The sequence below is a fragment of the Halomonas alimentaria genome, from assembly GCF_009902005.1.
In the GTDB taxonomy this organism is placed as follows: Bacteria; Pseudomonadota; Gammaproteobacteria; order Pseudomonadales; family Halomonadaceae; genus Halomonas; species Halomonas alimentaria.
The window spans coordinates 3,070,829-3,127,204 of the sequence record NZ_WUTT01000001.1; the positions used below are offsets into that span (position 1 = coordinate 3,070,829).

Sequence of the window (56,376 nt, forward strand, 5' to 3'; positions counted from 1 at the left end):
GCAGCTTGCAGCTTGCAGCTTGCAGCTTGCAGCTTGCAGCTTGCAGCTTGCAGCTTGCAGCTTGCAGCTTGCAGCTTGCAGCTTGGCCGCTTCAGGCGGCTTGTGCCTTGCGGTTCAGTGTCTCGAGCAGCTGCTCGACGGCCTGGAAGCGCGCCTCCTCGTTGTCCATGGTGGCCTCGAAGCGCAGGGTGTCGGCGCCATCCAGGCGATAACGTCCCGGCTCGCGCTGTATCAGCTCCACCAGGGTCAATGGATCGACACTGGTATGGGCACCGAAGATGACGCGGCCACGCTCGGGGCCCGCTTCGAGGCGGGTGATGCCAAGGCGCTCGGCACGCTGGCGCAGTCGGGTCTGGCGCAGCAGGGTCTTCACCGGACCCGGCAGCAGCCCGAAGCGGTCGATCATCTCCACCTGCAGCTCCTTGAGCTCGGCCTCGTCGGCGGCGCTGCTGATGCGCTTGTACATCACCAGGCGCTGCTGGACATCGTGGAGATAGTCGTCCGGAATCAGGGCCGGAAGGTTGAGGCTGATCTCCACGCCTTCATCCAGCGGCGCCTCGATATTGGGCGTCTTGCCGGCGCGGATGGCCGCCACGGCGCGATCCAGCATCTCCATGTAGAGGCCATAACCGATCGCCTCGATCTGCCCGCTCTGTTCGTCACCGAGCAGCTCGCCGGCACCGCGGATCTCCATGTCATGGCTGGCCAGGGTGAAGCCGGCGCCGAGGTCCTCGGCGGCGCCGATCGCCTCCAGGCGCTTGATCGCGTCACGAGTCATTGCCTTCGGCGGCGGGGTGAGCAGGTAGGCATAGGCCTGGTGGTGGCTGCGCCCGACTCGGCCGCGCAGCTGATGCAGCTGGGCCAGGCCGAACTTGTCGGCACGCTCGATGAGGATGGTGTTGGCGCTGGGCACGTCGATACCGGTCTCGATGATGGTCGAGCACACCAGTACGTTGAAGCGCTTGTGGTAGAAGTCTGACATCACCCGCTCCAGGGCACGTTCGGGCAGCTGACCATGCGCGACCCCGACGCGTGCCTCGGGCACCAGTTCGCGCACCGTCTCGGCGGCGGTCTCGATGGTCTTGACCTCGTTGTGCAGGAAGTAGACCTGCCCGCCACGCAGGATCTCGCGCAGGATCGCCTCCTTGAGCACTGCCTCCTCGCGGCGCTGCACGAACGTCTTCACCGACAGCCGGCGCGCCGGCGGGGTGGCGATGATCGAGAGGTCGCGGATGCCACTCATCGCCATGTTCAGCGTGCGGGGAATCGGCGTGGCGGTCATGGTGAGGATATCGACCTCGGCGCGCAGGCTCTTCAGCCGCTCCTTCTGGGCCACCCCGAAGCGATGCTCCTCGTCGATGATCAGCAGGCCCATCTTCGGCAGCTGCATGGACTTCGACAGTAGCTTGTGGGTGCCAATGACGATATCTGCCTGGCCCTCCTCGATCCGCTTGAGGGAGGCGGCCTGACCCTTGCCTGCTGTGAAGCGTGAGATCAGCTCGATATTGACCGCGGTATCGGCGAAGCGGTCACGGAAGTTCTCGAAGTGCTGACGGGCCAGCAGGGTGGTGGGCACCAGTACCACCACCTGGCGGCCGGAGTGGACCGCCAGGAAGGCGGCGCGCATGGCTACCTCGGTCTTGCCGAAGCCCACGTCGCCGCACACCACCCGGTCCATGGGGCGCGGAGCGCTCATGTCGCCGATCACTGACTCGATGGCGGCGCGCTGGTCGGGGGTCTCCTCGAAGGGGAAGGCGGCGGCGAAGCGCGAGTATTCGGCGTCCGGCGGCGCACAGGCGAACCCCTCGCGGGCCTCACGGCGGGCGTAGATGTCGAGCAACTCGGCGGCGGAGTCGCGGATCTTCTCGGCGGCCTTCTTCCTGGCTTTCTGCCACTGCTCGGAGCCCAGTCGATGCAGGGGGGCGAGCTCATCGTCGGCGCCGGCATAGCGTGAGATCAGGTGCAGGCTTTCTACCGGCACATAGAGCCGGGCGCCGTCGGCATACTCGAGGGTGACGAATTCCGCGGCCTGGCCGCCGGCTTCCAGGGTCTCCAGCCCCCGATAGCGGCCCACGCCGTGGACCTGGTGGACCACCGGGGCGCCGGGGCGCAGCTCGGAGAGGTGACGGACGGCCAGCTCGTCGGCATCGGTGGCCTTCTCGCGGCGCCGGCTCTGGCGCACTATCTCTCCGTAGAGCTCGGACTCGCTGATCACCGCCAGCCCGGGATCGCTCAGCCACAATCCCGCCTCGAGCTCGCCCTCGGTGATGGCGATGGGGTGCTCGGTGACGAGGAAGTCGGCAAAGTCCTCGACATGGGGCAGCGCCAGGCGCAGCGGCGCCAGGGCCTCCTCCAGTGCCTCGCGCCGCCCGCGGGACTCGGCAACGAACAGCACCCGGGTGTCACCCCGAGTCGCCAGGAAGTGTGACAGGGGGGCCAACGGTTCCTTGGCCCGGGCGTTGATGCCCACGTCGGGTGGCGACTGTGTGGCTGGTACCAGGGCGTGACGATGCTCGCTTGCGTCGGTCAGTTCGATCCGTGGGTGGCGCTTGATTGCCGCGAACAGTTCGGCCACCGGCACGAAGGCACGATGGGGTGGCAGCAGCGGCCGGGTGGGGTCGACCCCCAGGTTGTCAAAGCGGCTCTCGATGGACGCCCAGTGATGTTCGGCTGCGGCCAGGCACCCCGGCAGCAGCGCCACCCGGGTGCCTTCGGCGAGATGCTCGAAGAGGGTGGCCGTCTCCTCGAAGAACAGCGGCAGGTACTGCTCGAGGCCGGGGGAGGGGATGCCCTTGAGGGCGTCCACATAGAGCGGGCACTGGCGGGGGTCGACATCGAACAGCGTCTCGAAGCCTTCGCGGAAGCAGGCGATGGCGCTCCGTGACAGGGAATACTCGTGGGCCGGCAACAGCTCGATCCGCTCGACCTTCTCGGCACTTCGCTGGGTGTCGGGGTCGAAGGTGCGCAGGGTGTCGATCTCGTCATCGAACAGGTCGATGCGCAGCGGCGCCTCCACGCCCATCGGGAAGAGATCGATAAGGGCGCCGCGCAGGGCGTATTCGCCGGGCTCGTAGACCGTCTCCACGGCCCGGTAGCCGGCGCGGGAGAGGGCGTCGCGAAAGCCTTCGCGGTCCAGTGTCTGGCCCACCTCCAGGGTGAGCACCCGACCGGCGATGTACTCGACCGGTGCCAGGCGCTGCATCAGGGTGTTGATCGGCACCAGCACGATGCCGTGCTCGCCGTCCTGCAGTCGGCGCAGGGTGCGCAGCCGGGCGGAGACGATGTCCTGATGGGGGGAGAAGCTGTCGTAGGGCAGGGTCTCCCAGTCGGGGAAGGGCAGCACCGGTACCCGGCTGAAGAAGCGCAGCTCGTTTTCCAGGCGCAGGGCCTGGGCAGTATCGGCGGTGATCACCAGCAGCGGGGCATCGCTGGCCAGGTGCGCCAGGGCCAGCGACGCAGCGCTGCCCTGGGGCATCTGCCAGTAGAGCGTCTCGCGCAGCCCCTGCGGGCGCGGTGGGTCGAGCGGAGAGAATGTCGGCATGGTCTCGTATTGGGCTGTCGACGGGCGCGGCCCGACGGATCCTGTGTGGCTCCTCGCGGTGGACCATCATACCAGCCCGTCGGATTCTTGTAGTCAAACGCCCGTTCCTGTAATCCACCTACAGCGGGTGCGACCAACCAGCGATTGCCGCCGCACCCCGGCCCCGGGATAATGACCGGGAACCCTTTGATCCCACCAGTGAGGCCTCACGTGAGTCAGCAACCCTCCGATACCGTCTTCCAGGAATGGCACGACAACCAGGCGCTTGCCGAGCAGATGATCCCGATGATCGGTAGCCTCTACCGTCACAACAACGTGGTCACCACCCTCTACGGGCGCTCGCTGTTCAATCGCAGCGTGATCCGCATCCTGAAGGACCATCGCTTCGTGCGGAAGGTAGAGGGAACCGAACTCTCCGTGCAGGATACCTATCCGCTGGTCAAGGCGATGACCGAGCTCAACCTGGGGCCGGCCCACGTCGATGTGGGCAAGCTGGGCGTAGCCTTCAAGAAGCGCGGTGGCGGCGATGCGCTGGCCTTCCTGCGCGAGGAGCTCGCCGAGATCGTCGACGCTCACGACCCCGATGGCAGTAACGGCGAGCCCAAGGACGTGGTCCTCTACGGCTTCGGCCGCATCGGTCGCATCCTTGCCCGGGTGCTGGTGGAGAAGGCCGGTGGCGGCAACCTGCTGCGCCTGCGCGCCATCGTGGTGCGCGGCCGCGGTGATATCGCCAAGGATCTCGAGAAGCGGGCAAGCCTCTTGCGCCGCGACTCCGTGCACGGCCCCTTCGACGGCACCATCAGCGTCGATGCCGAGGCGCGCACCATCACCGCCAACGGTAACGTCATCCAGGTGATCTACGCCGACTCCCCGGCTGAAGTCGACTACACCACCTATGGCATCAACAACGCCGTGGTGGTCGACAACACTGGCATCTGGCGCGACGAGGCCGGCCTCGGCCAGCACCTGCAGTGCAAGGGGGTGGCCAAGGCGCTGCTTACCGCACCGGGCAAGGGAGATATCAAGAACATCGTCTACGGCATCAACCATGATGACCTGAGCGATGATGACCGCATCATCTCCGCGGCCTCCTGCACCACCAATGCCATCGTCCCGGTACTCAAGGTGCTCAACGACGAGTTCGGCGTCGAGCATGGCCACGTCGAGACGGTGCACAGCTACACCAACGACCAGAACCTGATCGACAACTACCACAAGGGCGATCGTCGCGGACGCAGCGCCCCGCTCAACATGGTGTTGACCGAGACCGGTGCCGCCAAGGCCGTCGCCAAGGCGCTGCCGGAGTTTGCCGGCAAGCTGACCGGCAACGCCATCCGCGTACCGACGCCCAATGTCTCCATGGCGATCCTCAACCTGCGCCTGGAGAAGGAGACCGACGCCGCGGCGTTGAATGACTTCCTGCGTCACATGTCGCTGGACTCCCCGTTCCAGAAGCAGATCGACTATGTCGACTCCCCGGAGGTGGTCTCCACCGACTTCGTGGGTAACCGCCATGCCGGCATCGTCGATGCCAAGGCAACCATCGCCAACGGCAAGAATGCCGTGCTCTACGTCTGGTACGACAACGAGTTCGGCTACAGCTGCCAGGTGATCCGCATCCTGCAGCACATGTCCAACGTCAGCTTCCTCAAGCTGCCGCGCGCCAGCGCTTAAGGCCTGCGGCCAGCCTCAAGGAGCAAGCCACAAGGAAACCCCTTGGGCTTGCTCCTTTCTTTTATGCGTCATACTGACTTGCAGCTTGCAGCTTGCAGCTTGCAGCTTGCAGCTTGCAGCTTGCAGCTTGCAGCTTTGAAGCCCCCCCTGCGACAATCTTACCCTTGCTACAGGTCACCTCTTGCGACCTTCGCTCAGGTGGTCATCCCCTTGCCTTCTCTTTATAATACGGTGGATTTTTCGGGGTGGGCCGGGCGTGCCTCGTGGCCCTTTCCTTTTTTTCCGATCCATCAACTGGGCGAGACTATGATCGAAGTCAAGAAAGGCCTGGATCTCCCCATCACGGGAGTGCCCGAGCAGCGTATCGAGGATGCGCGGCCGGTGCGCCACGTGGCGGTCCTGGGCACCGACTACGTCGGCATGAAGCCGACCATGGAGGTCAAGGAGGGAGATACCGTCAAGCTTGGCCAACTGCTCTTCACCGACAAGAAGATCGATGGCGTGCGCTTCACGGCGCCGGCCGCCGGCGAGGTGGTGGCGATCAACCGCGGGGAGAAGCGTCGTCTTCTCTCGGTGGTGATCCAGGTCGCCGAAACCGAGGAAGCCGTCGAGTTTACCGCCCACGGCCGCGACAAGCTGGCCGGACTCGAGCGCCAGGTGGTGGTCGACCAGTTGGTCGAATCGGGCCTGTGGACCGCCCTGCGTACCCGTCCCTATTCGCGCACCCCGGCCATCGACAGCGTGCCTGCCGATATCTTCGTCACTGCCATCGATACCCACCCGCTGGCCGCTGATCCCGCCAAGGTGATCAACGAGCAGACCCAGGCCTTCGAGGATGGTCTCAAGGTGCTGACCCGTCTCACCGAGGGCAAGGTCTACCTTTGCAGCGGTCCCGACAGCAGCATTCCCGGCGGCAACATCGACGGCGTGCAGGCCCAGACCTTCGCCGGACCGCACCCGGCAGGCCTGGTGGGTACTCATATCCATCACCTCTCGCCCGTCGCCTTGCACAAGCGCGTCTGGCACATCGGCTACCAGGACGTCATTGCCTTCGGCAAGCTGTTCGCCGAAGGTCGGCTGGACGTCAGCCGGGTGCTGGCCGTGGGTGGGCCCCGCGCCGAGAAGCCGCGCCTGCTGCGTACCCGGCTGGGTGCCAGCACCGAGGAGCTGCTCGCCGGTGAGGTGGTCGAGCCCGATGATACCCGCGTGATCTCCGGCTCGGTCTTTTCCGGCTTTACCTGCGAGGGCAGCCTGCGCTACCTGGGCCGCTTCCATAATCAGGTCAGCCTGCTCGAGGAGGGCAACAAGCGTGCCTTCATGGGCTGGCTCTCCGCGGGCAAGAACCGCCACTCGGTGCTTGGCATCTATCTCTCCAGGCTGACCGGCCTCAAGGACTACGCCCCAACCACCTCGACCAACGGCTCCGAGCGCGCCATGGTGCCGGTGGGTGCCTACGAGCAGGTGATGCCCCTGGACATCCTGCCCACACAGCTGCTGCGCTCGCTGATCGTCGGTGATATCGAGACCGCCATGCAGCTCGGGTGTCTGGAGCTGGACGAGGAGGACCTCGCGCTGTGCACCTACGTGTGCCCCGGCAAGTACGAGTACGGTCCCATCCTGCGTGACAACCTCACCACGATCGAGAAAGAGGCCTGATGATGGGTATTCGACAGACACTCGACAATCTCGAGCCGCACTTCCACAAGGGCGGCAAGTACGAGAAGTTCTACCCGCTCTATGAAGCGGTGGACACGATCTTCTATGCGCCCCCGGATGTCGCCAAGACTACCGCCCACGTGCGTGACGGCGTCGACCTCAAGCGCATCATGATCACCGTCTGGCTGTGCACCTTCCCGGCGATGTTCTTCGGCATGTGGAATGCCGGCTGGCAGGCCAACGCGGCTATCGCCGAGGGGTACGGCTCCATGGCCGGCTGGCGCGAAGCGATCATGATGCTGCTGGCTTCCGGCCACAACCCGGACAGCCTCTGGGCCAACTTCGTGCTCGGCGCCACCTACTTCCTGCCCATCTACCTGGTGACCTTCGTGGTCGGTGGCTTCTGGGAAGTGCTGTTCGCCATCAAGCGTGGCCATGAGGTCAACGAGGGCTTCTTCGTTACCTCGGTCCTCTACGCGCTGATCCTGCCTGCGACCATCCCGCTGTGGCAGGTGGCACTGGGCATTACCTTCGGTGTGGTGATCGGCAAGGAGATCTTCGGTGGTACCGGCAAGAACTTCCTCAACCCGGCCCTGACCGGCCGTGCCTTCCTCTACTTCGCCTACCCGGCACAGATCTCGGGTGACGCGGTATGGGTGGCGGCCGACGGCTTCACGGGTGCCACCGCGCTCTCCATCGCCTTCCAGGACGGTATGGCCGCCCTGACCGAGCAGTTCAGCTGGTGGGATGCCTTCCTCGGCTTCATCCCGGGCTCCGTGGGCGAGACATCGACCCTGGCGATACTGATCGGCGCCGCGGTGCTGCTGTGGACCGGCATCGCCTCCTGGCGAATCATGCTCGGTGTCTTCCTCGGCATGGTGGCCACCAGCGCGTTGTTCAACCTGATCGGCTCCGACAGCAACCCGATGTTCGCCATGTCCTGGTACTGGCATCTGGTGCTGGGCGGCTTCGCCTTCGGCATGGTGTTCATGGCCACCGATCCGGTCTCCGCCTCCATGACCAACCAGGGCCGGCTGATCTTCGGCGCCCTGATCGGTGTCATGACCGTGCTGATCCGCGTCGTGAACCCCGCCTTCCCCGAGGGCATCATGCTGGCGATCCTCTTCGCCAACCTGTTCGCGCCGCTCATCGACCATATCTTTGTTCAGGCCAACATCAAGCGCCGACTCAAGCGCACCGGTGTGCCGGCCGAGGAGACAGCCTGATGGCACAGAGCAACAACTCCATCAAGAAGATCCTGACGGTGGCGTTCGCACTCTGCATCGTGTGTTCGGTCATCGTCTCTACCGCCGCGGTGGCACTGCGCTCGAAGCAGCAGTTCAACCAGGAGCTGGATCGCAAGACCAACATCCTCAACGTCGCCGACCTCTATGAGTCCGGCATGGACGTGAACGAGACCTTCGAGTCCAGCATCACCCCGCGGGTGGTCAACCTGGAGACCGGCGAATACTCGGAAGAGCATGACCCGGCCACCTATAACGCCTTTGAGGCGCGCCGTGACCCGGCCGCTTCCCGGACCCTCTCGGGCGAGCAGGACCCGGCCGGGCTGACCCGTGTCGAGACCTACTCCACCGTCTACCTGGTGGGCGATCCGGATGATCCCGAGCAGATCATCCTGCCGATTCGTGGCCAGGGCCTGTGGGGCCTGATGCGTGGCTTCCTCGCGGTGGAGGGTGACGGCAATACCATCGTCGGCATCACCTACTACGAGCACGCCGAGACCCCCGGGCTGGGTGGCGAGGTCAACAACCCGCGCTGGCAGGCACAGTGGGCTGGCAAGGAGATCTTCGGCAGCGAGGATGCACTCGCTCCGGCGATCCACCTGACCAAGGGCGGCGCCAGCGGCGAAAACGAGGTGGATGCCCTCTCCGGCGCGACCCTGACCAGCAATGGCGTCACCAACATGCTGCAGTTCTGGCTGAGCCCGGAAGGCTTCGGTGACTACCTGGCCAAGTTCCGCACCGGCGTGAGCCAGGACGAGGCCCAGGGTGCCGACGTCGAACTCGAAGCGGAAGGAGCCTGATCATGGCGGATGCAACTCCGAAAGGCGTCCTGACGACGCCGCTGTTCAAGAACAACCCCATCGCGCTGCAGGTGCTGGGCATCTGCTCGGCCCTGGCGGTGACGACCAGCATGAGCGTGTCGCTGGTCATGTCCCTCGCGGTGATCTTCGTGACGGCCTTCTCGAACCTGTTCGTGTCGCTGATCCGTCACCATATTCCGTCTTCCATCCGTATCATCGTGCAGATGACCATCATCGCCTCGCTGGTCATCGTGGTGGACCAGATCCTCAAGGCCTATGCCTACGAGATGTCCAAGCAGCTCTCGGTATTCGTCGGCCTGATCATCACCAACTGTATCGTGATGGGGCGTGCCGAAGGCTTCGCCATGCAGAACAGCCCGAAGCTCTCCTTCCTGGACGGCATCGGCAACGGCCTGGGCTACGGCTTTATCCTGATGACCGTGGGCTTCTTCCGGGAACTGTTCGGCTCCGGCAGCGTGTTCGGCTTCACCGTGCTGGAGACCGTCCAGAACGGTGGTTGGTACGTGCCCAACGGCCTGCTGCTGCTGCCGCCCTCGGCGTTCTTCATCATCGGCCTGATCATCTGGGTGCTGCGCAGCCTCAACCCGGAGCAGGTCGAGGAGAACGAATTCAAGATAAAGGCCAATTCCGAACCGAAGGAGGCCGTGTAACATGGAACACTATATTAGCCTTTTCGTTGCCTCGGTCTTCGTCGAGAACCTGGCCCTGGCATTCTTCCTCGGCATGTGTACCTTCATCGCCGTGTCCAAGAAGGTCTCCGCGGCCTTCGGCCTGGGCATCGCGGTCATCGTGGTGCTCTCCATCTCCGTGCCGGTCAACAACCTCGTCTACAGCTTCCTGCTGGCGGAGGGGGCGCTCTCCTGGACTGGTATCAGCGGTGCCGAGAATATCGACCTCTCCTTCCTGGGCCTGCTCAGCTACATCGGCGTCATCGCCGCCCTGGTGCAGATCCTGGAGATGTTCCTCGACAAGTACGTGCCGGCGCTCTACAACGCCCTGGGCGTGTTCCTGCCGCTGATCACCGTGAACTGCGCCATCCTGGGTGGCGTGCTGTTCATGGTCGAGCGTAACTACAACTTCGGCGAATCGGTGGTTTATGGTTTCGGCTCCGGCGTTGGCTGGGCACTGGCCATCACCGCCCTGGCCGGTATCCGCGAGAAGCTCAAGTACAGCGACGTTCCCGGCTCCCTGCAGGGCCTGGGCATCACCTTCATCACGGTGGGCCTGATGTCGCTGGGCTTCATGTCCTTCTCCGGCATCCAGCTCTGAAGCAGGTCGTCCTTGCCCGGCGCCGCGGCGCCGGGTGCCAGGCAACGCAAGCAATAGGAAACCGACATGGTTGATACATCACTTATCTTGCTCGGTGTGGTCATGTTCACCGTGGTCGTGATCGGCCTGGTGCTGATCATCCTGGCCGCCCGCAGCAGGCTGGTCAGCACCGGTGACGTGCAGATCGAGGTCAACGGTGATCCCGAAAACACCATCACCACCCAGGCCGGGGGCAAGCTGCTCAACACCCTGGCCGCCAACGGCATCTTTCTCTCCTCCGCCTGCGGCGGCGGTGGCTCCTGTGCGCAGTGCAAGTGTCGTGTGGAGGAGGGCGGCGGTGCCATCCTGCCCACCGAGGAGTCCCACTTCACCATGCGCGAGAAGAAGGAGGGCTGGCGTCTCTCCTGCCAGGTGCCGGTGAAGCAGGACATGAAGATCGAGGTCCCCGAGGAGGTCTTCGGCGTCAAGAAGTGGGAATGCGAGGTCATCGAGAACCCCAACGTCGCCACCTTCATCAAGGAGCTCAACCTCAAGCTGCCCGAGGGTGAGGAAGTCGCCTTCCGCGCCGGTGGTTATGTGCAGCTGGTGGCGCCGCCCTACGACATCGCCTTCAAGGATTTCGACATCGAGGAGGAGTACCGGGGCGATTGGGAGAAGTTCGGCCTGTTCAACATCTCCCACAAGAACAACGAGGAGGTCATCCGCGCCTACTCCATGGCGAACTACCCGGAAGAGAAGGGCATCCTCAAGTTCAACATCCGTATCGCCACTCCGCCGCCCAACACCGATCACCCCCCGGGCCTGATGTCCACCTACGTCTTCAGTCTGAAGCCGGGTGACAAGGTCACCGTGATGGGGCCCTTCGGCGAATTCTTCGCCAAGGACACCGATGCCGAGATGGTCTTCGTCGGTGGTGGTGCCGGCATGGCGCCGATGCGCAGCCACATCTTCGACCAGCTCAAGCGCCTCAACTCCAAACGCAAGATCTCCTTCTGGTACGGTGCGCGCTCCTGGCGCGAGACCTTCTACAACGAGGAGTATGACAAGCTGGCCGAGGAGCACGACAACTTCGAGTGGCACCTGGCGCTGTCCGACCCGCAGCCCGAGGACAACTGGGAAGGCCCCACTGGCTTCATCCACAACGTCCTCTACGAGAACTACCTCAAGGACCACCCGGCCCCCGAGGACTGCGAGTACTACATGTGCGGGCCGCCCATGATGAACGCCTCCGTGATCAAGCTGCTGCTCGATCTCGGGGTGGAGCCCGAGAACATCCTACTGGACGACTTCGGCGGATGATCCCACTCGCCGTCAGGCGGCAACGGGGGCCGGCCAAGAGGCCGGCCCCCGCTGTATGGGGCATATCGGTCGTATCGCTCGGCCACCTCCCGGAACGCGCGGCGCCATACATTGTCCCTAGTAAAGTTAATTGGCTCTAGGGCATAGAAAGAGACGAATCCGGGAATTCGCCCCGCACATCCGGGGCACCCACCCAAGGAGAGATCCTGATGACTATCTGGCTTATCGCCTTCGCCTTCATGCTGCTGATCATGGCCGCCATGGCCGTCGGCGTGATCATGGGTCGCAAGCCCATCGCCGGCTCCTGCGGCGGCCTCAACCAGCTCGGCCTCAAGGATGGCTGCGAGATCTGTGGCGGCAAGGACGAGGTGTGCGAGGAGGAGAATCGCAAGGCCGGCAGTGCCCGTCGCCGCAGCGACGAGAGCCGCGGCGCCGACCTGGGGTATGACGCCAGCCGTCGCTGATCATGTAGGCCGTCTTGCCCAGTTGCTTGGCCCCCGGTTGCGAAAGCCACCGGGGGCCTTCTCGTCTGAAGGCTACGGGTTGCGATCGTCCCGCAGCTCGTGAGCGAAGCAGGGCGGTGAGGCGGGTTCCGTATCCGCCGCATCCTCCTCGCGCAGGGCGAAGAGCAGCCACTCCTTAAGTATCGGCAGGGGCGAGGCATCGAGATCGCGCTCGGCGGTCAGCAGCGTAAGTCCCCCACGCTGACGGACCTGGCGCATCAGCGGGAGCAGACGCTCGGGGTGGTCGCGTAGTTCGCCGCGATAGCGGACAGCGAACACGGTCGGGCTAATCTCTGCCTGCTGGTACTGGCGCCGCAGCGCCGGGCTAGGTGAGGCATCGCGATACCAGTCGTCAAGCGAAAGCGCTTCCCGGGAACGCCCTCGGGGCCAGAGTCGATCCACCAACACCCGTGCACCATCATGGGGCTCGGCGGGCTGGGCGATGCCCTTGATCTCGATGTGATAGCTCATGCACTCCTCCTCGCTTCCTCACCCCTCACTTCTCACCCCTCACTCCTTACGAACCCGCTCCAGCGCCTCGCGGCTGCGTTCCTGCCAGCGCCCGGGCAGCGCCGCGGCGCGCTCGAGAGCCTCCAGGGCCTCGGCTCTGTGTTCCGCCGATTCGAGGGCGAGACCCAGGTTGAGCCAGGCCGGGGCGAGGCTGGCATCCGCCGCTACCGCATCCCGGAAGGCGCTAATGGCGCCCTCGAGATCCGCGGCGGTGTGGCGCGCGTTACCCAGTGCGAAGTGTGCCATGGCGTGGTCGGGGAAACGGCTTGAGAGTGCCTCCCAGGCGGGCAGCGCCGCCTCGGCCCCGCGGACTCCCTCGAAGTCGCCGATGGCCTGCAGGGCGGCCTGGGGGGAGATGGTGGCCGGTAGTTCCCCCGGTGACAGCGCCACGAAGGCCCAGCGGTCGCTGCGCGCCCAGGTGGCGTCGAAGGGGCGGAAGGACTCCACCCGCTGGGCCTCCATGCCGCTATGCAGGATCATCTCCCGGGCCTCCAGGTCGTAGCCGATGGCCACGGCATAGTGCCACACGGGCCAGGCGGGCAGTGACAGGTTCTGCATCACCACCACCGGGTGGCCGGCATCGATCTCGGTCAACAGGGCATCGAGGCGGCCTTCGATCACGAAGGGGATCCGCCCTTGACGGCGCACCGTGGCCAGCATCTCGGGCTGTACGCTGCCTTCGCGACCGGGGGTGAAGACCTGGGGAATCAGGCTGTCGACGTCGGTCTCGACACCGTCGTGCTGCAGCGCCATGGCAAGGGAGGCCGGCCCGCACTGGTAGTCGCGCTGGCCATGGAAGGGGACATCATCGAGCAGCACCCGGGGTGCCACGGCCGCTCGGGTGGTGTCATCGAGGCGGGGTGCCGAGGCACAGCCGGCGAGCATCAGCAGCATCAGCAGCATCAGCACCAACGCAAGAACGCCCGCTGGGCGGGCGTTCCTGTCGCTGGTCGGCTGCCGTTCAAGGCAGTCGATCATGCTGGCACCCATTCAGCGAGTGAAGGGGAAGACGTTGGTCAGGCCGAGGATATCGGTCACCAGCAGGATCACGAAGACGGCGAACAGTGCGCCGACCACGCTGGCACCGGCGGGCATCTGGTCGAGACGCTCGGCCATCTGGGCGGCTTCGGCGTCGGAGAGGGCGGCGACACGGGCCTCGACTTCGGCGGGGTCCACACCCTGGGCGACCAGCTGGTCGCGAACGTCATCCCGTGCGAGTACGGCGTGAATCCGCTCGCGATCGGACTGGGCGCGCTCGGCGGAGAGGGCGTCCTGGGTGGTGATCATGCCGCCGGCGGGTGCGGGGGCGGCGGCGACCGGCAGGCTGCCCAGCACCAGGGCGGCGATCAGCAGCGGGCTGAGGAAACGGCAGATCTTCTTCATCATGTCGGTGTTCCTTCTTCTTCGAGTGGGCTTCCGGCTCCAGGATGATCCACGCGTCGCGTCCGGCGAGTGTGTGGCGTCACGATGATGCTTGCCCAGTATAGGACGAAATGGCGTTCGATTTCATACCCTTGCCCGTCAACGAATGGGAACTCAGCCGATTCGGTAGGAGGAGGGCAGTTCGGCGAGCAGGCCGCGGCCGCCGGCGAGGGTCAGCGCCAGGTCGTGGAGGCCGTCCTGTAGCGGCAGGGCGGCGGCACCCTTGATGGAGAGGTCCAGGCGCTGGGCGAACAGCAGCAGCTTGTGCAGGCGCTTCACCGGTAGGCGACCGAGGGCCTGCTGGTAGGCGGGGCGGCGTTTCTCGAAGATGCTGGGTTTCTGGGCCTTGCAGGCGTGGTCGAAGCTCTGGCCCTGGTCGAGATGCTGATGCAGCGAGAGCAGGGTGCGCAGCTCCCGAGTCAGGGCCCACAGCACGATGGGGGGCTCCACGCCTTCGCCGGCGAGGCCGGCCATGATGCGAGCGACCCGAGAGCGTTCGCCCTTGAGGCAGGCATCCACCAGGGTGAAGACGTCGAAGCGGGCGCTGTCCTCCACGCCGCCGGCGACATCCCGCGGCCCGACCCGGCTGCCCTGGGGTAGCAGCAGGGCAAGCTTCTGCAGCTCCTGGTCGGCGGCCAGCAGGTTGCCTTCGGTGCGTTCACCCAGCAGGCGTGCGGCGTCCAGGTCGAGGTTGAGGCCGTGGCGAGTGGCGCGGTCGCGCAGCCAGAACCCCAGCCGCGAGACGTCCACCGGCCACACCTGCACGAAGAGTCCCGCCTTGTCGAGGGCCTGGAACCAGGCGCTCTTCTGCTGGCGGAAGTCGAGCTTGCCCATGGCCAAAAGCAGTACGTTGTCGCTGCCCTTCATCTCCTCGGCGTAGGCCCTGAGGGCCTTGGCGCCCTCCTGGCCCAGGTTGCTGCCGGACAGGCGCAGCTCGATCAGCTTGGCACTGGTGAACAGCGACAGGCTGGCCGACGCCTCGTGCAGGCGCCCCCAGGCGAAATTGCCCTCCACGTGCAGGATCTCGCGCTCCTCGATGCCGCGCTCGCGGGCAGCGGCGCGCACGGCGTCGCAGGCTTCCATATGCTGCAACGGTTCTTCGCCGGCGACGATCACCACCGGTGGCAGCTTCTTCGCCAGGGCATCGGCCAGTTTATCTGGGAAGACTTTCAACGAGTGTATCCTTTGCCAACGGGGCTGATCCGGGGACAGGTCTGCGAGGAGGCGCTGTGAACCCCTCCCTGGGCGCTACCGATGCCATCCCTGGCATAGGACCTCCTCTCCGACCTGTCCCCGGCGCCCCTCTCCCGGTATCTCAAGCTTTGGAATCTATAGTGAGCGCAGCTGCTCGATCAGCTGGCGCACGGCTTCCTCGAGCAGCGCCTCCCGAGCCTCGTCGCGGCGCTGCTCGCGGCCCAGCAGGTCGCCATCATCCACGCTGTAGCCGCGGCTGACCTCGAGGCGCTGCTGGTCGAGCAGATAGGCACCATCGGCGCGCTGCACCGAGAAGGGGGCGGCGAGGTGCATCTCCTCGTCGCGGGGGCCGGAGTCCAGCACGCTCAGGCGGCGCTGGCGGAACTCGGGTTGGCCCAGATTGAGAATCAGCCCGGCGCCGTCATGCACCCGGGTTCCGGCAGCCGTCAGGCGCCGTTCGGCGAGCCGCGCCAGGTCGCTGTCGGGCCCCACCAGGGCGAGCTCGCTCAGCGGTGCCGAGGGGGTATCGAGGCCGCGCAGGCGAAAGCCGCAGCCGGCGAGGGCCAGGCCGGCACCGCCGACGAGGCCCAGGGTAAGGAAGGTGCGTCGCTGCATGGGTCGCTCCCTGTGTCGTGGCGGGGTCAGCCCACCACGATATTGACCAGCTTGCCCGGCACCACGATCACCTTGCGCACCGCCTTGCCCTCGGTGTGGCGCTGGACGTTCTCGGCGGCGAAGGCCTCGGCCTCGGCCGCAGCCTTGTCGGCATCGGCAGGTACCTCGATGCGTGCCCGCAGCTTGCCGTTGACTTGTACCACCAGCTCGATGGTGTCGCGGGTCAGGGCACTCTCGTCGACCTCCGGCCAGCTGGCGTCGATCGCCGGTTCCGCGTGCCCCAGCGCCGACCACAGCGCATGGCAGGCATGCGGTGTGATGGGGGCGAGCAGCAGTACGCAGGCCTCCACCGCCTCGCGTGCCACGGCGAGGTCCAGGGGAGAGGGAGTGGCGCTCTGCTTGTGGAATTGCCCGATGGCGTTGGTCAGCTCCATCACCGCGGCGATGGCGGTATTGAAGGTGGTGCGCCGGCCGATGTCGTCGCCGGCCTTCTTGATGGTCTCGTGGGTCTTGCGGCGCAGTTCGCGCTGGGCGTCGTCGAGGGCATCGACCTCGAGCCGGCCGGGCTCGCCCGCCTCGAGGTGCTCGTTTACCAGGCGCCACAGGCGCTTGAGGAAGCGGTGAGCGCCCTCGACGCCGGCGTCGGACCACTCCAGTGACTGCTCCGGCGGGGCGGCGAACATCATGAACAGGCGCACGGTGTCGGCGCCGAAGCGGTCGATCATCGACTGCGGGTCGACGCCGTTGTTCTTCGACTTGGACATCTTCTCGATGCCGCCCATCTCCACCGGCTGGCCATCCTCGATGAGCACGGCGCTCACCGGCCGCCCCTTGTCGTCGCGCTTGACCTCGACGTCGGCGGGGTTGAACCACTGCTTGGCGCCGTTGGGCGCCTCCCGGTAGAAGGTCTCGGCGATCACCATGCCTTGGGTAAGCAGGCGCTGGAAGGGCTCATCGACGTTGACCAGGCCCAGGTCGCGCATCAGCTTGGTGAAGAAGCGTGCGTAGAGCAAGTGCAGGATGGCGTGCTCGATGCCGCCGATATAGAGGTCCACCGGCAGCCAGTAGTCGGCGCGCTCGTCGAGCATCGCCTCCTGGTTGTCGGCGCAGCAGAAGCGGGCGAAGTACCAGGACGACTCCATGAAGGTGTCGAAGGTGTCGGTCTCGCGCACCCAGCCGTCGCCCAGTTCGGAGAACTCCGGCATGCGCTTGAGCGGCGAGCCGGTGGCATCCACGGTGACCTCCATGGGCAGGGCCACTGGCAGTTCCTCATCGGAGAGCGGTGCGGTCTGCCCCTCGGGGCCATACTTCACCGGGATCGGGGCTCCCCAGTAGCGCTGGCGAGCCACGCCCCAGTCGCGCAGGCGGTAGTTGGTCTTGACCTCGCCGCGGCCGAGCTCGGCGAGCCGGGTGGCGATGGCATCGAAGGCCGCCTCGAAGTCCAGGCCGTCGAACTCGCCGGAGTTGATCAGGTTGCCGTGCTCGTCATGGGCGCCCGCGGAGAGATCCGGGACCTGGCCGTTGCCATCGGCGATCACCGGTTCGATGGGGATGCCGTACCTGGTGGCGAACTCCCAGTCGCGCTGGTCGTGGGCGGGCACCGCCATCACCGCACCGGTACCGAACTCCATCAGCACGAAGTTGGCCACATACACCGGCACCTCGCGGCCACTGAGCGGGTGCACCGCCACATGACCGGTGGGCATGCCCTTCTTCTCGCGGGTGGCCAGTTCGGCCTCGGAGGTGCCGCCCTGGGCGCACTCCTCGCGGAAGGCAGAAAGCGCCGAGTTGCTCTCCGCGGCCTGTTTCGCCAGCGGGTGGTCCGCGGCCACGGCTACATAGGTGACCCCCATCAGGGTGTCGGGGCGGGTGGTGTAGACCGAGAGGGGCTCGCAGGCACTCCCGTCAGCGGCCTTGATATCAAAGCTGAGTTCCACGCCGCGGGACTTGCCGATCCAGTTGCGCTGCATGGTCTTGACCTGCTCGGGCCACTCGATGCGGTCGAGATCGGCGAGCAGCTCCTCGGCGTAGTCGGTGATGCGCAGGAACCACAGCGGGATCTCCTTGCGCTCCACCAGGGCGCCGGAGCGCCAGCCGCGCCCGTCGATCACCTGCTCGTTGGCCAACACGGTCTGGTCCACGGGGTCCCAGTTGACCGTGGACATCTTCTTGTAGACCAGCCCCTTCTCCACCAGCTTGGCGAAGAACCACTGCTCCCAGCGATAGTAGTCCAGGTCGCAAGTGGCGAATTCGCGGCTCCAGTCATAGGCAAAGCCCAGTGCCTTGAGCTGGTTGCGCATGTAGTCGATGTTGGCGTAGGTCCATTCGGCGGGCGGTACCTGGTTCTGGATCGCCGCATTCTCCGCCGGCATGCCGAAGGCGTCCCAGCCCATGGGCTGCAGCACGTTCCTGCCCTGCATGCGCTGGTAGCGGGAGACCACGTCACCGATGGTGTAGTTGCGCACATGCCCCATGTGCAGCTTGCCGCTGGGGTAGGGGAACATCGACAGGCAGTAGAACTTCTCGCGGCTGGCATCCTCCACCGCCTTGAAGCACTGGTTCTTGTCCCAGAACTGCTGGGCGTCGCGTTCGATCTCTTGGGGCTTGTACTGTGCGTCCATCGCTGTCAACGGGTACCTTGGCTGTCGGTTCGGCGCGCCGGAGGCGCACGCTCGAATGGCTTGTCCGGCGTCATGTTCCCTGTGCATGCTGGCGACAAGGCGTTGAACTGACGGCGGGAAGTCGTCTAAATGGTAGGCAGAGGATACCCCAGCACGGCCTTGCCCGGCTATGGCCGGCAGATGCGCCCTATCCGCACACGAGGAGAGCAACATGAGTGAGACAGACCCCAAGGATCCCCAGGAGCATCGCCTGCGGGACGGCTATGAGCGCATGCTGGACCGCCTTCGCGAGGGTGCCCATGAGCTGACCTGGGAGAACCTGCAGAAGGAGCTGGACGACGCCGTGGAGTTCGAGTCCGAGCTCGAGGAGTTCACCAGGGATGAGCTTGCCCTGCTGCGCGCCTGGGTGGAGCGTGACCTCAAGGACATGCGGCGTTACCTGAGCGCCGGTGGTGAGGGCGTGGCCGCCTGGCTGGGCATCGATCTTTCGGCGCTGTCGCGCAAGGTCAGCGAGTCGCTGCTCTCCATCGCCGACCGCAGCGTGGTGGAGCGGGAGCGCTTCGAGGAAGATCTCGAGGCCGCACGCGCCGACTACTGTGAGGGCGAGATGGCGGTGCCCGGCCGACTGGCCTGCGTGCACTGTGATGCCGAGGTGGAACTGCCCGAGATGACCCGCATCGAACCCTGCCACCAGTGCGGACATCGCTACTTCCGGCGGGTGTCCCGCTAACGCCGCGGTGGTCCCAAGGGGATGGGCTGTCAGCGTCGGCAGTCCATCCTCATGCAAAAGTCGCTATGTACCTGTCGCAGGGCCGTCTGGGTTAGGCGGCCGAAGTGCTTGGCGACAAGTGATTCGTTCAGCGTGTAGACCTTGCCAGTGCGAACCCAGCTCGGTTTTGGCAGTTGACCTTGCTGCATGTGTGACGGGTCGAGAGCGACGGCTTGGGTATGCTGCTGGCGGGAAGTGATGGCAAGGCATGGGAAGTCGCCTCTCTCGTCCGGCGCGCCTAACAGCACCACGGGCCGTCGTTTATGACTGGTAAGGTCCGTGTAGGGAAACGGGATCAGGACGATATCGCCCGGCTCAAGCGTCATTCCATACCTCGTCTTCGGTGCTGTCCCAGTCGTTCGCGAGGCTGGTCTGCTGAGCCGCCATGAAGTTCTTCTGCTGCTCATTCTCCAGACGCTCGCGCAGGAAGTGCGCGAAGTCGAGGACCTCCTGCTGGCGGTCTTGAGGAAGGAGTCGTAGCTCTTCGATGATCTTCTCGGCAGTATCCATTTGGTATCTCTCCCCAGGCGTCGCAGATACTTTTTTAGTATATCACCTGGTGTGCGGGCCACTTTCCTAGAGCCACGCATCCATCAGCACTATTCCTGCCACTACCAGCGCGGAGAGGGCGGCGGCGTAGCCCAGGTTGTGGCGCATCATGCGTGTGCCGCTGACGCCGTAGCGGCCCTGCAGGGAAAGGTTGATGCCGGAGAGCGGCCCCACTGAGGTGCCTACCGCCCAGGCGGCCAGAGCGATGAAGGCGAACAGTGTCTGGCGGTCGCCCGAAAGCTCCAGCATCGAGGCCAGTACCGAGACGCCGATGATCGGATGCAACCCGACGACGGCGCTGGCCACGATGGCCAGGAAGCTGGCGACGGCCTGGGGGGCGGCGAAGTGCTCGAACAGTTGCCATTCGCTGCCCGTGGCGGCGGTGATGTAGGCCGATAGCCCCTGGGTGAGCAACCCGGCGCAGAGGAACAGCGAGATCTCGCCGCGCATCGCCGGTAGCCGCTCCAGGGCATGGCCACGCACCCGCTGCAGGGTCCAGCGTGGGCCACGGGGCAGGTTGCTGGCCAGCGCCACGCCGGGCAGCAGGAAGGTGATGATGCTGACGATGGAGAGCCACGGGGTCAGTCCGTAGTGGAACAGCATCACCAGGCTCGCCATGGCCACCGGCATCAGCAGGCTCCTTGGCGACAGCGAGTAGCCTGCCACCGTGTCCAGATCGAAGCGTCGTGACAGATCGAGCAGCGACAGGGTGCCGGCGGCCAGCCCGAGGGGCAGGCCGAAGGCGAGGATGGTGGCATAGTTCATCTGCGGCGCCAGGGTCATCACCACACCCATGGAGGCGAAGAAGGGCGACCACAATGCGGCGCTGGAGAGGCCGCGATTGAGGGCCAGCAGCTGCGGCAGGCTCATCTCGCCATGGCGACGCAGGCGGTCGCCGACCATGAACACCGTGGAGAGGTTGAGGATCGCGCCGAGCAGGTGGACCCCGAGCCAGGTGCTGGCAGTACCGCGTCGGCCGGTCAATGCGCTGCCCGGGGGCGGTGCATGCCCCTGGCGGGTGCCGATCAGGCCGATGAAGCTTACCCCGACCAGCATGGCGACCACGTAGCTGTTGCCATCCAGCAGATGTATCCAGGCGATCTCGGCGTCGTGGAACAGTGCCGCGGCAAGCAGCAGCGTTACCCCCAGTCCCGCCAGGATGGTCGCCTGGCGACGATTGCCGCGCTTCAAGTCGGGCCACAACAGGCCCACCGCCAGCCAGAAGGCGACGCTGACCACCGGCAGCGCCACGGGCAGCCCGGCCAGGCGCATGACCTGCAGGACCAGGCCGGCCAGTATCAGGCCTCCGGCGAAGGCATGGCGCAGGGGTGTCGGTGTGGCGTCCGGGGCGGGCAAGGGGTGACCTCCTGATGGGGAAATAAGCAGTCTAACCAACTTCCCCCGGCGCTGCCTTCGCCGCGGGCTCGCGCGCCGCCTCGAGCTGCTCGAGCATGGCCCGGGTCGCGTTGGAGAGCGTCCTGTTGCGGTGCACCAGATAGCCCAGCGGCCGGTAGATCGGCGGCTGCTCGACCTCGAGTTCATGCAGCTCGTCCGCCACCAGCCGCTCGGGCAGCAGGCTCCAGCCGAGGCCGATGGCGGTCATCATCTTCAGGGTCTCCAGGTAGTTAGTGGAGAGCGCCACCGGCAGGTGCAGGCCGGCGGCTTGGAATCGCGCCTCGATCAGGCCGCGGGTGAAGGTCATGGGGCCGGGGAGCACGGCATCGAAGTCGCACAGCTCATCGAGTCCCAGCCGCATCCGGCGTGCCAGCGGGTGGTCGTGGGCACACACGAAGCACAGGCGGTCGATCCACACCGGCACCACCTCCAGCTGGGCGTGCGGATGTGGCGCCAGGGTCACCACGGCGATCTCCAGCGAGCCATCCAGCACCCCCTGGTAGGCTTCCTCGGAGTCGAGGAAGTGCAGGTCGAGGCGCACGTCGGGATGGGCTCGGGTGTAGGCCTTGAGCAGCGGAGGCAGTCGGTGCAGGCCGATATGATGGCTTGTGGCCAGGGTCAGGCTGCCCGCCACGCTGCCTTCGAGGTTGCCCAGCGCCCGGCGGCTGTCATTCACCATCATCAGGATCTCGCGGGCACGGGGCAGCAGCACGCGTCCGGCCTCGGTGAGGGTGACGCGCCGGCCTATGCGGTCGAACAATCGGGCGTCGACCTGGCCCTCGAGCACGGCGATGCGCTTGCTCACCGCTGGCTGGGTCAGATGCAGCTGCTCGGCGGCACGCGAGAAGCTGCTGCACTCTGCCACGGCGAGGAAGGCCTGCAGGCTCTGGGTATCCACGGCGCCTCCGTAATGGATTCCATATGGGAATGCATTACATAAATAACATGAATTGATTTTATGGACGAGGGGCGGGAAACTGCTGCCATAGCGCCAACGCCGAGCCCCGCACGGTGCTTTACGCAGCAGCGGCGCCGGGGGCAGACCGCAAAGGAGGTCCTATGCCAGGGATGGCATCGGTAGCGTACAGGGATGTATTCACAGCGCCTCCTTGGAGGTCTGCCGCCGGGAAAGCCGCGCCGGTGGCGCAACTCCAAGACCGGACATGACAGCAGGGCCCAGAGGCCCGGGAGAACGATATGGCAGGCCAGACACTCTACGACAAGCTGTGGTCGCAGCATCTCGTCAAGGAGCGCGATGACGGCACCGCGCTGATCTACATCGACCGCCAGCTGCTCCACGAGGTGACCTCGCCCCAGGCCTTCGAGGGGCTGCGTCTGGCGGGTCGCAAGCCGTGGCGCATCGATGCCAACCTGGCTACGCCGGACCATAACGTGCCCACCACCCTCAAGGAGCGTGCCGAGGGCAATGCCGGCATCAAGGACCCGGTGTCGCTGATCCAGGTGCAGACCCTGGACGACAACTGCGGCGAGTTCGGCATCGAGGAGTTCAAGATCAACGACCCGCGCCAGGGCATCGTCCACGTGGTGGGCCCTGAGCAGGGCGCCACCCTGCCGGGCATGACCGTGGTCTGCGGTGACTCCCATACCGCCACCCATGGCGCCTTCGGCGCCCTGGCCCATGGTATCGGCACCTCCGAGGTGGAGCACGTGCTGGCGACCCAGTGCCTGCTGGCCCAGAAGATGAAGAACATGCAGGTGCGCGTCGAGGGCCAGCTCGGCACCGGCGTCACCGCCAAGGATGTGGTGCTGGCCATCATCGGCCGCATCGGCACCGCCGGTGGCACCGGCTACGCCATCGAGTTCGCCGGCAGCGCCATCCAGGGCCTCTCCATGGAGGGCCGCATGACGGTGTGCAACATGGCCATCGAGGCCGGTGCCCGGGTCGGCCTGATCGCCGTGGATGACACCACCATCGACTACCTGCGCGACCGCCACTACGCTCCCAGGGGCGAGCAGTGGGAGGCAGCCGTGGCCGACTGGCGCGGCCTGGTCTCGGATGCGGACGCCGAGTTCGACAAGGTGGTGGTGCTGGATGCCGCCGAGATCGAGCCGCAGGTCAGCTGGGGCACCAGCCCCGAGATGGTGACCGGCGTTTCCGGTGAGGTCCCCGATCCCGCCGAGCAGGATGACGACACCGTGCGCAACGGCTATACCCGTGCGCTCCAGTACATGGGGCTCACGCCTCGTCAGAAGATCACCGACATCCGCCTCGACAAGGTGTTCATCGGCTCCTGCACCAACTCGCGCATCGAGGATCTGCGCGAGGCGGCCAAGGTAGCACGCGGCAAGAAGGTCGCCGACTCCATCAAGCTGGCCATGGTAGTGCCGGGCTCCGGCCTGGTGAAGCGCCAGGCCGAGGCCGAGGGGCTCGACAAGGTGTTTATCGAGGCGGGCTTCGAGTGGCGCGAGCCGGGCTGCTCCATGTGCCTGGCCATGAATGCCGACAAACTGGGGGCCGGCGAGCATTGCGCCTCCACCTCCAACCGCAACTTCGAGGGGCGCCAGGGCTATGGCGGTCGCACCCACCTGGTCAGCCCGGCCATGGCTGCCGCCGCCGCTATCGCCGGTCATTTCGTGGATGTGAGGCAGCTTGCCGCCAACGACGACGCCCAGGCGCAGGAGGCCTGAATCATGAAGAAGTTCGAACGTAGCGAAGGTCTCGTCGCCCCTCTCGACCGGGCCAATGTCGACACCGACCTGATCATTCCCAAGCAGTTCCTCAAGTCGATCAAGCGCACCGGCTTCGGCGTCAACCTGTTCGATGAACTGCGCTATCTGGACGAGGGCTACCCGGGTCAGGACTGCTCTCAGCGGCCGATCAACCCCGAATTCGTGCTCAACCAGCCGCGCTACCAGGGTGCCAGCGTGCTGCTGGCACGGCGCAACTTTGGCTGCGGCAGCTCCCGTGAGCACGCCCCCTGGGCGCTGGAGGACTTCGGCTTCCGGGTGGTGATCGCGCCGAGCTTCGCCGACATCTTCTACAACAACGCCTTCAAGAACGGTCTGCTGCTGGTGACCCTGCCCGAGGAGACGGTAGAGCGCCTGTTCCAGGAAGTCGCGGCCAACGAGGGCTACGCCCTGGACGTGGACCTCGAGAATCAGCGCATCACCACGCCCTCCGGCGAGGTCATCGAGTTCGAGGTGGACCCGTTCCGCAAGCACTGTCTGCTCGAGGGACTCGACGACATCGGCATCACCCTGCAGGACGAGGACGCCATCCGTACCTTCGAGGCGAAGCATCGCGCCGCTAGGCCCTGGCTGTTCCGCGACAGCGCCCAGGCCTGACCACATAGATCTGGCTGTCCTTGCCATGGCGAGGGGCGCCGGGGACAAGCCGAAGAGGAGGTCCTACGCCAGGGATGGCGTCGGTAGCGTACAGGGAGGTATTCACAGCGCCTCCTCGAAGGCTTGTCGCCGGGAAAGCCCCGACTGGTGGGGCGGCAATTCAAGGAAGCAAAGATGACACAGAAGATTCTGGTACTGCCGGGCGACGGCATCGGTCCCGAGATCACCGCCCAGGCCAGCCGCATCCTGGCCGCCTGCCAGGCCCGTGGCCTGGATGTTGAGGTCGAGGAGGGGCTGCTGGGTGGCGCCGCCTACGACGTGCACGGTGAGCCGCTGCCCGCCGAGACCCTCGAGAAGGCCAAGGCCGCCCGTGCCATCCTGTTGGGTGCCGTGGGTGGCCCCAAGTGGGACAGGATCGAGGATCTCGCCAAGCGGCCGGAGAAGGGGCTGCTTGGCGTGCGCAAGCAGTTGGGCCTGTTCGGCAATCTGCGCCCGGCCATCACCTACCCGCAACTGGCCGAGGCCTCCAGCCTCAAGCGTGAGCTGGTCGCCGGCCTCGATATCATGATCGTGCGCGAGCTCACCGGCGGTATCTACTTCGGCCAGCCCCGCGGCATCGAGGAGCGTGACGGCGAGCGCGTCGGCTTCAACACCTACGTCTACTCCGAAAGCGAGATCGAACGCATCGGTCGAGTCGCCTTCGAGATGGCCCGGAAGCGCAACAAGAAGCTCTGCAGCGTGGACAAGGCCAACGTCCTCGAGGTCACCATCCTCTGGCGCGAGGTGATGGAGCGGCTGGCGCCGGAGTACCCCGACGTCGAGCTCTCCCATATGTACGTCGACAACGCTGCCATGCAGCTGGTACGCGCCCCCAAGCAGTTCGACGTGGTGGTCACCGGCAACATGTTCGGTGACATCCTCTCCGACGCTGCCGCCATGCTCACTGGCTCCATCGGCATGCTGCCCTCCGCCTCGCTCAACGAGAGCGGGCAGGGCATGTACGAGCCCTGCCACGGCAGCGCCCCGGATATCGCCGGCCAGGGCATCGCCAACCCGCTGGCCACCATCCTCTCGGTGGCGATGATGCTGCGCTACTCCCTGGACGAGCCGGCGCTGGCGGAGCGCATCGAGGCGGCCGTGGGCAAGGTGCTGGACGACGGCCTGAGAACCGCCGATATTGCCTCCGAGGGCACGCGCACCGTCTCCACCAGCGAGATGGGAGATGCGGTGCTGGCGGCCTTCGAGGCGCTCTGACGGCGCCCTCAACTGGCTGATGGGAAAGCGGTTTCCGGGCCCGCCTGCGAGGCGGGCCCGGTTTCTGTATAATGTGACCCACATTCGATTTCTGGAGGACTTCACATGTTGAAAGTCGGTTTCGTCGGTTGGCGCGGCATGGTGGGCTCGGTACTCATGCAGCGCATGGTGGAGGATGGAGACTTCAAGGGCATCGAGCCGGTCTTCTTCACCACCTCCCAGGTCGGTCAGGCCGGCCCGGATGTGGGAGTGGACGTGCCAGCACTCAAGGACGCCTTCGACCTTGACGCGCTAAAGGCGCTCGACGTGATCGTCACCTGCCAGGGCGGCGACTATACCAAGAAGGTCTACGCCGACCTGCGCCAGGCAGGCTGGAAGGGCTACTGGATCGATGCCGCCAGCACCCTGCGCATGGAAGACGACGCCACCATCGTGCTCGACCCGGTCAACCGCCATGTGATCGATGCCCAGCTGGCCCGTGGCGCCAGGACCTTTGTCGGCGGCAACTGCACCGTCAGCCTGATGCTGATGGGCCTGGGTGGACTGTTCGAGGCGGACCTGATCGAGTGGATGACCTCCATGACCTATCAGGCGGCCTCCGGATCCGGCGCCAAGCACATGCGCGAGCTGCTCAACCAGATGGGTGGCCTGCGTGACAGCGTGGCAGACGAACTGGCCGATCCGGCCAGCGCTATCCTCGATATCGACCGCAAGGTCACCGCGGCGATGCGTTCGGGTGACTTCCCCACCGATAACTTCGGCGCGCCGCTGGCAGGTAGCCTGCTGCCGTGGATCGACACCAAGCTCGACAACGGCCAGAGCCGCGAGGAGTGGAAGGGCTCCGTGGAGACCAACAAGATCCTCGGTCTCCAGGACAACCCCATCCCCATCGATGGCCTCTGCGTACGGATCGGTGCCATGCGCTCCCATAGCCAGGCCTTCACCATCAAGCTCAAGAAGGATGTGCCCCTGGACGAGATCGAGGATCGTCTGGCCAAGCACAACGATTGGGTCAAGGTGGTGCCGAACGACAAGGAGGCGACCATCCGCGACCTGACGCCCTCCGCCGTGACCGGTACCCTCGGCGTCCCGGTGGGCCGCCTGCGCAAGCTGGCCATGGGCGGCGAGTACCTCTCCGCCTTCAGCGTCGGCGACCAGCTCCTCTGGGGGGCCGCCGAGCCGCTCAAGCGCATGATTGCGATCCTCAAGCAACAGTAATCGCGCCGCTGTGCCAGCGGCCGTTCGACAACGGGGCGTCTCCTTGGGGAGACGCCCCGTTGTCTGTTCGTGAGCGATGCGTGTGTCGCGTCAAGCATCAATGGCTTACGTTGAAGGGCAGTGGCCTCGAGATGACGTTCATGGGCGCAGAGGTGGCAGATTTATGCTAAATAGGCCTTCTCTTTACCGGCGTGACGCGTCAGGCTCGCCGACGCCTGCAAGGGAGTTTCATGAAACGCAAGCTGACACTCGCTATGTTGTTATTGCTCTCCGCTACCAGTCCCATGGTGCTGGCCCTGGGGCTGGGAGAGGTCGAGGTCAGTTCGTCCCTCAATGCGCCGCTGCGCGCCTCGGTTCCCTTGGTCGATGCCGCTGGTGTCCAGCCCGATCTACTCAATGTCTCGGTGGCCGGCGAGCGTGCCTATGCCGCGACGGGGCTGACTCGCACTCCGCTTGCCGCCAGCGTGAGGGTGGCAGTGGAGCGTCGTCAGGGGCGGCTGTTTGTCGACCTTACCACCGTGCGACCGGTGCGCGAGCCCTGGCTCGACCTGCTGCTGCACTTCGACTGGCCCTCTGGCCAGCAGGTGCACGAAGTGACACTGCTTCTCGATCCCCCCAACTATGACGAGATGCCGGCACTGGTGACCGGTAGCCGTGCCGACGTGACTTCTCCCACGCCGGCACAGCCGGTTGCTCAGCCGTCGCCCGTGGCCGCCGCGCCGTCGCCCCGTTCTGCCGCCACGAACCGGGGGCCCGCCTGGGTAAGCAGCGGCGATACCCTGTGGAGGGTTTCCGGCCGCCTGAGACCGGATAGCGACATCAGCATGAACCAGATGATGGTGGCGCTGGTAGCGGCCAATCCCGAGGCCTTTCCCTCGGGGAATATCAATGACATGCGTGCCGGCATTACGTTGGAGGTACCCGAGCGTGCCGACATCGCTGCTCGTTCGAAGGCGGATGCCGACCGCGTCGTCAGCGCCATGAACCAGGCCTGGGCCAATCGCGGCAGTGGTGCCCCGGCTCGTGTGCCGTTGGGTGGCTCGGAGGCTTCCCCGGCGAGTGCGGTGGCCAGCGCATCGGAGGCGTCCCCGGCATCCCGGGAGGCCCAGGCTCCCTCCCCCGATGAGGCAGAGGCAGTGGCGTCCACTGAGGACGCCGCTGACGAAGAGGCGACGGGTGATGAAGCTGTCCAGGGCGAACCCCAGGCAGCCGATGAAGCCGCTCCTGCACCCCGCCTGACGCTGCTGACAGATGCCCAGTTGGCGGCGGAGCAGGTGCTGGCCGCCGATGCCGAGGGTGTCGATGGCGATAGTCCCGTAGAAGGCGATGTGGCTGACCAGGGTGAGGGCGACAGCGAGGTGGTGGCTCGTGTCGAGATCGACCCCGAGTTGCTCGAGGCGCTCTACGGCGAGGGAGAACTCAGCGAGGACCAGCGCCTGCTGCGCCTGGAAAACCGCTGGCAGCAGAGCCAGGCTCAGCTTGAGGCGGTGCAGGAGGAGCGCGACGAGCTGCAGCAGGAGCTTGGCGACATGCGTGACGAGCTGGCGGCGTTGCGTGACCAGCTGGCTGCCCTGACGGCCGGCGGCAGCGGCGTCGATGCTCCCGGCGGCGGTGGACTCGATGCCACCGCCGGCGAGGATCAGGAGACCCCCTGGTGGGGCAGCCTCTATCCGGGGGAGCTGGACCGTAACCTGATGCTGGGGGGAGCCGGCCTCGCCGCGCTGCTCGCGCTTTGGCTGGCGGTGCGCCGGCGGCGTGACAGGGAGGAGGGCGCCTCGCCTGAGGGTGGTGGAGTGCGCGTCGCCATTCCGGGGGCAGCCTCGCCGGTACGCCCACCCACCACGACCCCTGACGACGGCCCGTCTGCCGCCGACGCCTCGCCTGACGATACTTCGGTACGTGCCAGCCTGCCCCAGGCGGAGGCCATCAACGAGGCCGATATCTTTATCGCCTACGGTCGCTACGACCAGGCACGCGAACTGCTTGAAGCGAACCTGGCCCGGGAGCCCGAGCGGGACGACCTGCGTCTCAAGCTGCTGGGGGTCCACCTGGAGCAGGGCAGTCGCGAGGCCGCCGAGCGCGAGCTGGCCAACCTGCGCGAGGGGGGCAACCCGGCGGTGATCGAGGAGGCCGAGGGGCTGATGGCACGTCACGGCCTCTCTACCGAGCTGCCGGAGCCCGAGCGCAAGCCAGCAGCGGAGCCCGAGGCGGAGCCGGAAGAGGCCTCGCCGTTGCCCGAAGTGGCCACCCGGCGCCTCGAGGATGGCCGTGAGGTGATCGACTATCGTCCGCCCAGCCTCGATGCCTCTTCTCCTTCACGGGAGGAGACGCCCATGCAGCCAAGCGTCGATTTTACCCCCGGGGGCCTGGGCGTGGCCGAGAAGGGGGCCGGCTTCGACGAGGGAGAGAGTTTGTCGCGTGGCGATGCCGGCAAGGCGTCCGAGCGGCCGCTCGGTAGTGACTGGGAGGTCGAGGAGGTTTCCTTCCCGCCCCTTCATGCGGATAATGAACGGCTTTCCGTCAGCGCCGCGGAGCGCCTGGCCGAGACCCGTCGCCTGGTCGAGGCCGGCGAAGCCGGCCAGGCCCGAGAACTGCTCGATGAGTTGAGTCGCAGCGACGCCCCGGCGATTCGCGACGAGGCCCTGGCGCTGCTCAGACGACTGGATGCCTGATCAACGCATGACCCTCTTTCAACACCTCGATGAACGCACCCCCATGACCGGACGCCTAGCCATGGGGGTCGAGTATGACGGCAGCGGCTACTGCGGCTGGCAGTTCCTCAAGCATGCCCCTTCCGTGCAGGCCTCTCTCGAGGAGGCCCTGGCCAAAGTGGCCAGCACCCCGATACGCATTCACGCCAGCGGCCGCACCGACTCCGGTGTCCATGCCACGCGCCAGATCATCCACTTCGATGCCCCGGTGCCGCGTTCCCAGAAGGCCTGGGTGTTCGGCACCAATGCCAACCTGCCGCGCGACATCGCCGTTCGCTGGGTCACCGAGGTGTCCGATGACTTCCATTCGCGTTTCAAGGCCCTGGCGCGTCGCTATCGCTACGTGCTGCTCAACCAGCCGAGTCGACCGGTGCTGGAGCGCGCCAACGTGACCTGGTGCCGCGACCCCCTGGACGCCGATGCCATGCACCGCGCCGCCCAGGCGCTGGTGGGCGAGCATGACTTCTCCAGCTTTCGTGCCGCCGGCTGCCAGTCGAAGACTCCCTGGCGCCACCTGCACTTCATCGAGGTGCATCGTCACGGCCCGCTGGTGGTGGTCGACGTCCAGGGCAATGCCTTCCTGCACCACATGATCCGCAATATCGTCGGCGCCCTGGTCACGGTGGGGCGTGGCGAGCGTGGCGACGACTACCTGAGCGAGCTGATGGCGCTGAAGAACCGGCGGCTTGCCGACGTCACCGCCCCGGCCTGCGGCCTGCACTTCGTCGACTCCCTCTACGACGAGCATTGGGGGCTGCCTCGCGAGCCGCTGGGGCCCAACCTGCTGGCCTTCCTGGGGGAGTGGACCGGCGAGCGAGCCTTGCCGGACTGCCCCATGGTCGAGTTCCGTCGCGGGCGACCGCTGGCCGCCAGCCAGGAGGCCACATGAGCGGACGCACTCGCGTGAAGTTCTGCGGCCTGACCCGTGCCGAGGACGTGGATGCCGCGGTGGCCGCGGGTGTCGACGCCCTGGGCTTCGTGCTCTGGCCCGGCAGCAAGCGTGCCATCGATGAGCAACGGCTCGAGGAGCTCGCCGCCCGGGTGCCGGCCTTCGTCACCCGGGTGGGCCTGTTCGTCGACGCCGACCCCGCGTGGATCGACCGCTGTGTGCCCCATCTCGACCTGCTGCAGTTCCACGGCAACGAGACGCCGGCCGAGTGTGCCCGCTTCGGGCGTGCCTGGATCAAGGCGCTGCGCATGCGCGACGACCTCGATCCTGGGGCGGCCGTAGAGGAGTACGCCGGGGCTCGGGGGCTGCTGCTCGATGCCTATCGCCCCGGCGTGCCGGGGGGCACCGGCGAGACCTTCGACTGGTCGCGGATCCCCGCAAGCCTGGCAAAACCTGTTATTCTCGCCGGAGGGTTGAGCGCGGCCAATGCGGCCGAGGCCATCGCGTCGGTCGCACCCTTCGCGCTTGATGTCTCGGGTGGCATCGAGGCCGCGCCGGGCATCAAGGATGCCGCGCGCATGGCGGCCTTCATGGCGGCGGTGCGTGACGGCGACCGGCGCCGCCCCTGAGCGCTTGCGCGCCGACTCCGGCATATAGCAAAAGCCCCTGTAACCCCCAAGCCCTTTCCCAATGGCGACCTGTGAGGTGTCTTTCGTGAGCAAGTTCAGTGACCTGACCCGACTGCCGGATGCCCGCGGCCACTTTGGCCCCTATGGCGGCCGGTTCGTCTCGGAGACCCTGAGCTTCGCCCTGGACGAGCTGGAGAAGACCTACCTGAGTCTTCGTGATGATCCGGTATTCCAGGCGGAATTCGACTATGACCTGGCCCACTATGTGGGTCGGCCTTCTCCGCTCTATCATGCCGAGCGGTGGTCGAAGCGGCTCGGTGGGGCGCAGATCTGGCTCAAGCGCGAGGACCTCAACCACACCGGCGCCCACAAGGTGAACAACACTATCGGCCAGGCGCTGCTTGCCAAGAAGAGCGGCAAGCCGCGGGTGATCGCCGAGACCGGTGCCGGCCAGCACGGCGTTGCCACCGCTACCGTGGCGGCACGGCTGGGGCTCGAGTGCGAGGTCTATATGGGCGCCGAGGACATCCAGCGTCAGAAGCTGAACGTCTATCGCATGCGCCTGCTGGGAGCCAACGTGATCTCGGTGGAGTCCGGCACCCGCACCCTCAAGGACGCCATGAACGAGGCGCTGCGCGACTGGGTCACCAACGTCGACAACACCTTCTACATCATCGGTACCGTGGCCGGCCCGCACCCCTATCCGATGCTGGTTCGCGACTTCAACGCCGTGGTGGGCCGCGAGGCACGCCGCCAGTCCTTCGAGGAGTTCGGCAAGCTGCCCGATGCGCTGGTCGCCTGCGTGGGTGGCGGCTCCAACGCCATGGGGCTGTTCTACCCCTTCGTCGAGGATGACGAGGTCGTGATGTACGGCGTCGAGGCCGGAGGCGACGGCGTCGAGACCGGTCGCCACGCCGCGCCGCTCTCCTCCGGTGCGCCGCGCGGCGTGCTGCACGGCAATCGCACCTACCTGATGTCCGACGAGGGCGGCCAGGTCTCCGACACCCACTCGGTGTCGGCCGGTCTCGACTACCCGGGCGTGGGTCCTGAGCATGCGCTCTGGAAGGATGTCGGGCGCGTCAACTACGTGGCCGCCAACGACACCGAGGTGCTCGAGGCGTTTCGCGAGCTGACCCGCGTCGAGGGCATCATGCCGGCCCTGGAGTCTGCCCATGCCCTGGCCTATGCCAAGGTGCTGGCACCGACCATGCGTCCCGACCAGAACATCGTCGTCAACCTCTCCGGTCGCGGCGACAAGGACATCATGACCGTCGCCAAGATCGACGGGATCGAATTCTAGATGACGGGCCAGACCATGAATCGTATCGACCAACGCTTCGCCGAACTCAAGTCCCAGGGACGCCGTGCACTGATTCCCTATATCACCGCCGGCGACCCGTCGCCCGAGCACACCGTGGGGTTCATGCATGCTCTGGTGGAGGCGGGGGCCGACGTCATCGAGCTGGGGGTGCCGTTCTCCGACCCCATGGCCGACGGTCCGGTAATCCAGAAGGCGTGCGAGCGAGCGCTCAAGCATGGCGTGCGGCTGAGTCACCTGTTCGAGATGGTGCGCGAGTTCCGCCAGACCGACACCACCACCCCGGTGGTGCTGATGGGCTACCTCAACCCCATGGAGCGCATCGGCCTGGCTGCCTTCTCCGAGCAGGCCGCGGCGGCCGGCGTGGACGGCGTGCTGGCGGTGGACATGCCTCCGGAGGAGGCCGAGGAGCTCGGGCCGCTGCTCAAGTCCCACGGGCTTGCCTCGATCTTCCTCGTCGCGCCTACCACTTCCGAGGAGCGGGCCGCTACAATATGTGCCCATGGCGAGGGCTATCTCTACTACGTCTCGCTCAAGGGCGTCACCGGCTCCGCCATCCTCAATGCGGCGGATGTGGCCGAGCATCTGGCGCCGCTGCGGCGCATGACCGATCTGCCGCTGTGCGTGGGCTTCGGCATCCGCGACGGCGCCTCCGCCGCCGAGGTGGGCAAGGTGGCCGACGGCGTCATCGTCGGCTCGGCGCTGGTCAGCCGTATTGCCGCCAATGCCGAGACGCCCGAGGCGATTCCCGCCGAGCTCAAGGCGGTATTGGGTGAGATGCGTCAGGCCCTGGACGCCCTGGGCGCTTGAGCCTCGCCACACGAATCGATCCATGCATCCGGGCCCTTCCCGGGTGCCGACACGAACACGGACCCTTTCTGACATGAGCTGGCTAGACAAGATCGTGCCCTCCATCGGGCGTATCCAGCGCCACGACCGCCGCGCAAGCGTACCCGACGGCCTGTGGCGCAAGTGTCCCAAGTGCGAGGCGGTGCTCTACCTGCCCGAACTCGAGAAGCAGCACAACGTCTGCCCCAAGTGCGATCACCACCTGCGCTTGACCGCCCGCAAGCGCCTCGACTGGTTCCTCGACCGTGAGGGCCGCGAGGAGATAGCTGCCGAGGTCGAGCCCGTCGACCGCCTCAAGTTCCGTGACTCGAAGAAGTACAAGGACCGCCTGGCCGCGGCCCAGAAGGAGACCGGCGAGAAGGACGCGCTGATCGCCATGCGCGGCACCCTGGATGGCCTGCCGGTGGTCACGGTGGCCTTCGAGTTCTCCTTCATGGGTGGCTCCATGGGTGCGGTGGTGGGCGAGAAGTTCGTGCGCGCCGCCACCGTGGCCCTGGAGGAGGGCATTCCGCTGATCTGCTTTTCCGCCTCCGGCGGGGCGCGCATGCAGGAGGCGCTCTTCTCGCTGATGCAGATGGCCAAGACCTCTGCGGCGCTGGAGAAACTGAAGCAGGCCGGGGTGCCTTACATCTCGGTACTGACCGATCCCGTCTTCGGCGGGGTCTCGGCGTCGCTGGCCATGCTCGGGGATCTCAACGTGGCCGAGCCCAACGCCCTGATCGGCTTCGCCGGCCCGCGCGTCATCGAGCAGACGGTGCGCGAGAAGCTCCCCGAGGGCTTCCAGCGCAGCGAATTCCTGCTCGAGCACGGCACCGTGGACATGATCGTCCATCGCCGCGATATCCGTCACCGCCTGGGGCGCGTGCTGCGCAAGCTCACTCACCAGCCCGCCATCGGTGAGCCCGAAGCGCCGACACCGGATCTGGTCGATGCGGCCGAGCAGGCACCGGCTCCCGCAACACCCGAGCCCGAAGTCGACGCTCCCGCGGCCGAGGTGCCGGATACCGGCAGCGAGGGCGAGGCATTACCGGGTGAGGCGTCATCGGGCGATGATGCGTCCGGTGAACAGCGGCGCTGACGCCTCCATGAACGAGGCGCTGCCCACCACCCTGGACGCCTGGCTGGCCCGGCTCGAGGCCGCCCATCCCGTGGGGATCGACCTCGGCCTCGAGCGCGTGGCCGAGGTCGCCCGGCGCATGGGGCTGCTGGCTGACCGCCTGGCCGGGCGGGTCATCACCGTGGCCGGCACCAACGGCAAGGGCTCCACGGTGGCCCTGCTGGAGGCACTTGCCCGCGCTCATGGCCTGACCACGGCGACCTACACCTCTCCCCACCTGATCCGCTACAACGAGCGGCTGCGCCTCGATGGCGCCGAGGCCGACGATGCGACGCTGATCGCCGGCTTCGAGGCGGTGGAGACGGCGCGCCTGGCCGGCGATCCGGTAAGCCTGACCTACTTCGAGGTGGGCACCCTGGGGGCGCTGTGGGCGATCTCGCAGCGACCTCCCGACCTCGCCATCCTCGAGGTGGGGCTCGGTGGTCGGCTCGACGCGGTGAACGTGATCGATCCCGACGTGGCGGTAGTGACCACCGTGGCCCAGGATCACGCCGCCTTCCTGGGGACCGACCTCGAGCAGATCGGTCGCGAGAAGGCCGGTATCATGCGCCCCGGACGCCCCGCGGTGCTGGGCAGCACCACGTTGCCTGCCAGCGTGCGGGAGGTCGCCGAGGCACTGGGTGCCCCCGTCTACGCCCTGGGCGAGGCCTACGCCTGGGATCCCACTCTTCCCGATCCCGGCCTGCCCCTGGATAATGCCGCCACGGCGCTCCAGGCCTTGAGCCTGGCCGGAGTGACTCTGGAGGCTGAGGCGTGCCGGCGAGCACTTTCCGAGGTGTGCCTGCCGGGGCGCATGCAGTGGTGGGGCCAGTGGTGCCTGGACGTCGGTCACAATCCCCACGCGGCCGGCTATCTGGCCGACCGGTTGCGGGCCAGCCCCGGCTGCGGGCGTACCCTGGCGCTGCTGGCCATGCTCGGCGACAAGGACGCTCCCGGCGTGATCGCCGCCCTGGCGCCGGTCGTTGATGGCTGGGTGGCGGCGAGCCTGACCGGTGAGCGGGCGCGCAGCGCCGATGAGCTGGCCGAACACCTCGAGGAACAGGGCGAGCGCGTCCTGCATCGCGCCGCCTCGCCCGGCCAAGCGGCTGCCTGGCTGGCCAGCCGACTGGAAGCCGAGGACCGGGTGCTGGTGTGTGGTTCCTTCTTCACGGTGGGTGAGGTGCTGCAATGGCTGGCGAGTCACGCCCGACCGGGTCAGACTGACACGGACGAGAGCTCCAGGGAGGTAGCCCCGTGAAGTACGGTATGCGAGAGCGTCTCAGCGGCGCGGTGATCCTGATCGCCCTGGCGGTGATCTTCGTGCCCATGCTGTTCGATGAGCCGGCACCCCGGGACGATCGCCCCGAGCCGGTACTGAGTATCGACACCCCTATCGAGGTCGAGCGCCACGATGTTCCCGAGCCGGTGCCGCCGGCCAGCCTGGCGGAGTCGGGCCCGTCCGACGAGATTCCCGAGCCCGATACCCGGCTCACGCCCGACGACGAGGCGAACCCTGCCCCGCTGGCCACATCGGAGCCTGCCGTCGACCCCATCGCCGAGCTGGCGCGGGCCGCCGACCAGCGCCTGGCCGAAAGCGCTTCCGCCTCCGGCCAGGGCGACGCCGAGGCGGTGGAGAGTGCCGTGTCAGGGGGCGAGTGGGCCGTTCAGGTGGGCAGCTTCGGGCAGCAGGCCAACGTCGAGCGGTTGCTGAATCAGCTGCGCGACGAGGGCTTCAGCGCCTACAGCCGTCCGCGCGGCAACGACCTCACCACCGTCTACGTGGGACCCTTCGCCAGCTCCGAGGCCGGCGAGCGAGCGGTCGGCGAGGTCAAGAATCGCGTCAACCTGCAGGGACTGCTGGTGCGGGTGAGGGAGTGACATGACCCTGACCTGGCTCGACTGGACCTTCATCGCGCTGCTCGCGGTCACCGGGATCACCGGCCTGCTGCGTGGCCTTGTGCGTGAGGCACTGGGCCTGGCGGCCTGGGTCGTCGCCCTGCTGGCGGCACGCGTGCTGGCGCAGCCGGTGGCCGACCTGCTGGCCGGGGTCATCGACAGCGCCGATGGCCGCCTGGTGCTGGCCTTCGTGCTGGTGATACTGGGCGTGGTACTGGCCTGCGGCATCATCATTCGCCTGCTGCAGGCCGCCGTGGAGTGGGTCGGCATGGGGCTGGTCAATCGGTTGCTGGGGGCCGCCTTCGGGGTGGCCAAGGGGGCGGCGATCCTGGTGCTGGTGACCATCGTGATCGGCCTGACACCCCTCGCCCGGCTCGAGGCCTGGCAGGGTGCGATGCTGCGTCCGCATCTCGAGCAGCTGCGTGACTGGGCGGTGAGCCACTTCGAGGCCTGGGATGGCCGGATTCCCGAGGCGCCAGCGTCGCTCGGCGAGCTCTCCCTGCCGGGCGCCAAGCCGGCCGAGGACGCCACGCCCGACAGCGAGACGACGCCCTCCGACAGATGAATTCCGGGCGCCGCCCCTGCGGGGCGCGGCGTCTCTACAAGCAAGTTCCAGTCAGGACTAGCGCAGTTACACAAAGCAAGGGGCGCTGGGGGTAAGCCGAAGAGGAGGTCCTACGCCAGGGAAGGCGTCGGTAGCGTACAGGGAGGTATTCACAGCGCCTCCTCGCAGGCTTGCCGCCAGACCAGCCCCGAGCTACCTGCGATAGCCTGGCTACCAGTCAAGGCAAGTAAGTACCAGCAAAGCGAGGTAAGGTGGAATGTGCGGTATCGTGGGCCTGATGGCCAAGCAGGCGGTGAACCAGGGCATCTATGACGCCCTGACGGTGCTCCAGCATCGCGGACAGGACGCCGCCGGCATGATGACCTGGCATGAGGGCCGCTTCCTGCTGCGCAAGAGCAACGGGCTGGTGCGGGATGTCTTCCACACTCGACACATGGCGCGCCTCAAGGGCAGCCTGGGTATCGGCCACGTCCGCTATCCCACCGCCGGATCCTCCAGCGAGGCGGAATCTCAGCCGTTCTACGTCAACTCCCCCTACGGCATCGCCCTGGCTCACAACGGCAACCTGACCAACTCCGATCAGCTCAAACAGGAGCTGTTCTCCTCCGATCTGCGGCATATCAACACCAGCTCCGACTCCGAGGTGCTGCTCAACGTCTTCGCCCACGAGCTGGGCAAGCAGGGGCTGCACCTGGGGCCGGGTGACGTCTTCGACGCGGTGCGACGCGTGCACCGGCGCTGCAAGGGCGGCTACGCCTCGGTGGCGATCATCAACGGCGTCGGCCTGGTGGCCTTCCGCGACCCTCATGGCATCCGCCCGGTGGTGTTCGGCACCCGAGACGAGGGCGCCGGCCAGGAGGTGATGATCGCCTCCGAATCGGTGGCCCTCGACGTGGGTGGCTTCGAGCTGCATCGCGACCTGGCCCCGGGCGAGGCGATCTTCGTCGACATGGACGGCGAGATTCACACCCAGCAGTGCGCCGATGCCCCGCAGCTGACCTCCTGCATCTTCGAGCACGTCTACCTGGCGCGCCCCGACTCGATCCTCGATGGCGCCTACGTCTACGGCACCCGCATGCAGATGGGCCGCAAGCTGGGCGATCGCATCCAGAGCGAGTGGCCGGATCACGACATCGATGTGGTGATCCCGATCCCCGACACCTCGCGCACCTCGGCGCTGGAGCTCGCCCAGCACCTCGGCGTGACCTACCGCGAGGGCTTCATGAAGAACCGCTACATCGGGCGGACCTTCATCATGCCGGGCCAGACCCAGCGCCGGAAATCGGTGCGCCAGAAGCTCAATGCCATCGGCATCGAGTTCAAGGGCAAGAACGTGCTGCTGGTCGACGACTCCATCGTGCGCGGCACCACCTGCCGGCAGATCATCCAGATGGCCCGCGAGGCCGGGGCGCGCAAGGTCTATTTCGCCTCCGCTGCGCCGCCGGTGCGCTACCCCAATGTCTACGGCATCGACATGCCGGCGGCCGGCGAGCTGATCGCCCACGGGCGCAGCGAGGCCGAGGTGGGCGAGCTGATCGGCGCCGACCGCATCTTCTATCAGGATCTCGAGGACCTGAAGGCGGCCTGTCGCGAGGTCAATCCCAATCTCGAGGCCTTCGACTGCTCGGTGTTCGATGGCAACTACGTGACCGGTGATATCGACGACGCCTACCTGGCGGCGCTGGAGGCCTCACGAAATGACGACGCCAAGCAGCAGAGTGCCGGTGACCATGCGCTGGTCGGCACCCACAATCTCGAAGACGATATCGACGACTGAGGGCGACCCGCATGCACGATGAACACGATTCCGCGTCGTCCTGGGCACTCGAGACGCTGGCGATCCGTGCCGGTCACGACCGTACCGGCGAGCAGGAACACGGCGAACCGATCTTCCCCACCTCGAGCTTCGTCTACGGCAGTGCCGCCGAGGCGGCACGCAAGTTCAGCGGCGAGGAGCCCGGCAACATCTACTCGCGCTTCACCAATCCCACGGTGCGCACCTTCGAGCGTCGCCTGGCGGCGCTGGAGGGGGGAGAGCGCTGCGTGGCCACCAGTTCAGGGATGGCGGCGATCCTCTCCACGGCGCTGGCGCTGCTCAAGGCGGGTGACGAGATCGTCGCCTCGCGCTCGCTGTTTGGCTCCACGGTAAGCCTGTTCGACAAGTACCTGGGCAAGCTGGGCATCACCACTCGCTATGTGGAGCTCTCGGACCTCGCGGCCTGGGAGGCGGCAATCACGCCGGCGACGAAGCTGCTGTTCGCCGAGACGCCCTCCAACCCGCTCTCCGAGGTGGTGGATATCGCCGCCCTGGCCGAGATCGCCCATCGCCACGACGCCTGGCTTGCCATCGACAACTGCTTCCTGACCCCGGCGCTGCAGCGCCCCCTGGCCCTGGGGGCCGACCTGGTGATCCACTCCGCCACCAAGTACCTGGACGGGCAGGGCAGGGCGATCGGCGGTGCCGTGGTGGGGCGCGAGGCCGAGCTGGAGGAGGTGTTCGGGGTGGTGCGCACCTGCGGCCCCTGCCTGAGCCCCTTCAACGCCTGGATCTTCACCAAGGGCCTCGAGACCCTCGAGCTGCGCATGCGCGCCCACTGCGCCAACGCCCAGGCCCTGGCCGAGTGGCTCGAGGCACATCCTGCGGTGGCCCGGGTCCACTACAGCGGTCTCGCGAGCCATCCCCAGCACGCCCTGGCGGCCCGCCAGCAGCGCGGCTTCGGTGCGGTGCTGGGGTTCGAGGTGAAGGGCAGCGAGGCCGAGGGCAGCCGCGCGGCGGCCTGGTCGGTGATCGATGCCACCCGACTGCTCTCGATCACCGGCAACCTGGGCGACGTGAAGAGCACCATCACGCATCCCGCCACCACCACCCACGGGCGCCTCTCCCACGCCCAGAAGTCGGCTGCCGGTATCACCGAGGGGCTGATTCGCGTGGCGGTGGGGCTCGAGGCCCTCGACGATATCCGCAGCGACCTCGCTCGTGGACTCGACGCCCTGGTCTGACCCGACGCTCTTCGTGTCCGCCTGACGCCCGTGCCGCGACTGCCGGCACGGGCGTCGTTGTCTCCACCGCGGTGTCCCGCAACCAGCGGTTTTTCCGAACGCAGCATTCGGCATTATTCAGCGGACTCGAACGGTCGGCTCGGGTAGGCTGTCCTGCATCGAGAACGGCCCGGGAGGGACCATGTGGCGTAATACCAACCAAGGCTGGGGACTGATCAGCATCCTGCTGCACTGGATCCTGGCGGTCGTCATCATCGGCCTGTTCATCCTGGGCTGGTGGATGACCGACCTGGGCTACTACGACCCCTGGTACAACCTTGGCCCCTGGTGGCATCGCTCGCTGGGCATGTTGGTGCTTTTCGCCACCCTGCTGCGGATGGTCTGGCGCCTGGTCAACCCGACACCACGGGCCCTGGGGCACCCGCTCGAGCGGGCCGCGGCCCATCTGGGGCATCTCGCGCTCTACGTGCTGATGCTGGTGGTGCTGGTCAGCGGTTACCTGATCTCCACCGCCGACGGCAAGGGCATCGCGGTCTTCGATTGGTTCACGGTGCCTGCGCTGATCAGTGACCTGCCCAACCAGGCCAGCCTGGCCGGCGAGGTGCACTGGTACTCTGCCCTGGTCTTGATGATCCTGGCCGCGGGCCACGCCGCCGCGGCCCTCAAGCACCATGTCATCGATCGCCACCCGGTACTCAAGCGAATGATCGACCCGCGAGTGAGCCGGCGCTGACCGGTTGCTCAGCAACTATTCCATACTTCCCCGCACCATAAGGAGTCTACGTATGTTCAAGAAGACCGCTATCGCCGCCGCCCTGAGCGCCACCGCCCTGGTGGGTGTCAGCCAGGCCCAGGCCGCCGACTATGCCATCGACATCGACGGCCAGCATGCCTTCGTGCAGTTCAAGATCAGCCACCTGGGCTTCTCCTACCTCCTCGGCAGCTTCGAGAAGTTCGACGGCAGCTTCCAGTATGATCCGGAGAACCTCGAGGACGCCGGTGCCCAGCTCGAGGTCCAGGTCGACAGCCTCAACTCCAACCACGCCGAGCGCGACAAGCACATCCTCAGCGATGATTTCCTGGACGCGGGCGAGTACCCCACTGCCACCTTCGAGTCCACCGGATTCGAGCCGACCGGCGAAGGTGAAGGCGTGCTGACCGGTGAGCTGACCCTGCACGGCGAGACCAACCAGGTCGAGATGCCGGTTACCCTGCTGGGCGAGGGCGAGGACCCCTGGGGCAACTACCGTGCCGGCTTCGAGGGCAGCACCACTCTGGAGCTTGCCGATTATGGCATCGACATGAGCGCCTTCCCCGAAGCGATGCACGAGCTTGAGCTCTATGTCACCTTCGAGGGCATCCGCCAGTAAGGCGTGATCCTTTCGGGCCACGGCCCGTGTCCGCGAGCACCCCCGGTACGCCGGGGGTGCTCGCGTTTGTCATGGAAGCTAGAATAGCTCGCCCTTCCCTCGCCCCGGAGTGATCGTGACCCAACCCAGAGACGACAGTGTGCCCCTCGGTGTGACCCTCTGGCGCCAGACCTGGCCCATGGCCATCGGCGTGCTGGCGCTGCTCGGCTTCCAACTGGTGGACAGCGCCTTCATCGCCCGGCTGGGCACCTCGCAGCTGGCTGCCCAGTCCTTCACCTTCCCGCTGAGCTTCCTGATCATCGGTGTGCAGGTGGGCATGGGGATCGCCATCGCCGCGCTGATCTCCCGCTCCCTGGGTGCCGGCGAGGCCGCCCGCGCAAGGCGCCTGGGCAGCCTGGTGCTGCTGCTGGGAGCCGTGGTCATCGGCTTGCTCTCGCTGGCGCTGTGGGCCCTGCAGGCGCCGATATTCGCCAGTCTGGGTGCCGATGCGTCGGCTCTCGAGCTGATCCGCGGCTACTGGGCACCCCAGCTGCTTGCCGCCTGGCTGGGGGCGGCCCTCTATTTCGGTTACAGCCTGTTCCGGGCCCATGGCAATACCCGGCTGCCGGGCACCATGATGGTGGTGACCAGCCTGGTGAACCTGGTGCTCGACCCGCTGCTGATCTTCGGGGTGGGGTCCTGGGAGGGGCTGGGGCTGCCCGGTGCCGCCTGGGCCACGGCGATCGCCTTCGGCGTGGGGCTGGGGGTGCTGGGCTGGCGTATCGGCGAGACCGACTGGCTGGCGCGGGAAGGCCTGCTCGAGGAGTTGCGCGCCTCGGCGCGGCCCTTCGCCGGCATCGCCGGGCCGGCCATGGTCAGCCAGCTGATGCCGCCGCTGGCGGCTATGCTCGCGATTGCCGTGGTGGCGAGCCTGGGCGAGGCCCAGGTGGCCGCGTGGGGCCTGGCCAGTCGTCTGGAGACCCTGTCGCTGATGGTGGTGCTGGCCATGACCATGTCGCTGCCGCCCTGGCTGGGGCGCTGTTATGGCGCCGGCGACTGGGCCCAGATCCATCGCCTGATGCGCCTGGCGCTGCGGGGCATCGTCGCCTGGCAGCTGCTCCTGGGCCTGGTGATGGCCGCGGCTGCCCCCTGGGTGGCGCTGGCGCTATCCGGCAATCCCGAGGTGCGCGACGACCTGGCGCTGCTGATCCGTTTCCTGCTGCCCAGCTACGCGGCACTCGGCGTGTGCATGATCGTGGTCTCGGCGGGCAACGCCTTGGGTTGGCCGCTGCGTGCCATGCTGATGTCAGGGGCGCGGCTGTTCATCTTCTACCTGCCCTGTCTGGCGCTGGGTGCCTGGCTGGGTGGGCTCCTCGGCCTGGCCGTCGGCGCCGCCATCGGCAACCTGATGGCCGGTCTCGCCGCCTGGGGAGTCCTGCGGCGCATCCTGGCCAGTCCGCGGCGGCGCCCGCTGGAGGAGGCCGCCTGAGGCGGGCGCCTCAGGCGTGATGCAGCTCCTGGCCGCCGTCCGAGAAGCCGGGCGGGGTATTGGCGCTGACGATTACGCACTCCGCCTCGCCCGGGTTGCGGAAGCGGTGAGGCAGTCGGGAGTCGAAGTAGTAGGCGTCGCCCACGCCGAGCACCTCGCTCTCGCCGTTGACGGTGATCTCGATCTCGCCGGCCACCACCACGCCGCCTTCCTCACCGGCGTGCTCGAGCATCTCCTCGCCAGTATCCGCCCCCGGGGGGTAGCGCTCATGGATGATCGACATGTGCCGCTCGGGGCGCCGTGCTGCGACCAGACGAAACGAAAGGCGGCCGTCACCGATCTCGGTGAGTTCCCGGGCTCGGTAGAACATCTTGGGAGCGCTGAGCTCGTCGCCGGCGAAGAAGGCGCTGATCGATACCGGCAGGGCGTCGAGGATCTTCTTCAGGGAACTCACCGAGGGGCTGACGCTGTTCTGCTCGATCAGCGAGATGGTGCTGTTGGTCACGCCGCCGCGCTTGGCCAGCTCGCGCTGGGAGAGGCCGCGGGCCAGGCGCAACTGGCGCAGCCGGCCGCCCACGTCGAATCCGCTTTCCGCTTGCATGTGGCATCCTGTCAAGAAAACTGCACATATGATAGCGGCTCTCGGCGGCCCCGGTAAGCGTCGTCTGCCGATGTCAGGAGCCATCCGGTGGCGACGACTTGATGCGCGTCAGGACAATGACTTGCGCGGCGCTTCGGCGTGGCACCCGGCGGCTGGCTCAGGCATCATGAGGGGATGAGATGGAGACCTTCGATGATCCCCCAACACGACCTCACCGGATTGATCCTGGCCGGCGGCCAGGGGCGCCGCATGGGCGGCGTCGACAAGGGGTTGGTACCTTTTGCCGGCCGTCCGCTGCTGGCCCATGTGCGCGAGCGCCTGGTGGGCCAGGTGGCCGAGCTGCTGGTCAATGCCAACCGCAGCCTTGACGCCTACGCCGAGTTCGCCGATCGCGTCATCGAGGACGCCGAAGCGGGTTACCAGGGCCCGCTGATGGGCATCTACAGTGGTCTGCGGGCGGCGCGCACGCCCTGGCTGCTGGTGGTCCCCTGTGATACTCCGGCGCTGCCCGACGACCTGGTGGCGCGCCTGGTGGCCGGCATCGGCGAGGCCGACATCGCCGTGGCCGGTGATGGCCAGCGCCTGCACCCGGTGGTGGCGCTGATCCGCACCGCCCTGGCCGACGACCTGGCGGCGGCCCTGGCCGACGGCGAGCGCAAGATCGACCGCTGGTACGCCCGCCACGCCTGGGTGCAGGTGGACTTCCCCGAGGGGGAGGGGGCCTTTGCCAACCTCAATACCCAGGACGAGAAACACCGCCTGGAGCAGGCGCTGGCCGAGGAGCCCGCCAAGCGATGAATTCACCTGTGGACGACCTGCCCCTGGATGAGCACCTGCCGCTGCTGGGCATCGCGGCCTGGAGCGGTACCGGCAAGACCACGCTCCTCGAGGCCCTGCTGCCGCGCCTGCGTGAGCGGGGGCTGCGTGTGGCGGTGATCAAGCATGCCCACCACGCCTTCGACGTCGACCAGCCCGGCAAGGACAGCCATCGCCTGCGCCAGGCCGGTGCCAGCCCCATGCTGGTGGCCTCCCGGTCCCGGCTGGCGCTGATGATGGAGACCCCGCACCAGGAGGAGGCCGACCTCGCGGCGCTGCTCGCCATGGTGGCGCCCCAGCGTCCTGACCTGGTGCTGGTGGAAGGCTTCAAGGCCTGGCCGCTGCCCAAGCTGGAGCTGTATCGCCCAGCACTGGGCAAGCCCCTGCGGGTGGCCGAGGACCGCTGGGTGCGCGCCGTGGCCACGGACGCGCCCCTGTCCCTGCCCGATGGGGTCGAGCGCCTGGATCTCAACGACGTGACGGCCCTGACCGATTGGATCGCTGCCTGGCCGGCGCGCTGGCCCGCCGAGCGCCAGCCACGAGCGGTGGGGGAGGGGATGCCGTCATGAGCCTCTCCTGCTTCGAACTGGGTGAGCGCATGCTGGCCGTGGAGGAGGCCCGTGCCGCGGTGCTGGCGCTGGCCGAGGGGCCGTTACCTGGCGAGTGCGTTGCGCTGCATTCACTGCGCGGCCGGGTACTCTCCGAACCGCTCATCGCCCCCATCGACGTGCCCCAGAACACCAATGCCGCCATGGATGGCGTGGCACTGGCCTGGCCCGAGGCGGTGCCGCCCGACGGCTTCCTGCGGATAGCGGAGATCTTCGCCGGCCACGACGCCCAGCGCCCCCTGGCCGACGGCGAGTGCGCCGGGATCACCACCGGCGCGCCGCTGCCTCCCGGCGCCGATACCGTGATCATGCGTGAGCAGCTGGCCATCGATTACGGGGCCGATGGCGCGGTGCGTGTCCGGGTCGAGCGGCCCGAGCGCGTGCGCCGCGGCCAGAACGTGCGCCAGGCCGGCGAGGACATTCCCCGCGGCGCGGTGGCACTGGACGCCGGAACCCGCCTGGGGGCCGCCGAGCTGGGCCTGATCGCCTCCCTGGGCTTCGCCGAGGCCAGGGTGGTGCGTCGCCCTCGGGTGGCGCTCTTCTCCACCGGCGACGAGGTCGCCGCCCCGGGTGAGCCGCTACCCGCCGCCGGCATCTTCGATGCCAACCGCTTTGTGCTGATGGCGCTGGTGGAGGAGCATGGCGGAGAGGTGATCGATCTGGGCATCCTCCCCGACGAGCGTGGCGCCATCGCCGATGGCCTGGCGCGCGCCGCCGTCGAGGCAGACCTGGTGCTCTCCAGCGGCGGTGTCTCGGTGGGCGATGCCGACCATACCCGGGCGGCGCTCCTCGAGCAGGGCGAGCTGGGTTTCTGGAAGATCGCCATCCGCCCCGGGCGGCCACTGGCCTGCGGACGGCTGGGCGCTCGCGGGGTGCCGTTCCTGGGACTGCCCGGCAATCCGGTGGCCAGCATGGTGACCTTCCTGCAGTTCGCCGCGCCGTTGCTGGCTCGGCTGCAGGGTCGCGAGGCGGCCTGGCCGCAGCGCCTGACGGCGGTGGCCGAGCAGCCGCTGCGCAGCCGCGAGGGGCGCGTCGACTACCTGCGCGGCGTCTACCGCAGCGATGGCGAGGGCCGCCTGGTGGTGCGCGACGGCGGCGCCCAGGGCTCCGGCATCCTCTCCTCGATGGTGCGGGCCAACTGCCTGATCGAGATCGACGACGCCCGGGCCAGCGTGGCCGCGGGCGAAAGCGTCACCATTCAACCCCTGTTCCGACTGCCATGAGGTGCCGTTTCCCATGTCCCTGACCCATCTCAATGCGCGCGGTGAGGCCCATATGGTCGATGTCGCCGACAAGCCGGAGAGCCGTCGAGAGGCCGCCGCTTCCGGTCGCATCCATATGCGTCCCGAGACCCTGGCGCTGCTCGCCGAGGGCGGCCTGCCCAAGGGCGACGTGCTGGCCACGGCACGCATCGCCGGCATCCAGGCGGCCAAGCGCACCCACGAACTGATCCCGCTCTGTCATGCCCTGGCGCTGTCGAAGGTGGCGGTCGACTTCCGCCTCGACGAGGCCGAGAGCTGCGTCGAGGTCACCGCCACCTGCCGCCTCAATGGTCGCACCGGCGTCGAGATGGAGGCGCTCACCGCGGTCTCGGTGGCCTGCCTGACCCTCTACGACATGTGCAAGGCGGTGGACAAGTCCATGGAGATCGGCGCCATCCAGCTCGAGTCCAAGAGCGGCGGCCGCTCCGGCGACTACCGTCGTGATACCCTCGAGTCGCGACCCGCGCCCATCGTCACCGGCGAGGGACAGGCCGGCGAGGTCAGTCTCGGCAGCCGCTGCGACATCGCCTCTCCCTGTATCCGTGTCAAGTGCCTGGCCGAGCTGCGCGAGCGCCTCGGCGTGGGCGAGATCGCGGTGCCCCTGGACAGCCTGGAACGCTCCGATGTGGCCGGCCTAAAGGCGGCCCTCAAGGTGCTCGACCCGCGCTTCTCGCGACTCGATGAGGGGCGCGTGCTGTGCGCGGTCAACCAGGTGATGGCCAGCGATGCCACGCCGGTGACCAACGAGGATGAGGTCGCCTTCTTCCCGCCGGTGACCGGAGGCTGAGCGATGATTCGAGTGCAGGAGGCCCCCTTCGATGCCGGCACCGAGCAGCAGGCGCTGCTGGCCGGGCGCACCGATATCGGGGCGGTGGTCAGCTTCACCGGTCTGGTGCGTGACTTCAACGAGCGCCCCGAGGTGACGGCGCTGACCCTGGAACACTATCCCGGGATGACCGAATCCGCGCTCGAGGCCATCGTCGAGGAGGCAAAGGGGCGCTGGCCACTGGATGCGGTCCGCGTGATCCATCGGGTTGGACGACTGACCCCGGGTGACCCTATCGTGTTGGTAGTGGTCGCCAGTGCCCATCGACGTGCTGCCTTCGAGGCCTGCGACTTCATCATGGACTACCTCAAGACGCGCGCGCCATTCTGGAAGAAGGAGCATGCCAGCGACGGCGATTACTGGGTATCGGAACGACACTCCGATCATGCGGATGCCCGCCGCTGGGAAGCTTGAAACGGGAGACACCCCCAATGACGACTCTGCCTCGCGAACTGATCGACGATTTCGGACGACGCGTCAACTATGTGCGCATCTCGGTGACCGACCGCTGCGATTTTCGCTGTGTCTACTGCATGAGCGAGGAGATGACCTTCCTGCCGCGGGCCCAGGTCCTCACCCTGGAGGAGCTGGCGATGGTGGCTCGTGCCTTCGTCGAGCTGGGCGTGGAGAAGGTGCGCCTGACCGGCGGCGAGCCACTGGTCAGGCGCGACATCGATTCCCTGGTCGAGCAGATCGGCGGTCTGCCCGGACTCAGGGATTTCGCCATGACCACCAATGGCGCCAGCCTGCCCAGGTATGCGTCTCGGCTCCGTGATGCAGGACTCAAGCGCCTCAATATCAGCCTCGATTCACTCGACCCGCAGCGCTTCCGTCAATTGACCCGCACCGGGGATCTCGACCGGGTCATCGACGGCATTCGGGCCGCCCGGGAGGCGGGCTTCGAGCGCATCAAGCTCAACGCGGTGATCCTCAAGGGGCGCAACGATGACGAGGTGCTCGACCTGGTCGAATTTGCCCGCAACGAGGGGCTCGATATCAGTTTTATCGAGGAGATGCCGCTGGGGGATGTCTCCGATCACAGCCGAGCCGAGACCTTCTGCTCCAGTGATGAGGTACAGGAGATCATCGCGAGCCGTTATCCGTTGACCCCCACGACGGAGTCGACCCTGGGGCCTTCACGCTATTTCCGCATGGCCGACAGTGATTCCCGTATCGGCTTCATCTCGCCGCATAGCCACAACTTCTGCGCTACCTGCAACCGGGTTCGCGTGACCGTCGAGGGGCGACTGCTGCTGTGTCTCGGCAATGAACACTCCGTGGACCTGCGCCGCGTGCTGCGCGCTCATCCGGGCGATATGGATGCCCTCAAGCATGCCATCGTCGCCGCCATGCCGCTCAAGCCCGAGCGTCATCACTTCACCACCGACGGGGATGTGCAGGTGGTTCGCTTCATGAACATGACCGGTGGCTGAGGCGCCACGGCGAGGCTGACTCGCTTCTTGCCTACCATCAGCGGCGCCCTCGGGCGCCGCTTTTGCATCCTGTTAAACGCCCTTGTGTGGCGACTTTTTCGGCTGCTTTACGGCAGAATTTCCGTCGACTTTTCTTGCCAAGCTGTGGTCACTGCATATACTTTTCACGATGTAACCGTACCGCACCCGTCTCGCAAATCCAGCTCAGGAGGGACTGATGTCCAGCGAAACCCTGGAGCGCATCGCTCGCAACAAGAACGTGGCACGCGCCGCGGCCCGTCAGCTCAGCATGGAGCAGCTGCACAAGCTTGCCGAGGTGATCGAGGAGGTCATCGAACAGAAGAAGGACGAGGAGCAGCAGCGCCAGGAGGAGGAGGCCGAGAAGGAGCGCAAGCGCTCCGAGATCCTTGAGGCGATCAACGAGGCTGGACTTTCGGTGGATGACCTGGTAGTGGAGCCCCCGCGTCGCAAGCGCGGACGTCCGCCCAAGAACGCCAGCAAGGGGTAAGGCCTCGGGCAGTGCCAGCAGTAAGAAAAAGCCGCTCTCGATGAGCGGCTTTTTCATTGTCGGGGGCATTGCCAGGCGCAGGTATTTCGACGTGAAGCCCTATCCCGAGTGGCTGGTGGCCGGGGCCTCCATGGCGAGAATCTGCAGGTGAATCTCGGGAAGGCGACGCAGGTGGTCGGCGAACCAGGCAATCAGTCGTGGTTGCAGGGCCAGCCGCAGATCGGCCAGGGTCTCGGCACGCAGCGATTCCAGGATATCGTCGAGCCAGTCGCAGAAGTCGGTCTCGTCGAAGGCTTGCACTTCACCGGCGTCGAGCATCAGTCGACCGATGCGAGTCCAGCCTCCCTCCTCGGTGGCGGCCACCGACAGTGCCAGGTAGAGGCTGCCATGGCGGCTGCCTTCGCCGTGGTGGCCGCCCAGTCCGGGAAGCGGCGCCACGGCGTTCTGGCTGACGATGCAGGGGGGCTGGGGATGGCGGCCTTCCAGGGTCAGGCCGTCGGCATCGAAGCGGATCATGTCGCCGTTCAGGGGAGAGAGCGGTGCCTGGATGCCGAGTTCCTCGGCGATCTCGCGGTGGGCCTGCTGGTGGCGCGGCTCGCCGTGCACCGGCAGCAGGTAGCGGGGCCGCACCCAGCCGTAGAGGGTACGCAGCTCTTCCTGGGCCGGGTGGCCGGAGGCATGCAGTTCGGGGTGGTTGAACTCGTCGAGGATCTCTATGCCCAGGTGGCGTAGTCCCCGCTTCAGCCGCTCGATCAGCAGCTCGTTGCCGGGGATCGCCTTGGCCGAGAAGATCACGCTGTCGCCGGGGCCCAGCTCCAGCGAGCGATGGCGCCCCCGGGCCAGTCGCTGCAGCGCGGCGCGCGGCTCCCCCTGGCTGCCGGTGGCGATCACCAGCACTTCCTCGGGGGGCAGGTAGCCGAGATCGCTGCTGGGCACCAGGGGGGGGAAGTCGTCCAGGTAGCCGAGACCGCGGGCCACCGCCACCATGCGCTCCATGGAGCGACCCATCAGGCTGACCCGGCGTCCGCAGCGTTCGGCGGCGCGACCGATGGCCAGCACCCGGGCCAGGTTGCTGGCGAAGCAGGAGACCACCACGCGGCCCTCGCAGCGGGCGATGGCCTGCTCCAGGGCCTTGGCCACCTCGCCCTCGCTGCGTGAGTCGCCGGGCATCGGGGCATTGGTGGAGTCGCCTACCACCAGATCCACCGGGGCGATGGCACGGAAGGTGGCCGGGGAGATCGGGGCGCCGAGCAGCGGTTCGGGGTCGAGCTTCCAGTCGCCGGTATGCAGCACGCGGTGCTCGCCGGCGGTGATCAGCAGCGAGCAGCTTTCGGGAATGGAGTGGGTCACCGGCAGGAAACGCAGGGTGAAGGGCCCCGTCTCCATCGCCTCGCCGGGTTCGATCACCTGGATGGCGTCGGGGGAGAGTCCGCGTTCAGCGAACTTGGCGCGCAGCAGGCCGGCGGCCAGCGGTGTGGCATGGATGGGGCAGCCCCATTTCGGCCACAGCCAGGCGGCGGCGCCGATATGATCCTCGTGACCATGGGTGATGACCAGCGCCCGCGGCACGATCCCCAGAGCCTCCGGGGTGGCCAGGTTGGGCACCTGCAGCGGCGAGTCCGGCAGGTCCTGGCGAATCATCATGCCGCAGTCCACCGCGATCCAGGCGTCCTCCTGGCCCTCATCACCATAGCCATACAGGCTGAGGTTCATGCCGATCTCGCCGCAGCCGCCCAGCGGCAGGAAGCGCAGGGGAGGGCGGCGGCGTGGGCGGATCTGGACTCGAGGCTTGGGCATCGCGGAGGGAATTTCCTGAGACATGGCGGTTTCACTATACGGGAAGCCCGCCGGGGCCCACAACGCGCGGCGCAGGGCTATTGCAGAAGGAAGCACCGCTCAAGGCTTTCCCGCGACAGGCCTTCGAGCGGGGCCGGCCTTCCGGGGGCGCTGTGAACCCCTCCCTGGGCGCTACCGATGCCATCCCTGGCGTAGGACCCCCTCTACGACCTGTCCCCGGCGCCTTTCGCTATGGCCGCATGGCTAACTGCGATTGTCCTGACGCGCGGCGTCCGGTGGATGCCGGAACTCGCTGTTTTCGCTACACTGTTGCGCCCGTCTCGCCGCAGCCTGGAGCTCGACATGTCACATTATTACCGCCTGGTGGTCTCCTGTCCCGATCGCGTGGGGATCGTCTCCCGCGTCTCCGGCTTCATCGCCGGCCACGGCGGCTCGATCACCGAGGCGAGCCAGCACTCCGATCTCGAGACGGGGCGCTTCTTCATGCGCTACGAGATCCTGGCCGACTCCATCGGCATGCCGCCGGAGGCGCTGCGCGAGGCCTTCACGCCCATCGCCACTGAGTTCGAGATGACCTGGGCGCTGACCGATACCCGGCAGCGTCCGCGGGTGGTGCTGATGGTCTCGAAGGAGTCCCACTGCCTGGTGGACCTGCTCTACCGCTGGACCGCCGGGGAGCTCGACTGCGAGATCGCCGCGGTGATCTCCAACCACGAGGCCATGCGTGGCCTCGTGGAGTGGCACGGCATCGCCTATCACCATGTGCCGGTGCCGGCCGACGACAAGCAGGCGGCCTTCGATGAGGTGGAACGCCTGGTCGAGGAAGCCCGTGCGGACTGCATCGTGCTGGCACGTTACATGCAGATCCTGCCGCCGGCCCTGTGCGAGCGTTATGCCGGCCGGGTGATCAATATCCACCACAGCTTCCTGCCCAGCTTCGCCGGTGCCAAGCCTTACCACCAGGCCTACGAGCGCGGGGTCAAGCTGATTGGTGCCACCTGTCACTATGTCACCGCCGAACTCGACGCCGGACCGATCATCGAACAGGACATCCATCGCGTCAGCCATTGCCATACCCCCAATGACCTGGTGCGCTTCGGCCGTGATGTCGAGAAGTCGGTGCTGGCCCGGGGGCTGCGCTGGCACCTCGAGGATCGCGTGCTGATCCATGGCAACAAGACCGTGGTCTTTGCCTGACGGCGGGAGGCGTCCATGTCCTTTTCCGATGCGGTGCTGGCCCCTTGGTTGCTGGTCATCGCCTCGCTGATCGCTTTCGCTGTGCTGGCCCTTGCCCTGCTGCAGCGCCCCTGGCGCGCGCTACTCGCCGACAGCGGCCTCCAACATCGCTGGCTGGCCGCCAGCGTAGCGGTGCTGCTGATGTGGCAGTTGCGCGCCCAGGCGGTGGACTGGCTGACCCTGCATCTGATGTTCACCGCGCTGCTGGTGCTGGTGTTCAAGGCGCCCCTGGCGCTGCTCTCCCTGCTGCTGATCAATCTGGCGATGGTGGTGACGGGCCGGGTCGCCTGGCCGCTGCTGGGGGTCAACCTGCTGGTCACCGGGGTCATGCCGGCGCTGACCATGGTGATTATCTGGCGACTGGTGGATCGCTTCCTGCCCGACAACCTGATGGTGTTCCTGTTCGTCTGCGGCTTCTTCGGTGCCGCACTCTCCTCGCTGGCTGCCGGCCTTGCCGCGGTGGGGTTGATGCTGCTCGGCGCCAGCGATGCCCACGCCCTCTACCAGGCGCTGGAGTATGCCCGTTTCCTGCCACTGCTGATGCCCTCCGAGGCGTTCATCACCGGCATGTTGATGAGCATCCTGCTGGTCTATCACCCGCACTGGGTGGCGACCTTCAACGACCACCGCTACATCGATACCAAGTAGGCCGCCCATGACTGCTTCCCCTGGCGCTGCACCGCCGCGCCCTGCCCGCCGCGAACTGCTGGAAGGCCCCATCGCTGCCACCCTGCTGCGCAAGACCCTGCCGGTGATCGGCGGCATGATCGCCATGCTGAGCTTCAACCTGGTGGACACCTGGTTCATCTCGCGGCTGGGCACCGAGGAGCTGGCGGCGGTCTCCTTCACCTTCCCGGTGGTATTCACCGTCATCAGCCTGGCCATCGGCCTGGGGATAGGCACCTCGGCGGTGGTGGGGCGGCGTCTGGGGCGCGGGGAGTTCACGGCGGTGCGCCGTCGCTCCACCGATGCAGCCCTGCTGGGTCTGGTGGTCGGTGTGCTGATGACACTGCTGGGCCTCGCCACCCTCGAACCGCTGTTCCGGCTGCTGGGTGCCGATGACACCCTGCTGCCGCATATTCGCGACTATATGGGCGTCTGGTACTTCGGCGCCGCGGCGATGATCGTGCCCCGGGTGCTCAACAGCATCCTGCGTGCCCACGGCAATACCGTTACCCAGGGATTGATGATGGGGCTGGCCGCCCTGATCAACGTGGTGCTGGACTGGTGGCTGATCTTCGGCGTGGGGCCGATTCCCGCCATGGGTGTCTTTGGTGCGGCACTGGCCACGGTGCTGAGCTGGGGCCTGATGGCGGTGACCCTGGTCTTCCAGCGCGAACTGCGCGGCCTGTTCGACCTGGCTGGGCTCACTCCAGCCGGGCTGCTCGACTCCTGGCGCGAGCTCGGCCGCATCGCCGGCCCCGCGGCCCTGACCAGCGTCTTCACGCCGCTGGCCATGGGCCTGCTGACGCGTATCGTCGCCGGCCACGGCCACCACGCCGTAGCCGGCTTCGGTGTCGGCACCCGTATCGAGGCGTTCGCCCAGATCGCCGTGCTGGGGCTCTCCATGACCCTCTCGCCGCTGGTCAGCCAGAATGCCGGTGCCGGCCAGTACGACCGGGTGCGTCGCGCCATCTTCGGCTGCTTCCTGTTCGTGCTGCTCTGGCAGCTGCTGGTGTGGGCCGTCCTGCAGGGGCTGGCACCCTGGCTGGTGGCAGGTTACGCCGAGCGCGAGGCGGTGGGGGAGGTGCTGCGCCACTTCCTGTGGCTGGTGCCCCTGGGCCTGGGTGCCCAGGGCGTGGTGATCCTGGCGGTATCGTCATGCAACGCCCTGCATCGACCGGCCCGGGCCATGCGCCTCTCGGTGGTGCGGCTGTTCGTGCTCAGCGTGCCCCTGGCCTGGCTGGGAGGGCGTCTGGCCGGCACCACCGGGATCTTCTCCGGCATGCTCGTCGCCAACCTGCTGATGGCACTGGTCGCCTGGTGGCAGATCCGGGTGGTGCTCACGCGCTACCGCTGAGGAGTTTTTTGTTACGAAGACTTGGCAGGGCGGTGGTCCTGGTCTACATTTGTAAAAAATGTAGATATTATTGAGCCGCCACCATCAGGAGCCCGCCATGAGCCAGATCACCCCCGTCACCTGGGACGACCCCTTCCGCCTCATCGACCAGCTCTCGGAAGAGGAGCGCATGGTCCACCAGACCGCCCGGGACTATTGCCAGGAGAAGCTCCTGCCGCGGGTACTCGAGGCCAACCGCCACGAGATCTTCCATCGCGAGATCATGAACGAGATGGGCGAGCTGGGCCTGCTCGGCGCTACCATCGACGGCTACGGCTGCGCCGGCCTCAACTACGTCAGCTACGGCCTGATCGCCCGCGAGGTGGAGTGCGTCGACTCCGGCTACCGCAGCGCCATGAGCGTGCAGTCGAGCCTGGTGATGTACCCCATCCACGCCTTCGGCAGCGAGGAGCAGCGCGAGAAGTACCTGCCCAAACTGGCCAGCGGCGAGTGGGTGGGCTGCTTCGGGCTCACCGAGCCCGACCACGGCTCCGACCCGGGCGGCATGGCCACTCGCGCCACCCGCACCGCGAGTGGCTGGCGCCTCAACGGCACCAAGACCTGGATCACCAACTCGCCCATCGCCGATGTCTTCGTGGTGTGGGCCAAGGATGACGAGGGGGTGATCAACGGCTTCATCCTCGAGAAGGGCATGCCGGGCCTCAGCGCACCCAAGATCGAGGGCAAGTTCAGCCTGCGCGCCTCCATCACCGGCCAGATCGCCATGCAGGACGTGGAGGTCTCCGACGAGCAGCGCCTGCCCCACGTCAAGGGACTCAAGGGACCCTTCTCCTGCCTCAACCGCGCCCGCTACGGCATCGCCTGGGGTGCCATGGGCGCCGCCGAGGCGTGCTGGCATGCCGGTCGCGACTACACCCTGGAGCGCAAGCAGTTCGGCCGTCCGCTGGCCGCCAACCAGCTGATCCAGAAGAAGCTCGCCGACATGCAGACCGAGATCACCCTGGGCCTGCAGGCGGCGCTGCGCGTCGGGCGCATGATCGACGACGGACAGCTGGTGCCGGAGGCGATCTCGCTGATCAAGCGCAACAATTGCGGCAAGGCGCTGGACATCGCCCGCGTCGCCCGGGACATGCACGGCGGCAACGGCATCAGCGACGAGTACCACGTGATCCGCCACGTGATGAACCTCGAGGCCGTCAACACCTACGAGGGCACCCACGACGTCCACGCCCTGATCCTCGGCCGTTCCCAGACCGGCCTCCAGGCCTTTACCGGCTGATGCACCGCAACGAAGCTGAGTGACGATAACGAGGGGCGCCGGGGGCAGGACGTAGAGGAGGTCCGAGGACCAGGGATGGCCGAGGTAGCGTACAGGGAAGTATTCAAAGCGCCTCCTCGACGGTCCGGCGATCCGGGTCCTGCCGCCGGATCAGCCCCGAGTGGTGCCACTTTCGGCACACGGTAGCAAGGAGCTCGAGATGAGTGGACCGCTGGATGGCATCACGGTGCTCGACATGTCGCGGGTGCTGGCCGGCCCCTGGGCGGGCCAGCTGCTCGCCGACCTGGGCGCCCGGGTGATCAAGATCGAGCACCCCAGCCGCGGCGACGACACCCGCGGTTGGGGACCGCCGTGGCTAGCCGAGGAGAGCGAGCGCGATAAGGTCGCCGCCTATTACCTCTGCGCCAACCGCGGCAAGCACTCCCTGGCCGTGGATATCGCCACCGAGGAGGGGCAGGCGCTGGTGCGCCGGTTGGCATCGGGTGCCGATATCCTGCTCGAGAACTTCAAGGTCGGTGGCCTGGCCAAGTACGGCCTCGACTACGCCAGCCTGCACGCCGATAACCCGAGGCTGATCGGCTGCTCCATCACGGGCTTCGGCCAGGATGGCCCCTATGCCCACCGCGCCGGCTACGACTTCATGATCCAGGCCATGGGCGGGCTGATGAGCCTGACCGGCGAAGCCGACGCCATGCCCATGAAGACTGGAGTGGCGATCACCGACGTGATGACCGGCCTCTACGCCACGGTGGGCGTGCTGGCGGCGCTGCAGGAGCGTGCTGGCACCGGCGTCGGCCGCCACGTGGACGTGGCGCTGCTCGACGTCCAGGTGGCCACCCTGGCCAACCAGGCCCTCAACGCCTTGGTCAGCGGCAAGGACCCCGAGCGCCACGGCAACGCCCACCCCAATATCGTGCCTTACCAGGCCTTCGCCTGTGCCGACGGCCACCTGGTGCTCACCGTGGGCAATGATGCCCAGTTCGCCCGCTTCGCCGCCCTGCTGGGCCATCCCGAGTGGGCGCGGGATCCCGCCTATGCCACCAACGCCGCCCGGGTCGGCAACCGCGAGGTCCTGGTGCCGATGATCCAGGCGATACTGGCTACCCGGCCCCGGGACGAGTGGCTGGGTGAGCTGGAGGCGCGCGGCATCCCCGCCGGGCCCATCAACAGCGTCAGCGAGGTGTTCGAGGATCCCCAGGTACAGCATCGCCAGATGCACCGCGTCCTGAGGCGTGGCGATCTCGAGGTACCCCAGGTGGCCAACCCGCTACGCTTCGACGGCGCCTCCGCCACCAGTGACGTGGCCCCGCCTCGCCTGGGCCAGGACAGCGATGCCCTG

52 protein-coding genes (1 of these 52 running past the window's edge) are annotated in these 56,376 nt (G+C 66.9%); 39 read left to right on the plus strand and 13 right to left on the minus strand.

Annotated elements, in window-relative coordinates; all coding sequences use genetic code 11:
- Positions 1–91: 91 nt before the first annotated feature.
- A complete protein-coding gene (gene mfd / locus GRB96_RS14490) occupies positions 92–3,541 on the minus strand; it encodes a transcription-repair coupling factor (RefSeq protein WP_161432781.1) in 3,450 nt (1,149 codons plus the stop codon).
- 210 nt (positions 3,542–3,751) lie between these two features.
- Here mfd and GRB96_RS14495 point away from each other — a divergent pair, with 210 nt between their 5' ends.
- The 8 genes from GRB96_RS14495 (at position 3,752) to nqrM (ending at position 11,968) form a co-directional block, all read left to right on the plus strand.
- Complete coding sequence (locus tag GRB96_RS14495; RefSeq protein ID WP_161432782.1) at positions 3,752–5,215, plus strand: glyceraldehyde-3-phosphate dehydrogenase; 1,464 nt, start codon at positions 3,752–3,754, stop codon at positions 5,213–5,215.
- Positions 5,216–5,521: 306 nt separating this feature from the next.
- Complete coding sequence (locus GRB96_RS14500; protein ID WP_161432783.1) at positions 5,522–6,871, plus strand: Na(+)-translocating NADH-quinone reductase subunit A; 1,350 nt, start codon at positions 5,522–5,524, stop codon at positions 6,869–6,871.
- Complete coding sequence (locus GRB96_RS14505) at positions 6,871–8,097, plus strand: NADH:ubiquinone reductase (Na(+)-transporting) subunit B (protein ID WP_161432784.1); 1,227 nt, start codon at positions 6,871–6,873, stop codon at positions 8,095–8,097. The genes GRB96_RS14500 and GRB96_RS14505 overlap by 1 nt, the downstream gene beginning before the upstream one ends.
- Positions 8,097–8,915 (plus strand): Na(+)-translocating NADH-quinone reductase subunit C, encoded by an 819-nt coding sequence (locus GRB96_RS14510; protein WP_161432785.1) that lies wholly within the window; start codon positions 8,097–8,099, stop codon positions 8,913–8,915. The genes GRB96_RS14505 and GRB96_RS14510 overlap by 1 nt, the downstream gene beginning before the upstream one ends.
- 2 nt (positions 8,916–8,917) lie before the next feature.
- A complete protein-coding gene (locus GRB96_RS14515) occupies positions 8,918–9,586 on the plus strand; it encodes an NADH:ubiquinone reductase (Na(+)-transporting) subunit D (RefSeq protein WP_161432786.1) in 669 nt (222 codons plus the stop codon).
- 1 nt (position 9,587) lies between these two features.
- Positions 9,588–10,205 (plus strand): NADH:ubiquinone reductase (Na(+)-transporting) subunit E, encoded by a 618-nt coding sequence (gene nqrE / locus GRB96_RS14520; protein ID WP_161432787.1) that lies wholly within the window; start codon positions 9,588–9,590, stop codon positions 10,203–10,205.
- Between the two features lie 66 nt (positions 10,206–10,271).
- Positions 10,272–11,504, plus strand: a complete 1,233-nt coding sequence (nqrF, locus tag GRB96_RS14525; protein WP_161432788.1) for an NADH:ubiquinone reductase (Na(+)-transporting) subunit F — start codon at positions 10,272–10,274, stop codon at positions 11,502–11,504.
- 209 nt (positions 11,505–11,713) lie between these two features.
- Positions 11,714–11,968, plus strand: coding sequence for a (Na+)-NQR maturation NqrM (gene nqrM, locus GRB96_RS14530; RefSeq protein WP_161432789.1), 255 nt, complete (start codon positions 11,714–11,716; stop codon positions 11,966–11,968).
- Between the two features lie 72 nt (positions 11,969–12,040).
- Here the strand turns inward: nqrM and GRB96_RS14535 are convergent, their stop codons facing one another.
- The 6 genes from GRB96_RS14535 to leuS all read right to left on the minus strand — a co-directional run bounded on the left by GRB96_RS14535 (position 12,041) and on the right by leuS (position 18,369).
- On the minus strand, positions 12,041–12,478 hold the full coding sequence (locus tag GRB96_RS14535) for a DUF488 domain-containing protein (RefSeq protein WP_161432790.1): 438 nt from the start codon (positions 12,476–12,478) through the stop codon (positions 12,041–12,043).
- Positions 12,479–12,517: 39 nt separating this feature from the next.
- Positions 12,518–13,495, minus strand: a complete 978-nt coding sequence (locus tag GRB96_RS14540) for a PA2778 family cysteine peptidase (RefSeq protein WP_161432791.1) — start codon at positions 13,493–13,495, stop codon at positions 12,518–12,520.
- A 12-nt stretch (positions 13,496–13,507) separates the two neighbouring features.
- Positions 13,508–13,900: a PA2779 family protein gene (locus GRB96_RS14545; RefSeq protein WP_161433153.1), complete on the minus strand. Its 393-nt coding sequence runs from the start codon at positions 13,898–13,900 to the stop codon at positions 13,508–13,510.
- 153 nt (positions 13,901–14,053) lie between these two features.
- On the minus strand, positions 14,054–15,112 hold the full coding sequence (gene holA / locus GRB96_RS14550; RefSeq protein ID WP_161432792.1) for a DNA polymerase III subunit delta: 1,059 nt from the start codon (positions 15,110–15,112) through the stop codon (positions 14,054–14,056).
- Between the two features lie 156 nt (positions 15,113–15,268).
- Positions 15,269–15,748, minus strand: a complete 480-nt coding sequence (locus GRB96_RS14555; RefSeq protein ID WP_161432793.1) for an LPS-assembly lipoprotein LptE — start codon at positions 15,746–15,748, stop codon at positions 15,269–15,271.
- A 26-nt stretch (positions 15,749–15,774) separates the two neighbouring features.
- On the minus strand, positions 15,775–18,369 hold the full coding sequence (gene leuS / locus GRB96_RS14560; protein WP_161432794.1) for a leucine--tRNA ligase: 2,595 nt from the start codon (positions 18,367–18,369) through the stop codon (positions 15,775–15,777).
- 211 nt (positions 18,370–18,580) lie between these two features.
- Here leuS and GRB96_RS14565 point away from each other — a divergent pair, with 211 nt between their 5' ends.
- Positions 18,581–19,099 (plus strand): zinc ribbon-containing protein, encoded by a 519-nt coding sequence (locus GRB96_RS14565; protein ID WP_161432795.1) that lies wholly within the window; start codon positions 18,581–18,583, stop codon positions 19,097–19,099.
- Between the two features lie 29 nt (positions 19,100–19,128).
- On the opposite strand, the gene GRB96_RS15855 is transcribed toward GRB96_RS14565, so the two are convergent.
- The 4 genes from GRB96_RS15855 to GRB96_RS14585 all read right to left on the minus strand — a co-directional run bounded on the left by GRB96_RS15855 (position 19,129) and on the right by GRB96_RS14585 (position 21,980).
- Positions 19,129–19,545 carry a type II toxin-antitoxin system PemK/MazF family toxin gene (locus GRB96_RS15855; protein ID WP_420841759.1) on the minus strand — a complete coding sequence of 139 codons (417 nt, stop codon included), beginning with the start codon at positions 19,543–19,545 and terminating at the stop codon, positions 19,129–19,131.
- Positions 19,454–19,648, minus strand: coding sequence for a DUF2281 domain-containing protein (locus GRB96_RS14575; RefSeq protein ID WP_161432797.1), 195 nt, complete (start codon positions 19,646–19,648; stop codon positions 19,454–19,456). Before GRB96_RS14575 ends, GRB96_RS15855 begins: the two co-directional genes overlap by 92 nt.
- A 66-nt stretch (positions 19,649–19,714) precedes the next feature.
- Positions 19,715–20,959 carry a hypothetical protein gene (locus GRB96_RS14580; RefSeq protein WP_240894288.1) on the minus strand — a complete coding sequence of 415 codons (1,245 nt, stop codon included), beginning with the start codon at positions 20,957–20,959 and terminating at the stop codon, positions 19,715–19,717.
- Positions 20,960–21,074: 115 nt separating this feature from the next.
- On the minus strand, positions 21,075–21,980 hold the full coding sequence (locus tag GRB96_RS14585) for a LysR substrate-binding domain-containing protein (protein WP_161432798.1): 906 nt from the start codon (positions 21,978–21,980) through the stop codon (positions 21,075–21,077).
- A gap of 299 nt (positions 21,981–22,279) precedes the next feature.
- Here GRB96_RS14585 and leuC point away from each other — a divergent pair, with 299 nt between their 5' ends.
- The 18 genes from leuC to GRB96_RS14675 all read left to right on the plus strand — a co-directional run bounded on the left by leuC (position 22,280) and on the right by GRB96_RS14675 (position 42,651).
- Entirely contained in the window at positions 22,280–23,731 is a 1,452-nt protein-coding gene (gene leuC / locus GRB96_RS14590) for a 3-isopropylmalate dehydratase large subunit (RefSeq protein WP_161432799.1), read from the plus strand.
- Positions 23,732–23,734: 3 nt separating this feature from the next.
- Positions 23,735–24,388, plus strand: coding sequence for a 3-isopropylmalate dehydratase small subunit (gene leuD, locus GRB96_RS14595; RefSeq protein WP_161432800.1), 654 nt, complete (start codon positions 23,735–23,737; stop codon positions 24,386–24,388).
- Between the two features lie 174 nt (positions 24,389–24,562).
- Positions 24,563–25,642, plus strand: a complete 1,080-nt coding sequence (leuB, locus tag GRB96_RS14600; protein ID WP_161432801.1) for a 3-isopropylmalate dehydrogenase — start codon at positions 24,563–24,565, stop codon at positions 25,640–25,642.
- 105 nt (positions 25,643–25,747) lie between these two features.
- The gene (gene asd / locus GRB96_RS14605; RefSeq protein WP_161432802.1) at positions 25,748–26,860 is read left to right on the plus strand and encodes an aspartate-semialdehyde dehydrogenase; all 1,113 of its coding nucleotides are present in this window, start codon (positions 25,748–25,750) and stop codon (positions 26,858–26,860) included.
- 230 nt (positions 26,861–27,090) lie between these two features.
- Positions 27,091–29,532: a FimV/HubP family polar landmark protein gene (locus tag GRB96_RS14610; RefSeq protein ID WP_161432803.1), complete on the plus strand. Its 2,442-nt coding sequence runs from the start codon at positions 27,091–27,093 to the stop codon at positions 29,530–29,532.
- A 7-nt stretch (positions 29,533–29,539) separates the two neighbouring features.
- On the plus strand, positions 29,540–30,460 hold the full coding sequence (truA, locus tag GRB96_RS14615) for a tRNA pseudouridine(38-40) synthase TruA (RefSeq protein ID WP_161432804.1): 921 nt from the start codon (positions 29,540–29,542) through the stop codon (positions 30,458–30,460).
- Positions 30,457–31,089 carry a phosphoribosylanthranilate isomerase gene (locus GRB96_RS14620; protein ID WP_161432805.1) on the plus strand — a complete coding sequence of 211 codons (633 nt, stop codon included), beginning with the start codon at positions 30,457–30,459 and terminating at the stop codon, positions 31,087–31,089. The genes truA and GRB96_RS14620 overlap by 4 nt, the downstream gene beginning before the upstream one ends.
- Positions 31,090–31,150: 61 nt before the next feature.
- A complete protein-coding gene (gene trpB, locus GRB96_RS14625; RefSeq protein WP_161432806.1) occupies positions 31,151–32,389 on the plus strand; it encodes a tryptophan synthase subunit beta in 1,239 nt (412 codons plus the stop codon).
- Between the two features lie 15 nt (positions 32,390–32,404).
- Positions 32,405–33,217 carry a tryptophan synthase subunit alpha gene (gene trpA, locus GRB96_RS14630; protein ID WP_161432807.1) on the plus strand — a complete coding sequence of 271 codons (813 nt, stop codon included), beginning with the start codon at positions 32,405–32,407 and terminating at the stop codon, positions 33,215–33,217.
- Between the two features lie 73 nt (positions 33,218–33,290).
- On the plus strand, positions 33,291–34,334 hold the full coding sequence (gene accD / locus GRB96_RS14635) for an acetyl-CoA carboxylase, carboxyltransferase subunit beta (RefSeq protein WP_161432808.1): 1,044 nt from the start codon (positions 33,291–33,293) through the stop codon (positions 34,332–34,334).
- Complete coding sequence (gene folC / locus GRB96_RS14640; protein WP_338074045.1) at positions 34,306–35,610, plus strand: bifunctional tetrahydrofolate synthase/dihydrofolate synthase; 1,305 nt, start codon at positions 34,306–34,308, stop codon at positions 35,608–35,610. Before accD ends, folC begins: the two co-directional genes overlap by 29 nt.
- Entirely contained in the window at positions 35,607–36,230 is a 624-nt protein-coding gene (locus GRB96_RS14645) for an SPOR domain-containing protein (RefSeq protein WP_161432809.1), read from the plus strand. Before folC ends, GRB96_RS14645 begins: the two co-directional genes overlap by 4 nt.
- A gap of 1 nt (position 36,231) precedes the next feature.
- Complete coding sequence (locus GRB96_RS14650; RefSeq protein ID WP_161432810.1) at positions 36,232–36,813, plus strand: CvpA family protein; 582 nt, start codon at positions 36,232–36,234, stop codon at positions 36,811–36,813.
- Between the two features lie 256 nt (positions 36,814–37,069).
- Entirely contained in the window at positions 37,070–38,590 is a 1,521-nt protein-coding gene (gene purF / locus GRB96_RS14655) for an amidophosphoribosyltransferase (protein ID WP_161432811.1), read from the plus strand.
- A gap of 11 nt (positions 38,591–38,601) precedes the next feature.
- Positions 38,602–39,813 (plus strand): O-succinylhomoserine sulfhydrylase, encoded by a 1,212-nt coding sequence (locus GRB96_RS14660; protein WP_161432812.1) that lies wholly within the window; start codon positions 38,602–38,604, stop codon positions 39,811–39,813.
- A 181-nt stretch (positions 39,814–39,994) separates the two neighbouring features.
- Positions 39,995–40,546, plus strand: a complete 552-nt coding sequence (locus tag GRB96_RS14665; RefSeq protein WP_161432813.1) for a cytochrome b — start codon at positions 39,995–39,997, stop codon at positions 40,544–40,546.
- A 52-nt stretch (positions 40,547–40,598) separates the two neighbouring features.
- A complete protein-coding gene (locus GRB96_RS14670; RefSeq protein WP_161432814.1) occupies positions 40,599–41,183 on the plus strand; it encodes a YceI family protein in 585 nt (194 codons plus the stop codon).
- A 178-nt stretch (positions 41,184–41,361) separates the two neighbouring features.
- A complete protein-coding gene (locus GRB96_RS14675; RefSeq protein ID WP_161433156.1) occupies positions 41,362–42,651 on the plus strand; it encodes an MATE family efflux transporter in 1,290 nt (429 codons plus the stop codon).
- A 10-nt stretch (positions 42,652–42,661) separates the two neighbouring features.
- On the opposite strand, the gene GRB96_RS14680 is transcribed toward GRB96_RS14675, so the two are convergent.
- Complete coding sequence (locus tag GRB96_RS14680) at positions 42,662–43,252, minus strand: cupin domain-containing protein (RefSeq protein ID WP_161432815.1); 591 nt, start codon at positions 43,250–43,252, stop codon at positions 42,662–42,664.
- 192 nt (positions 43,253–43,444) lie between these two features.
- On the opposite strand from GRB96_RS14680, the gene mobA reads away from it, so the two are divergent.
- The 7 genes from mobA to GRB96_RS14715 all read left to right on the plus strand — a co-directional run bounded on the left by mobA (position 43,445) and on the right by GRB96_RS14715 (position 48,705).
- Complete coding sequence (gene mobA / locus GRB96_RS14685; protein ID WP_161432816.1) at positions 43,445–44,050, plus strand: molybdenum cofactor guanylyltransferase MobA; 606 nt, start codon at positions 43,445–43,447, stop codon at positions 44,048–44,050.
- Positions 44,047–44,637 carry a molybdopterin-guanine dinucleotide biosynthesis protein B gene (gene mobB, locus GRB96_RS14690; protein ID WP_161432817.1) on the plus strand — a complete coding sequence of 197 codons (591 nt, stop codon included), beginning with the start codon at positions 44,047–44,049 and terminating at the stop codon, positions 44,635–44,637. The genes mobA and mobB overlap by 4 nt, the downstream gene beginning before the upstream one ends.
- Positions 44,634–45,899 (plus strand): molybdopterin molybdotransferase MoeA, encoded by a 1,266-nt coding sequence (moeA, locus tag GRB96_RS14695; protein WP_161432818.1) that lies wholly within the window; start codon positions 44,634–44,636, stop codon positions 45,897–45,899. Before mobB ends, moeA begins: the two co-directional genes overlap by 4 nt.
- A gap of 13 nt (positions 45,900–45,912) precedes the next feature.
- Positions 45,913–46,725: a cyclic pyranopterin monophosphate synthase MoaC gene (gene moaC, locus GRB96_RS14700; RefSeq protein WP_161432819.1), complete on the plus strand. Its 813-nt coding sequence runs from the start codon at positions 45,913–45,915 to the stop codon at positions 46,723–46,725.
- A gap of 3 nt (positions 46,726–46,728) precedes the next feature.
- Positions 46,729–47,178, plus strand: a complete 450-nt coding sequence (gene moaE / locus GRB96_RS14705; protein WP_161432820.1) for a molybdopterin synthase catalytic subunit MoaE — start codon at positions 46,729–46,731, stop codon at positions 47,176–47,178.
- 26 nt (positions 47,179–47,204) lie between these two features.
- Positions 47,205–48,197, plus strand: a complete 993-nt coding sequence (moaA, locus tag GRB96_RS14710; RefSeq protein WP_161433157.1) for a GTP 3',8-cyclase MoaA — start codon at positions 47,205–47,207, stop codon at positions 48,195–48,197.
- 217 nt (positions 48,198–48,414) lie between these two features.
- Complete coding sequence (locus GRB96_RS14715) at positions 48,415–48,705, plus strand: H-NS family histone-like protein (RefSeq protein WP_161432821.1); 291 nt, start codon at positions 48,415–48,417, stop codon at positions 48,703–48,705.
- Positions 48,706–48,804: 99 nt separating this feature from the next.
- Here GRB96_RS14715 and GRB96_RS14720 read toward each other — a convergent pair whose 3' ends face one another.
- Positions 48,805–50,418: a ribonuclease J gene (locus GRB96_RS14720; RefSeq protein ID WP_161433158.1), complete on the minus strand. Its 1,614-nt coding sequence runs from the start codon at positions 50,416–50,418 to the stop codon at positions 48,805–48,807.
- A 426-nt stretch (positions 50,419–50,844) separates the two neighbouring features.
- Between GRB96_RS14720 and purU the strand changes: the two genes are divergently transcribed.
- The 5 genes from purU to GRB96_RS14745 form a co-directional block, all read left to right on the plus strand.
- On the plus strand, positions 50,845–51,699 hold the full coding sequence (gene purU, locus GRB96_RS14725; protein WP_161432822.1) for a formyltetrahydrofolate deformylase: 855 nt from the start codon (positions 50,845–50,847) through the stop codon (positions 51,697–51,699).
- A gap of 15 nt (positions 51,700–51,714) precedes the next feature.
- Positions 51,715–52,386, plus strand: coding sequence for an energy-coupling factor ABC transporter permease (locus tag GRB96_RS14730; RefSeq protein WP_161432823.1), 672 nt, complete (start codon positions 51,715–51,717; stop codon positions 52,384–52,386).
- Positions 52,387–52,393: 7 nt separating this feature from the next.
- The gene (locus tag GRB96_RS14735) at positions 52,394–53,758 is read left to right on the plus strand and encodes an MATE family efflux transporter (protein WP_161432824.1); all 1,365 of its coding nucleotides are present in this window, start codon (positions 52,394–52,396) and stop codon (positions 53,756–53,758) included.
- Between the two features lie 97 nt (positions 53,759–53,855).
- A complete protein-coding gene (locus GRB96_RS14740) occupies positions 53,856–55,037 on the plus strand; it encodes an acyl-CoA dehydrogenase (RefSeq protein WP_161432825.1) in 1,182 nt (393 codons plus the stop codon).
- Positions 55,038–55,236: 199 nt separating this feature from the next.
- Positions 55,237–56,376: the 5' portion of a CaiB/BaiF CoA transferase family protein gene (locus GRB96_RS14745; protein ID WP_161432826.1), read on the plus strand. Its footprint extends 66 nt past the window's final position; only the first 1,140 of its 1,206 coding nucleotides appear in the window; the start codon lies at positions 55,237–55,239; its stop codon lies beyond the right edge, outside the window.

What these genes read in the sequence shown, in the direction of transcription:
- mfd (WP_161432781.1), bottom strand. Translation starts at nt 3,541, where the DNA reads ATGCCGACATTCTCTCCGCTCGACCCACCGCGCCCGCAGGGGCTGCGC.
- GRB96_RS14500 (WP_161432783.1), top strand. Translation starts at nt 5,522, where the DNA reads ATGATCGAAGTCAAGAAAGGCCTGGATCTCCCCATCACGGGAGTGCCC.
- GRB96_RS14505 (WP_161432784.1), top strand. Translation starts at nt 6,871, where the DNA reads ATGATGGGTATTCGACAGACACTCGACAATCTCGAGCCGCACTTCCAC.
- GRB96_RS14510 (WP_161432785.1), top strand. Translation starts at nt 8,097, where the DNA reads ATGGCACAGAGCAACAACTCCATCAAGAAGATCCTGACGGTGGCGTTC.
- GRB96_RS14515 (WP_161432786.1), top strand. Translation starts at nt 8,918, where the DNA reads ATGGCGGATGCAACTCCGAAAGGCGTCCTGACGACGCCGCTGTTCAAG.
- nqrE (WP_161432787.1), top strand. Translation starts at nt 9,588, where the DNA reads ATGGAACACTATATTAGCCTTTTCGTTGCCTCGGTCTTCGTCGAGAAC.
- nqrF (WP_161432788.1), top strand. Translation starts at nt 10,272, where the DNA reads ATGGTTGATACATCACTTATCTTGCTCGGTGTGGTCATGTTCACCGTG.
- nqrM (WP_161432789.1), top strand. Translation starts at nt 11,714, where the DNA reads ATGACTATCTGGCTTATCGCCTTCGCCTTCATGCTGCTGATCATGGCC.
- GRB96_RS14535 (WP_161432790.1), bottom strand. Translation starts at nt 12,478, where the DNA reads ATGAGCTATCACATCGAGATCAAGGGCATCGCCCAGCCCGCCGAGCCC.
- GRB96_RS14540 (WP_161432791.1), bottom strand. Translation starts at nt 13,495, where the DNA reads ATGATCGACTGCCTTGAACGGCAGCCGACCAGCGACAGGAACGCCCGC.
- GRB96_RS14545 (WP_161433153.1), bottom strand. Translation starts at nt 13,900, where the DNA reads ATGAAGAAGATCTGCCGTTTCCTCAGCCCGCTGCTGATCGCCGCCCTG.
- GRB96_RS14555 (WP_161432793.1), bottom strand. Translation starts at nt 15,748, where the DNA reads ATGCAGCGACGCACCTTCCTTACCCTGGGCCTCGTCGGCGGTGCCGGC.
- leuS (WP_161432794.1), bottom strand. Translation starts at nt 18,369, where the DNA reads ATGGACGCACAGTACAAGCCCCAAGAGATCGAACGCGACGCCCAGCAG.
- GRB96_RS14565 (WP_161432795.1), top strand. Translation starts at nt 18,581, where the DNA reads ATGAGTGAGACAGACCCCAAGGATCCCCAGGAGCATCGCCTGCGGGAC.
- GRB96_RS15855 (WP_420841759.1), bottom strand. Translation starts at nt 19,545, where the DNA reads ATGAGCAGCAGAAGAACTTCATGGCGGCTCAGCAGACCAGCCTCGCGA.
- GRB96_RS14575 (WP_161432797.1), bottom strand. Translation starts at nt 19,648, where the DNA reads ATGGATACTGCCGAGAAGATCATCGAAGAGCTACGACTCCTTCCTCAA.
- GRB96_RS14580 (WP_240894288.1), bottom strand. Translation starts at nt 20,959, where the DNA reads ATGCGCCTGGCCGGGCTGCCCGTGGCGCTGCCGGTGGTCAGCGTCGCC.
- leuC (WP_161432799.1), top strand. Translation starts at nt 22,280, where the DNA reads ATGGCAGGCCAGACACTCTACGACAAGCTGTGGTCGCAGCATCTCGTC.
- leuD (WP_161432800.1), top strand. Translation starts at nt 23,735, where the DNA reads ATGAAGAAGTTCGAACGTAGCGAAGGTCTCGTCGCCCCTCTCGACCGG.
- leuB (WP_161432801.1), top strand. Translation starts at nt 24,563, where the DNA reads ATGACACAGAAGATTCTGGTACTGCCGGGCGACGGCATCGGTCCCGAG.
- asd (WP_161432802.1), top strand. Translation starts at nt 25,748, where the DNA reads ATGTTGAAAGTCGGTTTCGTCGGTTGGCGCGGCATGGTGGGCTCGGTA.
- GRB96_RS14610 (WP_161432803.1), top strand. Translation starts at nt 27,091, where the DNA reads ATGAAACGCAAGCTGACACTCGCTATGTTGTTATTGCTCTCCGCTACC.
- truA (WP_161432804.1), top strand. Translation starts at nt 29,540, where the DNA reads ATGACCCTCTTTCAACACCTCGATGAACGCACCCCCATGACCGGACGC.
- GRB96_RS14620 (WP_161432805.1), top strand. Translation starts at nt 30,457, where the DNA reads ATGAGCGGACGCACTCGCGTGAAGTTCTGCGGCCTGACCCGTGCCGAG.
- trpB (WP_161432806.1), top strand. Translation starts at nt 31,151, where the DNA reads ATGGCGACCTGTGAGGTGTCTTTCGTGAGCAAGTTCAGTGACCTGACC.
- trpA (WP_161432807.1), top strand. Translation starts at nt 32,405, where the DNA reads ATGAATCGTATCGACCAACGCTTCGCCGAACTCAAGTCCCAGGGACGC.
- accD (WP_161432808.1), top strand. Translation starts at nt 33,291, where the DNA reads ATGAGCTGGCTAGACAAGATCGTGCCCTCCATCGGGCGTATCCAGCGC.
- folC (WP_338074045.1), top strand. Translation starts at nt 34,306, where the DNA reads ATGATGCGTCCGGTGAACAGCGGCGCTGACGCCTCCATGAACGAGGCG.
- GRB96_RS14650 (WP_161432810.1), top strand. Translation starts at nt 36,232, where the DNA reads ATGACCCTGACCTGGCTCGACTGGACCTTCATCGCGCTGCTCGCGGTC.
- purF (WP_161432811.1), top strand. Translation starts at nt 37,070, where the DNA reads ATGTGCGGTATCGTGGGCCTGATGGCCAAGCAGGCGGTGAACCAGGGC.
- GRB96_RS14660 (WP_161432812.1), top strand. Translation starts at nt 38,602, where the DNA reads ATGCACGATGAACACGATTCCGCGTCGTCCTGGGCACTCGAGACGCTG.
- GRB96_RS14665 (WP_161432813.1), top strand. Translation starts at nt 39,995, where the DNA reads ATGTGGCGTAATACCAACCAAGGCTGGGGACTGATCAGCATCCTGCTG.
- GRB96_RS14670 (WP_161432814.1), top strand. Translation starts at nt 40,599, where the DNA reads ATGTTCAAGAAGACCGCTATCGCCGCCGCCCTGAGCGCCACCGCCCTG.
- GRB96_RS14675 (WP_161433156.1), top strand. Translation starts at nt 41,362, where the DNA reads ATGGCCATCGGCGTGCTGGCGCTGCTCGGCTTCCAACTGGTGGACAGC.
- GRB96_RS14680 (WP_161432815.1), bottom strand. Translation starts at nt 43,252, where the DNA reads ATGCAAGCGGAAAGCGGATTCGACGTGGGCGGCCGGCTGCGCCAGTTG.
- mobA (WP_161432816.1), top strand. Translation starts at nt 43,445, where the DNA reads ATGATCCCCCAACACGACCTCACCGGATTGATCCTGGCCGGCGGCCAG.
- mobB (WP_161432817.1), top strand. Translation starts at nt 44,047, where the DNA reads ATGAATTCACCTGTGGACGACCTGCCCCTGGATGAGCACCTGCCGCTG.
- moeA (WP_161432818.1), top strand. Translation starts at nt 44,634, where the DNA reads ATGAGCCTCTCCTGCTTCGAACTGGGTGAGCGCATGCTGGCCGTGGAG.
- moaC (WP_161432819.1), top strand. Translation starts at nt 45,913, where the DNA reads ATGTCCCTGACCCATCTCAATGCGCGCGGTGAGGCCCATATGGTCGAT.
- moaE (WP_161432820.1), top strand. Translation starts at nt 46,729, where the DNA reads ATGATTCGAGTGCAGGAGGCCCCCTTCGATGCCGGCACCGAGCAGCAG.
- GRB96_RS14715 (WP_161432821.1), top strand. Translation starts at nt 48,415, where the DNA reads ATGTCCAGCGAAACCCTGGAGCGCATCGCTCGCAACAAGAACGTGGCA.
- GRB96_RS14720 (WP_161433158.1), bottom strand. Translation starts at nt 50,418, where the DNA reads ATGAACCTCAGCCTGTATGGCTATGGTGATGAGGGCCAGGAGGACGCC.
- purU (WP_161432822.1), top strand. Translation starts at nt 50,845, where the DNA reads ATGTCACATTATTACCGCCTGGTGGTCTCCTGTCCCGATCGCGTGGGG.
- GRB96_RS14730 (WP_161432823.1), top strand. Translation starts at nt 51,715, where the DNA reads ATGTCCTTTTCCGATGCGGTGCTGGCCCCTTGGTTGCTGGTCATCGCC.
- GRB96_RS14735 (WP_161432824.1), top strand. Translation starts at nt 52,394, where the DNA reads ATGACTGCTTCCCCTGGCGCTGCACCGCCGCGCCCTGCCCGCCGCGAA.
- GRB96_RS14740 (WP_161432825.1), top strand. Translation starts at nt 53,856, where the DNA reads ATGAGCCAGATCACCCCCGTCACCTGGGACGACCCCTTCCGCCTCATC.